Origin of the sequence: Streptomyces virginiae (assembly GCF_000720455.1) — a bacterium.
GTDB lineage: Bacteria > Actinomycetota > Actinomycetes > Streptomycetales > Streptomycetaceae > Streptomyces > Streptomyces virginiae.
Genome location: NZ_JOAK01000020.1, coordinates 112830 through 168902, shown reverse-complemented (window position 1 = coordinate 168902; position 56073 = coordinate 112830). Strand labels below are relative to the sequence as shown.

Here is a 56073-nt window from a genome sequence, read left to right as displayed (position 1 = left end):
ACCGTCCGGTGCGACCGCCACGGCGTGCGGCCGGCACTGCGCGTCGGGCAGCGGGTACTCGGTGACGGCCGCGCCGGGGCCGGACGGGTCCAGCCGGCCGATCCGGCCCGCCCCGATCTCGGCGAACCACAGGGATCCGTCGGGCCCTGCCGCCAGCCCGACCGGTGCGGCGCCGTCCGTGGGCAGCGGGAACAGCCGGACGTCGCCGGTCACGGTGATCCGCGCCAGGGCGTGGGCCTGGTTGAGGGTGCACCACAGCGCGCCGTCGGGGGCGGCGACGAGGAAGGACGGGAAGGAACCCGTGCCGGGCAGCGGGTACTCGGTGACCTCCCCGTCCGGGGTGAGCCGGCCGATGGAGTGCGTGTGCAGCGTGGTGTACCAGAGTGCGCCGTCCGGGCCGGCGGCCACCCCGTACGGTCCGGGCGCGGCGCCGGGCAATGCGTGGGAACGGGCACGGCCGTCGGTGGTGATGCGGCCGATGCGGTGGTCCCGGTTCCGGGTGAACCACAGGGCGCCGTCGGGCCCTGCGGTGATGAGGCTGGGGCCGCAGTCGGACGAGTCCAGCGGGAACTCGTCGATCCGGCCGTCCGGAGCGAGGCGGGCGATGCGCCCGGCGTGCACGAGGGTGCACCAGACGGCGCCGTCGGGGCCGGCGGCCAGGGCGTACGGGCCCGCGCCGGCGGTGACGGCATGGCTGCTGAGGAGGTGCGCGGGGGCGCGGGGCGTCAAGTGGGGGCCTTTCGGGCTCGGTCGCGTCCGCATGGTGGTCCGGCCGGCCGCCGGGCGGGCCGGAAGGTGCGGACACCCTTCAGGTGGTGTCGCGCCGGTCGTGCCGGGCGCGGGGCTCGGGGCCGGCGGAGGGGGCCACCGGGAGGGTCTCCTCCGTCCGACCGCTGCACGCGGTGCCGCCGGTGCGGCGGAGGGCCTGCGCGCCCGCAATGGGTGCCGTGAGGTACTCCAGGGTGCAGGTGATCTCCAGGATGCGGTTGAGCTGGACGGTCCGGCCGTCGAGGTGCAGCCCCGCGCCCGCCCTGTCGGTGCGCCGTCGGACCATCAGCAGCGCCGACAGGCCGCTGGAGTCGACCGCGGACAGCCCGGTGCAGTCCAGCCGCAGGTCCCGTAGCCCGGGGTGCTCGGCGAGCAGCCGGTCCACGGCCTCGACGAGGAGGTCGGCGTGGCGGTGGTCGAGGTCGCCGCTCAGCTCGACGCGCACGGCCTCGTGCGAGGAGGAGTACGTCAGGCCGAGCGGGGTGGAGGGCAGGCTCGTCATACAGCGGTCCCGGCAGCGGTGAGAGGGGTGACGGTCAGGCGGGCGGCTCCGGCCCGGAGGGTGGCGGTGGCGCGGGGGAAGTCCTGCAGTTCCCGCTGCAGGAGTTCCAGGGCGGGCAGCAGCGAGGCGGCCGGTACGCCGCGGGCTTCCAGGACGCCGGCGGTCCACAGCAGGAAGCCGCAGAAGAGGTCCTCGTCACCGGTGTAGAGGGCGGCGGCGAGGAACTCGACGATGTGGGAGAGGTCTTCGGCGGTCCGCTCGCGCTGCATCTCGGTGTAGGCGCGCATCGCCGGATATGCCTTCTCCAGCTGCGCGAACACGGCCCGGACGAGGCGCGGGCGGCTGCGGGCGACCAGGGTGTACTCCTGGTCGTTCAGGTGGGGCAGGTCGTCGATGGCCTGGTGGCCTGGCCGGGGCCGCGGCAGTGGGCCGCGGGCCAGCTCGTCGGCGGCGGCCCGCGCGTCGGGGGCCCAGGAGTCCGCGCCGAGCAGGCGGGCGTAGCGGCCCCCGGGGCCGAAGGCCGCCCCGCCCACGATCACGGGGGTTCCGACGGCCTGGCAGGCGGTGATGGTGGCGTGCGCGGCGGGCAGCCGGGTCGCGAGCGAGCCGGAGAGGGCGACGGCGTCCGGGCCGGTGCGGTGCAGGTGCGCGACGAGGTGCGGGGCGGTCACCTGGGCCCCGAGGTAGTCGACGCGCCAGCCCCTGATCCGCAGTACCTCGGCCAGGAGCCGGGCGGGCAGGGCGTGCCACTCGCCGTCCACGCAGGCCACCGTGACCCGGCCGCGTGTCGGTGCCACGTGCACCGAGGGGTGCAGGGCGACGGCGGCGACGGCCCGGTCGTTGATGGCGGTCGCGGCGTGCTCCTGGGCGACGGTGATGCTGTTCGCCGCCCACTCCCGGCCGACCCGACCCTGTACGGAGGCGATGACGTCGAGCAGGAGGTCCTCCGCCGCCATGCCGTCGTCCAGTGCGCGCAGCACCGTACCGACGGTGGCGGCCTCGTCGAACGCCATCACCGACTCCCACACCCGCGCGCGGAGTTCCTCCTCCGGGGCCGGAGAGCGCGTCGTGGCAGGGGCGGGGGCAGTGACGGGGGCCGGTGACGGTGACGGTGACGTTGCCGTTGCCGTTGCCGTTGCCGTGGTGTCGTAGGGGCTCACGCGGTGAACCGCCCGCGGGTGTGGCCGTCCACGGCGCTGAGGTGGTTGGTGCGCGGGGCCGAGATCACGACGACGGCCATGTCGTCGTGGCGGCCTGTGCCCACCCACTGGGAGGTGAGCATCTGCACGTGCTCCACCACCGCCTCGGCGGGCATCGCCGCGCACTCCGACAAGGCGCGGCGCAGCCGCTCCTCCCCGAACATCGCACCGCCCATGGGTCCTCCCCGCGCCTCGCTGATCCCGTCGGTGTAGAGCACGCAGGTGTCCCCGGGGGCCAGCGTCACGCGGGCCGTCTCCGTGGTGATCTCGGGCAGCGCACCCACCAGCGTCCCCTTCGTACGGGCCTCCTCCACCCGGCCGTCGGAGCGCAGGATCAGCGGGGCGGGGTGTCCGGCGCTCGTCAGGCGCAGCTGCACCGCGTTGCCGTCCCGGGCCGCGGAGGCCAGCACCATGGTGGCGAAGCGGGCGTTCTCGGAGTTCAGCAGAGAGGTGTTGAGGAGGCTGAGCATCCTGTGGTGGTCGTCGGCCATCGGCAGGAGGGCGTGCAGCGTGTTGCGGATCTTGCCGGTCATCACCGCGGCCTGCAGTCCCTTGCCGCACACGTCTCCGAGGACGACGAGGGAGGGCTCGCCCTCGTCGGCGGCGGGGTGCACGTCGTAGAAGTCGCCGCCGACCCGCTCGTGGTCCTTCGACGGCCGGTAGCCGCCTGCGTACTCCACCCCGGAGACCTGGTGCAGCAGGGGAGGGAGGAGTTCGCGCATCAGGATGTCGGTGATCGACGCCTGCTCCGCGTAGAGACGGGCGGCCGACATGGCGGCGCCGGCGCGGGCGGCGAACAGCCGCGCGAACACCTCCTCGCCCTCCGTGAACGCGCTCGCGCCGTCGGCGCGCAGCAGTACCAGGGCGCCCGCGGGCACACCGTGCCCGGGCAGGGGTGTGATGACGATCGACCCCAGGGCGTCGAGGCCGTCCGGCACCAGCCAGGCCGGTGCGGCGGACGGGTCGAGCCACCGGGAGGGGACGGGCGGGAAGCCCTGGAGCGCCTCGGCCAGCCCGGGCACGGCCTCCGGGTCGACGACGGCGCGGGAGACGGACGGGCTGCCGCCGCGGACGCAGGACACGATCGGGAGCTCGGGCCCGTGTGCGGGGGCGATCACCAGGGCCGCGTCGGCGAGGTGATCGGCTGCCATCTGAGCCGTGACGTCCATGCACCGGTCGAGGTTCAGGGACGAGAGCAGGAGGTTGGAGGAGCGGACCAGGAACTCGGTGCGTTCGCGTTCCGTCCACAGGGCCTCCCGGGCCAGCCGGTGGTCGGTGTCGTCGACGAGCCACCACACGACCGTGCCGTCGTCGCGGGGTGTCGGATGCGCCTCGTACGAGCGGTCGCCGACGGGCCCCTGGACGGTGCCGGCCCCGGCGGGCGGGCGCTGCGCGGGCAGGTGGGCGGTGCAGCGCGCGTGCGCCGACACCAGCCATCCGGGGACCGCGTCCGCCATCGCCGAGCCGGGGCGGGCGTCCGGGAACACCAGCCCTGCCGCCTCGTTGGCGTGGACCACGACCGCACCGGCGTCAGCCACCAGCACCGGGTAGGGGGCCTGATTCCACGACAGGCCCGTGGTGTGCGAGTTCGACGTCGTCTCGGTGGAAGGAACCAAACGTTGAAGGCCCGCTGAGCGAACCCCTCACCTCTTCATCTACATCGCATTCATCACGCCGGAAAGCCTCGGACCAAACAGTTGTCCTCCGGCAACCATCCTCCATGGGCCGTACACCTTGCAACCGCACCACGGGGGGACGCGGTATCGAGGGCTCATCCCTGGGGGTGACAGAGCACCGGACCACTTGCCCTTACGGGTACCCGGTCGTCGGGTCCGCACACGATGTAGGAAGATGTCCCGGTGATGGGAGAGGGAGCGGTCGTCACCACGACCACAGAACGCGATGCGACCGTCATCAGCCTGCGCGGTGAGGTCGACGAGGACAACGCGCCGTTCCTGGCCGGCGCCCTCGCGCGGGCCGCGGCGGGCGGTCTGCCACGGACCGTGGTGGACCTTTCGGGCACTCCCTTCGTGGATTCTTCCGTGCTGCACGCGCTGCTCGACGCGCAGCGGGCCCACGCGGACGCCGGGTCGGTGCTCGTCCTCGCCGGCCCGCTGCACACCGCCGTCCGGCGACTGTTCGAAGTCACGGGCGCGGCGGCGGCGTTCCGTATGGCGGACAACCTGGGGACCGCGATGACATGCTGACCACCACCCCCCGTCCCCGAACGGGTCGTCACGGTACGACCCGTGCGGCCATGGGCAGGCGATGAGCATGAACCCACCCCCGTCGTCCGAGGCCCCCCTGGGCTCGCAGCGGCACCGCGAGGACGCCGTCGACGACCGGCACGCCGCGCCGCCCAGCTCGGCGGCCGCGGCCCGCGAGCGCGTTCGCGAACTGCTGCTCCTGGCGGGTGTCAGCCTCGACAGCGTCACCGCCGCGGACGCACTGCTCGTCACCTCGGAGCTGGTCACCAACGCGATCCGGCACGGCGACGGCGTCATCGCCTTCCAGGCCGACATCGCGGACGACGTCCTGCGGCTGTCCATCGCCGATGCCAACCCGCGCCTCCCCGCGGCCCGCACGGGCACGGTCGACCACCCCGGCGGCTACGGCTGGCCGCTCATCCAGCGCCTGGCGGAGCACGTCGACTGCAGCACCCGCCCCGACGGCAAGACCATCACGACGGCGCTCCGCCTGACCTGACCCGCCCGGGGCGGGGGCGGGGGCGGCGGCGGGGCGAGGCATCCGGCGGCGGCGAACCCGTACACCAGAGCCGGGCCGTTGCGTGCGCGGTGCGGATGTCCTCGGTCGCGACGTCGCCGACGCCGGTGTCCGCTGTCCGCTGTCCGCACGCGGATCAGCCCTGTACTTCGCGGACGTCCTTCCCCTGCTCGGCGAACGCCTTGAAGTCCTGCATGTGCTGTCGCGACTGCCTGCGGAAGGCGCCGGGCATCAGGAGCCCCACCAACCGCATCGGCAAGCCGCTGAACCGGTACCTTGCATCTTGCGCGGCCCGGACCGGCACCATTTCGTCGTTGACGACGCCGACGAGGGTGCAGCATGGTCGGGGCATGGGATCTGAAGGTGCGAAGCGCAGTCATGCACAGGCGTGGGCGGAGCTCCTGGATGAATGTCCTCCCCAACCCGACGAGGAGGGCCGGTCTTCCCCTTCCCTGGGGTTGTTGCTGCAGGCGGCTGCGCGTGAGCCGTTGCTGAGTTCGATGTGTCCGTGGATGTCGACGCAGCAGCTGAGTGTTTCGACATCGGGCAGCTGGGAGGACTGGGGCCGGGAACCACTCCCGGCGATGTTCGCCCGTCCGGATTCCTATTCGGTAGTGGCCCGCTCGGATCAGGGAGACCGTGTCGCCTTCGAGACGGCCGATCCCGCCGAGGCAGTCGCCTTCGCAGCCCGCCTGGTTCGCGACCAGCAGGCAGCGCGAACGACGGGGTCGCACGCCTGGTCGGCCGCGGTGGAGACGGTGCTGCGTGATGCGGGCTGGTATCCGGGGCGGAATGTTGACACGACTGTGTGGCGAGAGCGCCTGGAAGCGGACGGCTTCCGTATTCATTCCGCCGCCGAGGATTTCCTGCGCGAGTTCGGCGGGCTGACCGTTGCCAGCGGCGGCTCCGGGATCACCAGAGCGAGAGAACCATTCGACCTCGACCCCTTGCTCGCGATGGGTGAAGATGACCGCTTCGGCGAGTGGGGTGAGGAGATCGGGCAACACCTCTTTCCGCTGGGGGAACTCGACCACGGCCATGCCTTCCTCGGCCTCGACGAGCACGGCGAGTTGTACGTCGTCGCCAACTGGCTGGCCAGGTTCGGTCGTATGCCCGACGCCATGGAGAACCTCGTCCTGGGCGTGATGCCCGTGCGTATGCCGAGATCAGCCCATCCCTGAGGTCGTATCACCTGATTGACCGGTGGGCGAGGTGTACCCCTTCCGACACGGGGTGTTCCGTACTCCTTGTGACTCTCGGCCAATCAGTGTCCGCCGGTGTGCCCCATGCCCGATCGCGGAGGGGAGCCGCTCCCTCTGTCCCCTGCGGTTGGCGTGGAGTGTTCATCGCGGCCGGGGAGCAACCGAAACGAGACGCGGTGCCTGTCGAGGTGGAAGGCGGGCGGCATTTGAACAGATACGGTCGGGCCCGACAACGCCTGGAGAACGCACCACGGAGGCTGTCCAGCGGCAGGCGCAGCGAGGGGGTGTTGCCCTCCCGTCACACAGGCCGTCCTGCTGCGTCCTCTATGCACCACGGACCGACGAACAAGGAATGAGCGCGCAGATGAAGACGACGATCCAGTCAGCGTTAGGCTCCGCACTGCTGCTCCTGGCCGCCGTGACGGCCACCAGTGGCTCTGCTGCCGCCCAAGTGGCGGGGGCCGGCGCCCCGGCCGCAGACCAGGCGCGGTTGACGGGGCAGTGGACCGAGTCCGTCGACAAGAACCGCCCGGGAATCACCTTCTACATTCAGAAGCTGACCTTCACCGCGGACGGCCGCTTCGAGCAGATCAACAACGTGATCTGCAACCTGGACAACTGCCCCGCGTTCAAGATCGGCGTCAATACGGGCACGTACCGCACGGAGGGGAGGGCCATCCACCTCGACGGCAACCTCTCGGACCTCCACGGCGCCGTCCTGAACAACAACACCGTCGTCCTCGACAAGCACGTTATTCATCGCACGGCCGCCGACGCCTCGCAATAGCTCGCTGGGCTTTGGAGGAGAGCCGTCCGAAGAGCCGTCCGAAGCCCTGTCGGAGCAGTGCGCCGGCTGGAGCGTTTGCGCTCCCCGTCGACGCGGGGGCTGCTCCCCGCATCCGCGAGGATGGTCCTGGCCGGCGATGGCCGCCTTCGCACGACGACAGCTTCCGTGCCAGCCGTGGGCTCGCCGCATGCCGACCGAAGACAGCCCGCAGAGCACTGCCAAGCACTGGCAGGACTGCACGGACATCTGACCGGCTCCCGCGTCGCGCTGGGCGTGCACGCGATCGACGAGCCCTTCGACCCTGGACGGCTGATCACGTCCGATGAGGGAGACGGAGGCAACCGCGGCCTGGGCTGAGTGAGGCGCCGGGCCCGAACGATCGCGAATTCCGTCCGTGCGGATCTGGGGAGGTCTTCCCCGAACGGAGGTCCTCCCCGGCGGGCCGGTGGACGTCACCGTGGCCCGGACCGGTGGGCGGCGTCGGGTCGTCCCGTGCGGGGGCGTTGAGCCGCCCCCGCACGGGACTCGCCGGTGTCGGCGCCGAGCACGGCGCGTGCCGTTACGCCGAACGGCGCCGCCGGGCCATGGCGTACAGGGCTCCGCCGAGCGTCAGGGCCGCGGCGGAGAGTCCGCCCGCTGCCAGCGCGGCGGATCCGGTGTCGGCGAGGTTGCCGCCGCTACCGCCGTTCGGGCCGGGGGCGTTGCCGGTGCCCGGGGTGGTGCTCGCGGACGCCGAGGCCGAGGGCGCGGTCGAGCCGGACGGGCTCGGGGAGGCCGAGGCGGACGTCGACGGGTCGGGCTGCGGCCCGCCGGCGGAGGTCACGGTGATGGTGAGCCTGGCCGTGTTGTTGCCGAGGTCACGGTCGATGTCGGCGATCTTGAGCCGGCCGGGACCGCGGTCGGTCTTGTACCGGTACTCGCCTTGGTACGTGCCCGGCTTGACCCACGACTCGATCTTGAAGATTCCCTTGACCGAGCCGCCGGTCCCGCCGAACACCCGGCGCCCCTCCGGGCCCGTGTGACCGCCGGCGAAGCTGATGCCGGGCGGCAGCACGAACTCGGTCTCCACCACGTTGTCGTCGAGGGCCGTGGTGGCGACCGACCCGGTGCCCTTGATCTGCCAGCCCGGGTTGAGCAGCACCTGGCCGCCGGCCGGGCCGCTGCCGGTCGCCCCGTCGACGGTGAAGTCGACCTGGTTCGCGGGGTTTTCGACCGCCACCTCGCGGCCCCAGAAACGCCACTCCTTGAACGGCTCGGACGGTGTGACCTTGATGGCGGCGGCCGTTCCCTTGACCCCGCCCTGCTGGGGCTTGTAGATCGGCTTGCCGCCCGGGGTCCAGGAGACGTAGAAGAGGTCCCGCCACAGCTCCGGGGTCGCGGTGATGTTCAGCCCCGTGTCGAGCCGGTAGTACTTGCCCGGCTCGAAGGTGCCGGTGAAGCTGCAGAACAGGTACTCGTCACGGTACTCCCGCACGGGGTCGACCTTGAAGTGTTCGCAGTTCGACGGCCGTTCCTGAGGATTCAGTTCCAGGCCGGGCGGCAGGTGGACGCCCAGCTCCGCCCCCTGGACGGGCTGGTCGCCGGTGACTTTGAAGCCCAGACGGAGGCTCTGCTTCTGGCCGTTCTCGACCGTGGTGTCGAGGAGCTCCTCGGAGGCGACGAGACCGCCGAACGGGTCCGGGTTGGCGGCAGGCCGGTTCGGGCCCTGCTCCCCGGCCTCTGCGGCCGGCGTCGCCGGGGTCGGCGCCGGCGCCGCCTGGGCAATGGTCGCGGCGCCCAACACCACCGTACCGGCGGCCAGAGCCGCTCCGATCCGCCGCGCTGCAGTGCTGTGCGTGCGGTTCAACCGCATCAAGATGGTCCCCCTCGTGTCATATGGGTCAGACGTTCGAGCACGCCCGACTCCTGTACGACCGCCGGGGGGCCCGATCGGTTGCCCGGCGTGATCAAGAAATCGGCGGGCGGGATCTCGACAACCGTTGTGTCGTACGGGTGTTGGGGGCGCGCGATGGCCCAGCGCGTCCGCCGGTGCGCGCGTGGCGCGGGCTCTGGGTGGGGGAGGACGCGCGTGAGCGGCGCCTGCTGTTGGATGAGTCTCGGCCATGTGTCCGGATTTCAGGTGATACGAGCGGGGGATGGTAGATCGTTCTGTGGAGGGATCCGGTCTGACCTGCTCGTCCAACACAGTCGAGGCGCAAGCGATTTCACCCGACGAAGGAACGGGACCACGCGTATGAAACGCCTCGCACCGCTGCTCGCCACCGCCGGACTCCTCGCCACCGCCCTCCCCGGGCTGGCGGCGCCATCGGCCTCCGCCGCCCCGACCCCCGCGTACCTGCGACAAACGCCGGTCTGGCACCGCTGCAGCCCCGATCGGCCGCCGGCGTACGAGTGCGCCACCCTCAAGGTGCCGCTCGACTACCAGCGTCCCGAAGGGCGCACCCTGAACCTCGCCATATCCCGGATGAAGAGCGAGAACCCCGCCAAGCGGCGTGGCGTCCTCCTCCTCAACCCCGGCGGCCCCGGGACCTCGGGGCTCTACCGGCCGGTACGGGCCAATGCCGAGATGCCCAAGGACGTCCGCGACCGCTACGACCTCGTCGGCTTCGACCCGCGCGGCGTCGGCGAGAGCAGCCCGATCGGCTGTGGTGAACTGAGCGAAGCGGAGGTGGGCGTCGGCGGGGCGTACCGGCCCGAGACCTTCGCCTCGGACGTGTCGTGGGCGCGCGGAATCGCCGACAAGTGCCGTGAGAAGTCGGGCGATGTGATTCCGTACATCACCACCCGCAACACGGCGCGCGACATGGACGTCATCCGCGCCGCATTGGGGGAACGGACGGTCTCCTACCTGGGCTACTCGTACGGGACCTACCTCGGCGCGGTGTACTCCCAGATGTTCCCGGAGCGCACCGACCGGTTCGTCCTGGACAGCGGCGTGGACCCGGGGCGCGTCTGGCGCGGCATGATCCAGGCATGGGGTACCGGAGCCGAGCCCGCCTTCGAGCGGTGGACGCGGTGGGCGGCGGAGCGCTCGGACACTTATGGGCTCGGCGCCACGCCCGAGGCGGTCTCGGCCACCTTCTGGGCGCTGGTGGCGCGGGCCGACCGGGAACCGATCATCCACTACGGGGAGAAGGTGACGGGTGACTACATCAGGGCCGACCCGTCGCTCTTCTTCGATCCCCACGGTGCCTCGGTCGTCGTCAAGTCCATCAAGGCATCGGCCGACAAGGCGCCCCGGCCGCCGGGTGGCACCGATCCGGGCGCGAGCGGGAAGGGCGCCGGCAGGAAGGGGCCCGGCGCGCAGTCGCCGCTCGGCGGCGTCCGGGCCGCCGGCCCGGGCGTCGACGCGGTAGGGGCGTCGGAAGGTACGGACGCCACTTCCGCCAGCAACGCCACCGCCGTGTACTGGTCCGTGGTGTGCGGGGACACGGACAGCTGGCCCCGCGATCCGGAGCAGTACGCGCGGGACGCGGCGCGGGACAAGGTGAAGCACCCGCTGTACGGGGACTTCGCGTCGAACATCAAACCGTGCGCCTTCTGGCAGCGGCCGCTGGAGCCCGCCACCCCCATGAAGACCCGGGCCGACGTCCTGACCGTGCAGAACGAGTGGGATCCGATGACCCCGCTCGAGACCGGCCAGGGGCTGCACCAGGCACTCAAGGGGTCGCGGATGGTACTGGCGCTGGGGGGTCGGGGGCACGGTGTGTATCTCTCCAACCCCACCGCCTGCGCCAACACACCCGTCAACGCGTACCTGTCGACGGGACGGCTGCCCGCGAAGGACGTGACCTGCCACAACCCGCCGCCCACCCCGGATCCGGAGGGTGCCGGAGCCCGCTGACGACGGGGCCCGGGCGCCGCGGGCGGGAGCCGGACGAGGACGACGACGCGGGCGGGCCGGGCTAGTCGTGGCCGACGAGGGCGGTGATGAGTTTTCGGGCCCTGGCCTTGGTGAGCCGCTTCGCGGCTGTCGCACACCGCTGCCGGGGAGTGCGCGGGGCGATGTCGCTGCCCTTGATCACCTTGGCGAACTCCGCGTCGAACCGCTCCTTGCCGACCTTCTCCGCGAGCGTGATCAGATACTTCACTTGCGCGTCAGTGGCCGGCTCCGCCTTCGCCTTCTCAGCGCGTTCGCGCCGCGGACCGTAGACCTTCTCGTTCTCCGCCCTGCGGGCCGCTTCCGACTCGGGGCTGCGGCAGGTGATGTGAACGGGTTCGTGCCAGGTCTGTGTGCCGGGGGTGCCGGTGACCGCTTCCCACAGCGCGTTCGTGGTCAGCGCCTCCTCGTCGACGCCCTCGGTCAGGCCGGGGCCTACGAGCCCGTAGTAGCCGGTCCTGCCCCTGGGGATCACGGTGAACCCGGCCGGGACGGCGTGGCCTTCGAGCCAGTCCAGGCCGCACCCGCAGTGCCGGGCGTGGTATCCGGCCCACTTGCGCTCAAGCGGCTCGTACACCAGCCGGTCGCCGTAGTACTTCGGATCTCTCGCGAACCCGGACACGGCGCACAGTCTCCCACCGACGCCCTTGTGTGCGACAGCCCGTTGTCAGCCGAGCGGGGGTGACGGCCGCCACTCCGTCGAGCCGGGACGCGGGCACCGGGCGGAGTCAGGCCCAGGGGTCATCGCACCGGACGCCCGGTGGCGCGTTGTTCAGCATCTGGTCGAGGGTGCGGTCGAGTCCGTTGTCGTCGACATGTGCAATCCACGGCACGTCGTCGAGGACCTCTGCCAGGCTGTGGGTGACCAGACCATCAAGCGTTGCCCGCAGATCGTCCGGGACGGGGTCGTCCACGAGGCAGAGCCAGGCCAGTGCGGCAGGCACGCGGACATCTGCGGGCTGTGTGGGATCAGCCCAGAGGGCACGGGCCCAGGCGGCGCTGCCGGCGACAGCGTGTTCGCTGCCCAGCTCCGCAACGGCCAGCACGAGGCTCGCGCGAACCAGGGGAGTCCTCTCAGTGGTCAGGCGAGCCCGGAGGGCGTCCGTGATGCGGTCTGCCTCGCCCGAAGCAGTGGCCAGGGTGTAGCAAGTGGCGGTTCGGACATCGGAGTCCGCATCGTCGAGAAGCGGAAGGAGCAGGTCGACATCATCGGTTACGGCGTTGCGTGACGCTTCGACGGACCAGTTCATCGAATAGCCGCCGCAGTCGCACCGCAGTTCCGGCGTGGCCACCCTGAGGAAGGTAGTGCGAGTGCCGTGTCCCCAGTGCTCTCGTCGCGCCGTCGCGGCGGCCAGACCGAGCACACCTGCACGTCCGTACGCCGAGGGGTCGGCAGCGATCCGCAGAAGGAACGGCACCGTCAGTGGGGCCACGGAGCCGACCGTACCCTGGTGAACGACACTGCCCCACAGCAGGTCCAGGGCCGGGCCGGCTGTCTCGGCGTCCCGGGAGCGCAGGCGGGACAGTCGCTCAGGCACATCGTGTCCCGAGCCGTAGGCATGCCCGAAGCGGCTCCAGGCCACCTCTTCGAGGAGGAACCCGTCCTTGACGTGCTTCGGCATGCCCGAGATCACCGCGCGCACGTCGAGCTGCGTTCCCTCGTACAGCTCGAATCCGTGAACCGATGCCTCCTCGTGATCGAATACCGGCTCCTCGGACGCCATGCCTCTCCCCTGCTACACCACCGGCGGAAATCCCCCTGTCTTATCACCCCGCACCGACACCGCCGGTCCCCGCTGAAAAGCAACCGCCCGGGCAACGCTCCGGCCCCCTTCGCGCGGGTGGGCGGGGCGGCGGGCGCATCATCGGGGTGTGACGGGCAACAAGGGCCTCCATGACGACCGAAAACGGCGGTGCCGCGAGACGCTCGCGGCTGGTGTGGCTCCTTGCGGGCCAGGCCATCTTGATGGTGCTCCTGGGTCTTTGGGTGACCCGTGTGGCGGTCGGCCTGTGGCCGCTCACCCTGGAGGACCGGCTGTCCCAGGACTTCGCCGCGCATCGGAGCCCGGTCGGGAACGGTGTCACCGCGGGGCTGTCGCTGGCGGCCAGTACGGAGGGCATCATCGCGGTGACGCTGCTCTGCGTGGCCGTGCTGCTGGCGCTGCCGCCCGCCCCGCGGTGGGCGGAGGCCGTTTTCCTCGGGGTGTCGGTGGCCGTCCAGTCGGCGGTCTTCCTCGTGGTCACCTTCTTCGTGGAGCGGCCCCGCCCCGACGTTCCCCAACTGGACGGGGCGCCGCCCACGTCGAGTTTCCCCTCGGGGCACGTCGGCGCGTCCGTCGCCCTGTACGGAGGGCTGGCGGCCCTCGTGCTGCACCGCGCGCGCGGCCCCTGGCGGTACCTCGCGGCCGGGGTGCTGCTGCTCGTTCCGCCCGCGGTCGGGCTGTCCCGGGTCTACCGGGGCATGCACCATCCGTCCGACGTGCTGGGCGGCCTGCTCAACGGCGCCGCGACGCTGCTGGTCGTCGGGTCCGTGTTCCTGTCCGGCCGTGGTGCCGCCGACGACGCCCCGGCACCGCAGGGGACTTCGGACGGCGGGGCCTCCCCCGTACCCGCCCAGGACGGGCGCTCCCGCCGCGCGGGCGGGAGGGTCGTCGTCGTACGCCATCCCCACGGCTGCCCGGACGAGCTGGCCGCCGAGGTGCGCGCCCGGCTCCACCGGCACGGTTTCACCGACCAGCGATGGACCTCGACCACCGTGGACCGGCCCGGCGGGAGGCTTGCCGAGGAGTGCGCCGCGGGCGGTGTGGACCTGGTGGTGGTCTGCGGCGGCGACGGCACCGTACGGGTCTGCGCCGATGCCGTCGCCGGCACCGGGATCCCGCTGGCGCTCGTGCCCTGCGGCACCGGCAACCTGCTCGCCCGCAACCTCGACCTGCCGTCCGACCCGGCGACCGCCCTCGACGAGGCCCTGGCGGGCGGCGACTTCCGGATCGACGTCGGCAGGGTCGAGGGCGACGGCCTCCCGCCGACCCGGTTCACCGTGATGGCGGGCGCCGGCTTCGACGCCGCCATGGTCCGCGACGCGTCCCCGGTCCTCAAGGCCCACCTGGGCTGGGCCGCCTACGGCCTGTCGGCGGCCCGGCACCTGCGCGACCCCCGCATGCGCCTGTCCCTCCGCCTCGACGGGGGCCGCCGGATCCGGCGGCGGGCCCGGATGGTGGTCATCGGCAACGTCGGCGCGCTCCAGGCCGGCCTGGAACTGCTGCCGCGGGCACGGCCGGACAGCGGCCGGATGGAGGTCGTGCTCTTCGACCCGCGCGGGGCGGCCGGCTGGCTCGCCGCGGCGGCGCACCTGGCCGCCCGGATCGTACGGCGTCCGGCCCCGACCACGGTCCAGGCCCAGACCCACGCACCCGGCGGGCCGGTGTCCGTCGCCGCGGGCTCGTTGGAGTACTTCAGTGCCGCCCGGATCGAGGTCCGCTTCGCGCGGGCCGAGGGCCGCGAGGTCGACGGCGACACCATGAGCGAGGGCACCCGGCTGACCGTCGACACGGAACCGGGGGCCCTGCGGATGCGGCTGCCGCGCGCGCCCGGCGGAACGCCGAGCACCGCCCGTACCGCCCGTACCTCCTCCACCGCCCGTACCGCACCTGCCGCACGCACCGCGCAGCTCTGACCCGAACACCGTCAGGAAGGGAGACGCCCGATGGGAACCGCCACCCGGGTACCGCAGCGACGCGACGTGCGGGGCGAGGAGCTGTCCGGCGACGAGGCATGGGCGGCTCTGCGCCGGTACGGCAGCTGGCGCCTGGCCCGTGACTCCTTCGTGCGCTTCCGCTACGCGGACGGCTTCAGCCACTCCCGTGCCCTGGCCCTCCAGACCGTCCTGTCGATCGTGCCGCTGGCCATCGCCGCGATAGGCCTCTCCAGCGTCCTGCACACCGAGGACATCGGCCGCGTGGCCGAGCTCACGATCAGCCGGATGACCAACGGCCCCAGCCAGGACATGGTCGACGAGGCGCTGCGCGAGAGCCGTCGGCACGCCGGCGACGGCGGGCAGGCGGCCTTGTGGCTCGGCCTGTTGTTCTCCCTCGTCAACGTCACCACGAGTCTGTGCCAGGTCGAGCGCGGCGCGAACCGGATCTACGGCAACGAACGCGACCGGCCCTTCCTGCGGAAGTACTCGCGCGGCCTGGTCATGGCGGTACTGGCGGGGCTTCCGCTGGGGCTCAGTTTCATCGTCACGGTCCTCGGCTCCGACCTGGCCCGCGCGTTCGCCGAGGTGTACCAGCTCGGCCCGGCCACCATCCGCGCCTGGGACGTCCTGCGGTGGCCCGTCGGCGTGCTGCTGGCCGTGCTCGCCACCAGTGCGATCTTCCGCCTCTCGCCGCGCCGTGCCCAGCCGGGCTACACGTGGCTGGCCTTCGGCGCCGTCGTCCACCTGGTGCTGTGGCTCGGCGCGACGTGGGCGCTGAGCCTGTACGTCGGCGCCAGCAGCTCCTTCACCAGCGTGTACGGGCCCCTCAGCGCGATCATGTCGCTGCTGCTGTGGTCCTACCTCACCTCGCTGGCGCTGTTCCTCGGGCTGTCCTTCGCGGCCCAGCTGGAAGCGGTGCGCGCGGGGACGAAGGAGCCGGTGGCCCGGGACCCGGGCGTCTGACACCACACCCGACCGTCCGAGTGCCCATCCATCCGTCCGTCCATCCGCCCGTCCGCCCGTTACGGCTCTCCCCGAAGGCAGGTTCCACCGCCATGGCACAGCGCACGGCCCGTTCCCGATGCCTCGGCACCGTCCGAGCGCTGCTCGCCCGGCACTCGGGGCCCGACGCGGCGTTCGGCCGCAGACTGGTGCTGGCGGTGACGGCCACGGCCACGGTGGCGGTGCCGTTCGCCCTGGCCCTCGTACTCGTCGAGTCCCGGTGGCCGCCGCTGCACCGGCTCGACCGGACCACCGCGGAGCGGCTGCACCGTACCGCCCTCGAACACCCCGCCTGGGTGCGCGTCCTGGACTTCTTCACCGGTGTGGTGTGGGACCCGGTGACCATGCGGCTGCTGGTGGCGGCCCTGGTGGTGTGGCTCCTGACCCGGCGGGCGTGGCGGCTGGCGACGTGGGCCGGTGTCACGGCGACGTCCGGGGCGGTGATCGGGTTCCTGGTCAAGAACGCGGTGGAGCGGGCCCGCCCGCACCTGCCGGAACCCGTCGCCCACGCGCCCGGCTTCTCCTTCCCCTCCGGCCACGCCATGACGGCCATGACCTCCTGCGCCGTCCTCCTGCTGGTCCTGCTCCCGCTGGTGCCGCGCGCCTGGCGGCCGTTGCCGTGGGCGCTCGCGGCGGCGGCGGTCCTCGGGGTCGGCTACACCCGGGTCGCGCTGGGGGTGCACTGGGTGAGCGATGTCGTCGGGGGCTGGCTGCTCGGCGTCGCCGTGGTCACGGCGACGACCCTGGCCTTCGAGGCGTGGCGGGCCGATACCGGACGCCCGCGTACGACGGTGAGCGAGGGCCTGGAGCCGGAGATCTCCTCCGCCACCGACCCGGAAGCCCCCTCCCGCCCCACGGCCCGGTCAGCCCTGTAGGCGAACGGTCATCTCCACGCTCACGTCGTCCCCGGCCACCAGCCCCAGCGGCTTTCGGACTGCGTTCTTGACGGGCAGCAGGTACCCGCCGTCCCTCGGGAACAGCGACGTCTCGAAGGTGACTTCGCCGATGCGGGCCTCGACGGGGACGACGCCCCAGCCGTACGTGGCCGTCGCCGCCACCTGCTGCACGTCGGCGGACTGCTCCTGCGGCACGGGGACGAAGTAGAACGGCGCGGGTCCCCGCCACTCGATCACCCGGCCGGCGAAGACCATGCGCATGAGGGTGTTCCTTCCTCGTCGGGGGGGGGCGACGGGCGGTACGGCGTGACCCGCCCACCCTACGCAGGGCCGCTCGCCCGCGTCAGGCCGTCCTGGTGGTGAAGGAGTTCGGGGACGGCAGCCGCAGCGGCTTCGCGACCGCCGCGCAGAAGTCGGCGAGCCCCGTCGCCAGGGCGGCCCGGGAGGCTTCCGGCATCGCGGCCATCGCCTCGGCCAGTACCTCCTGCCTGCGGTCGCGCAGTCGTTCGAGGTACGTCCGGCCCGCGGGCGTCAGCCGGAGCAGTACCTCGCGGCGGTCGTCGGCCCCGGGGTGCCGTTCGAGAAATCCCACGGCCTGCAGGCGGTCGCACAGCCGGGTGACGGACGGCGGGGCCGCCTCCAGCAGCCGGCCGAGCTCGCGCAGGTTCAGCTGGTCGTTCGCCTCGACGAGGAACAGCACCCGGGCCTGCGCGGAGGACACGGGTGCGACGCTCGCCGTGTCCCGGCCCCGCTCCCAGACCACCTCCAGCAGCTCGATCAGCTCGCTCATCTCCGCCACCGCCGACACGGCGGGCCTCGGGGCGCCGATCGACCGATGACTCATGTGACACTCCCTACCGGACGTACGCGCAGCCCTTCCCCGGCGGACCGGCGGCTTCGTCGTCCCCCATCTTGGCAGTTGCGAGAGAGACAGGTACGGGGCCGGTGACTGAAGGCGTACGCGACGAAGGTGTCGGGGGCGGCGGGGAGGTCGAGCGCGCGCTGCGCGGCGCCGCCCCGCACGCGCTGTTCGAGGAGGTCCGGGGCATCCTGGCCCGCGACCACGGGGCGGCGGGCGCGGAACTGTTGATGGCGGACTACGCCTCGGCACGGCTCCAGCCCGTCACGGCCCAGCCGTTCACCGCCGATTCCGTGTCGGCGTACAACAGTGCCGAGGGCCGGGCCTTCGGCGCCCAGGAGGCGCACGTGGTCCCCGGGGAGGACGGGATCACCGTGCACCTGCCGGTGACCGTGCGCGGCGACCGGCTGGGGGTCCTGAGCGTCCGCTACCCGGCCGGAGTCGCGGTCGGCGGGCTCCTCGGACCGCTGCAGGACGTGGCCGACGCGCTGGGCCACGAGATCCTCGTCGCCGACCGCGACACCGACGTCTTCCTGCAGGCGCGCCGGGCCAAGAGACTCACCCTGGCCGCCGAGATGCAGTGGCAGCTGCTGCCGGGGCGCTCGTGCTCCCGGCCCGAGTACGACCTCGGGGCCCAACTGGAGCCCGCGTACGCCATCTTCGGCGACAGTTTCGACTGGTCGGCCTCCGCCGACCATCTGACGCTGACAGTCAACAACGGCATGGGCGAGGGCATCGACGCGGCGCTGCTGACCAGCCTCGCCGTCAGTGCCCTGCGCAACGCCCGGCGGGCCGGCCTCGGCCTCGCCGATCAGGCGGCCCTGGCGGACCAGGCCCTCTACGGCCAGTACCAGGGGCGGCTGCACGTGGCGATGCTGCTGCTCCGCTTCGATCTGGACACCGGTGAGGTGGAGGTCATCGACGCCGGGTCGCCCCGGGTCTGGCGGCTGCGCGGGGGCAGCGTGGAGCCGTTCGGGCTGGAGGCGCAGCTGCCGCTCGGCATGTTCGAGGACACCGTCTACACCACCCAGCGCTTCCGGGTGCTGCCCGGGGACCGGCTGTTCTTCCTGAGCGACGGCGTCTTCGACGTCCTCTCCCCCGCCGGCGAGCCGTACGGCCTGCACGCCCTGACCCGGGCCGTGATGAACACGCGGCTGCTGCCGCCCTCGCAGGTGCCGCGGGCACTCCTGGAGGAGCTGCCGGGGTACCGGGGCGGCGCGGAGGCCGTCGACGACGCGATGGTCGTCTGCCTCGACTGGCACGGCCGGCCCGGTACGGAGCCCGGCGGCGGCGAGCCGTAGGGGCGACAGGGCGGTCGGGGCATCAGGGCGGTCAGGGCCTTCCGCGCCGGAGGGTGGCACAGTGGTGGCATGCCCCGTCCCGGCCGCTCCGGCGCGTACGAGGACCCGGCCGTGGCCCTCGGCGCCGCGGCGGACCTCCTCGCGGTGCTGCACGCCAGGGGCCAGGACGGTGTGGAACCGGCCGTCTCACCGTCGCAGCTGCGTGCGCTGCTCGCCGTGGAGGGTGCCGAGGGCGTCAATCTGCGGACCCTGGGAGACGTGCTCGGCTCCCGCCCGCCGTCGGTCACCCGGCTCTGCGACCGGCTGGAGGCCATGGGGCTGCTCACCCGCTCGCCCCACCCGTCCCGGCGCCGCGAGGTGGAGGTGCGACTCACACCGCAGGGGCGGGCGCTGCTGGACGAGCGGCGGGCGATCCGGGTGCGCGAGCTTTCGGCCGTGCTCGGGCGGATGGCGCCCGAGGCGGTGAACTCGCTGGTGGCGGGCCTGGAGGCGTTCCGGGAGGCCGCCGCTGGCGCGTACCCGGCGGACGATCCGCATACGGACCCCGGCCCCTCCGCCGCCCCGGCCCCGGCCTCCGTCCCCGACAGCGCCTGACGGTCGGGGGGCGCGGCCGCCTCCGGTCCATGGGGGTGGTTCCCGGTCGCTCCACGGGATGACAGAATCATTGAGTCCGTAAAATATTGCCTAACGGCAAATGATCACTCTAGGCTTATCCGACGCAACCACGCGTCCGACGGGCGTCCGCCGTCCGAGATGAGAAGGGACAGACGCGACGCCATGGTGAGCATCCCCGGGCTGGGGGCCCAACACCCAGCCGCCCGCACACCGCAGCCGCCGGTGGTCCACCCCCGGCAGGCGACCTCCGGGAGACCGGACGACTCGCTGGCGCTGTGGAACGGCGTACCGCCGTACGTCCTGCTGATCGAGGACGACGAGGGCGACGCCGTGCTCGTCGAGGAACTCGTGGAGGACAGCGGGATCGAGGTCCGCCTGGGCCGGGCCCGCTCCCTCGCCGACGCCCTGCACCTGCTGGAGGCCGAGGCCCCAGAGTGCGTCCTGCTGGACCTGCACCTGCCCGACGCCCAGGGGCTGGACGGGCTGGAGAAGGTCCTCGCCGTGTCCTCCGAGGCCGCGGTCGTCGTCCTGACGGGCCTGTCGGAGGAGCGGTCGGGACTGACCGCCGTCGCGGCCGGTGCCCAGGACTACCTGGTCAAGGGACGTCTTGAGGCCGACGTCTTCATGCGGGCCATCCGCTACGCGATCCAGCGCAAGCGGACCGAGCTCGCGGCCGTCGCCCTCCAGGCGGGCAAACTGCGCGCCGAGGAGAACGCGCGCCTCGAACGCGGCCTGCTTCCCACGCCGTTGCTGCTCGACGACGCGGCCGACGCCGTCACCGTCTGCGCCCGCTACCAGCCCGGACGCGCCCAGACGCTGCTCGGCGGGGACTTCTACGACGTCGTCCAGACCCCCGACGGGGCCACGCACGCCGTCGTCGGGGACGTATCCGGCCACGGCCCCAGCGAGGCGGCGCTCGGCGTGTGCCTGCGCGTGGCCTGGCGGTCCTTCGTCATGGCCGGCGCCCGCGGCGCCGAACTGCTCGGGCTCCTGGAGCGGATCCTGCTGGCGGAGCGTTCCGGCCCCGAGATCTTCGCCACCCTCGTCTCCCTCACCCGTCCCGCCGGCACCCGCGCCGTATCCGTACAGCGCGCCGGCCACCCGGGATTCCTGGTCCGTTCCGCGGCCGGTGTGGAACTGCGCACCGTTCCCGGCGGGCCCGCGCTGGGCATACTGCCCGGCTGGGGCGCCGGCTGGCCCGTCACCGAGGTGGCCGTGGAGGCGGGCGGCGCCGTGATGCTCTTCACGGACGGCCTGATCGAGGGGCGCACCGGCCCCGGATCCGACCGCCTCGACGAGGCGGGCCTGCTGGAGATCGCCCGCAAACACGCCGACCTGCCCGCGGAACCGTTCGTCGACACCCTCATCCAGACGGCGCAGGGCCTCGCCGCGGACTGGGGCGGTCTGGCCGACGACGTCGCCGTCCTCCACCTCGAATGGAACTCCCCCACGTGACCTCCCCCGCACAGCCTCCCGAAACGCCCCGCGGACGGGCCCCGGACCGCCACGGGCCGAGCCTGCAGGCCTGGCTGACCAGCGTGCTGGTCCTGCTCGCCCTCATGGTCGTCGGCACGGGCGCGCTCGGCGCGGCCCTGCTGTCCCACACCACCATGGCCGGCAACCGGCTCGTCGACGGGATCCTGCCCGCCCAGCGGGACGCCCTGCGGCTGGAGACGGCACTACTGGACCAGGAGACCGGGGTCCGCGGCTACCTGCTGGCCGACGAGCCCGCGCTGCTGGAGCCGTACGAACGCGGGCTGACCAACGAGACCGACGCCGCCCGGCGCCTGGCGACGGTCCTCGCCGGCGACGAAGGCGACGACGGCGTACGTGAGGACCTGGCGGCCGTGCAGGAGGCAGCCCGGACCTGGCGCGAGCAGTTCGCCGCCCCCGCCATCGCCTCCGTGGAGAAGGGCACCGCCCCGCCGTCCCTCCAGGACGGCAAGGACCGCTTCGACGAGGTCCGCCGCCGGATCGCCGCCCAGCAGGCGCGTCTGGACCGCATCCAGGCCGACGCCCGCACCACCTTCGGCGAAGCGCGCTCGCAGCGCGACCACATCCTGCTGGCGATCGTCGTGGCCTTCCTGCTGGCCGGCACCGCCCTCGCCGTGCTGCTCCACGTGGGCGTACTGCGGCCGCTCGCCCTGGTGCGGACCGCCTCCCAGCGCGTCGCGGACGGGGCCTTCGAGGAGGAGATCCCGCTGCGCGGCCCCTCCGACCTACGGGCCCTGGCCCGGGCGGTGGAGGCCATGCGGCACCGGACGGTGGCCGAGCTGAAGGCTTCGCGGCGCAATGCCGAGCGGCTCGACCGCACGGCCGCCGAGCTCGACGCGCAGGCGGTGGAGCTGCGCCGTTCCAATGCCGAGCTGGAGCAGTTCGCGTACGTGGCCTCGCACGACCTGCAGGAGCCGCTGCGCAAGGTGGCCTCCTTCTGCCAGTTGCTGGAGAAGCGGTACGGGGACCAGCTCGACGAGCGCGGCGCGCAGTACATCGGCTTCGCCGTCGACGGCGCCAAGCGGATGCAGGTGCTCATCAACGACCTGCTGACCTTCTCGCGGGTGGGCCGGGTCCAGGACGCGCGCGAGACGGTCGCGATGGACGGCCCCCTGGACCGGGCGCTGCGCAACCTGGCCGCCGCCGTGGAGGAGAGCGGCGCGGAGATCATCCGGCCCGAGCGGCTCCCGGACGTGGTGGGCGACCCGACCCTCCTGACGATGCTGTGGCAGAACCTGGTGGGCAACGCCGTCAAGTTCCGCTCGCCCGACCGCGCTCCGCGCGTCGAGGTGGCCCTGGCCGAAGGCCGCGACGCGGAACCGGGCTTCCACACCTTCACCGTCACCGACAACGGCATCGGCGTACCGGCCGAGTTCGCCGAGAAGGTCTTCGTCATCTTCCAGCGGCTGCACGGCCGGGAGACCTACGGCGGCACCGGTATCGGCCTCTCGCTCTGCAAGAAGATCGTCGAGCACGCGGGCGGGCGCATCCGGATCGACACCGACCACCGGGAAGGCACCCGGATCGTCTTCACCCTGCCCGTCGCCGCTGCGACCACCGACACCGCCGACACCGACACCGACACCGACACCGACACCGGCGCGGCCGAGACCGCGGAGTCCGGCGCCGGTGCCGAGCCGCCCGCCGCCGTACCCACCGAAGGAACCCTCCGATGAGCACTCCCGCTGACCGGCCCCAGGCCGCCCCCGCCGAAGTCCTGCTGGTCGAGGACGACGCGGGCGACGAGCTGATGACCCGAGAGGCCTTCGAGGACAACAAGATCGGGAACGTCCTGCACGTCGTGCGGGACGGCCTGGAGGCCCTGGACTTCCTGTACCGCCGCGGCGAGCACGCCAACGCCCCGCGCCCCGATCTGATCCTGCTCGACCTGAACCTTCCCAAGTACGACGGACGGCAGGTCCTCGAACGGATCAAGACGGATCCGGAGCTGAACCACATCCCGGTGGTCGTGCTCACCACCTCGGCCGCCGAGGAGGACATCCTGCGCAGCTACAAGCTGCACGCCAACGCCTACGTGACGAAGCCGGTGGACCTCGACCAGTTCATCCGGGCGATCCAGCAGATCGACGACTTCTTCGTCACCGTGGTCAAGCTCCCCCGCACACGGTGAGGCCGGTGGCCGGGCCGGTGACGGGACGCAAGGGTTCGGGAATGCGAACGGAAATGTGGGGAAGACGGACGTGAGCAGCATGGACACGCACAACGCCGAGGGACGCAGTCGCGTAGAAACCCGCTCCGACGGGGACGTGCGCATCGTCGTCATGGCGGGTGAGTTCGACATGGACAACGTGGCGGATCTGCGGACCGCGATGGATCCCGCAGCGCCCGGTGTGGCCCGCTTCGTGCTGGACGTGGCCGGGGTGACCTTCGTCGACTCGACCGCGCTCAGCGTCATGCTGCAGCCCGCGCTGGACCGGCCGGTGGTCCTGGCGGGAACCGTGCCGAGCCGCCTGGCCCGGCTGCTGGAGCTCACCGGTGCCGAACTGGCCTTCGCCACCGCGCCCAGCGTGGCCGAGGGCACGGTCATGATCGTCCCGCCCCGAGAGGGGTGAGCGGCGTTCCCACGAGGAGGTGAGCGGTGCTGTACCACGCCGAGACGAACGACCTCAGGACGAGCCCGAGCGGGCCGCGCACAGCCATGCAGGCGCGCGACCGCGTACGGGCCCTCCTGGAGTCCTCCGCGATCGTGCGGGTCGGCACCGCGGCCGGGGAGGCGGTCCTCACCGACGCGCTGCTGGTGACCTCCGAGCTGGTCACGAATGCCGTCCGGCACGGCGGCGGGCTGCTCGGCTTCGACGCCGCCCTGTGCGCGGGCGGGGCCGGCCTGCGGATCGCCGTAACCGATGCCACCAGCACCGCTCCCCCGTCCCCGCCGGCCCGCCCCGCGGGGGCGGTGACGGGCCAGGGCGGCTTCGGATGGCCGCTGATACACCGCCTCGCGCGGAGCGTGACGATCGTCCCTGCAGCGCACGGCGGCAAGCGCATCGAGGTCGTCGTCCCGCTCGGTGGCGCGGCCGGCCCCCAGGGGGATCCCCGCCCGGTTTGAGATCCGGAATTTCGGCCATACGGGCGTCGAACAGGCTTCGGCGTCCGCCGCGGTCCCCGCCCCGACACCGGTCGGGGCGGGGACCGCGGTGTGCCGGGGCGAGAGGGGGATCTCGTATGACCACACCCGAGGAGGACGCGCCCGCGTCCGTACGCGGCATCGGACCTGTGGGGCGCACCGGCCCCGGGCGCCCCGGTCTGGGGCGCGACGCGGTGCTCGCGCTCGGGCTGCTCGGCACCGCCGTCGCAGGCGTGGCCGCCTTCCTGAAGGCCGCCCCCGCGGACGGGATCAGGCTCCCGGTGACCCCGGTCGCCGCCCTGGCCGTCCTGCTGCTGGGCGCGCTCCTGGCGAAGTGGAGCTTCGCGCCCGTCCGGCGCCGGTCCGGCGCCCCGCGGCCCACCGGGTTCGCGGAGGCGCCCGTGGACCTCCCCGAGGTCGGGGGTGACGCCCTCGACCACGCCGCGGTCGACGCGGACGGCTTCGAGCACGCGGTGGCCGCCCTGTGCGCCCGCGACGGCTGCACCTCGGTGGAGGTGGTCGGCGGCGCGGGCGACCTGGGCGCCGACGTCCTCGCGACCACGGCGGACGGGCGACGCGTCGTGCTCCAGTGCAAGCACTACGCCGAGGACAACCGGGTCGGCTCGCAGGACCTCCAGCGCTTCGGCGGAACCTGCTTCGTGGTCCACGAGGCCGACGTCGCCGTCATCGTGACGACCAGCTCCTTCACCGCGCCCGCCGCCGAGTACGCCGACACCTGCGGGATAGTCCGCGTCGACGGCGAGGCCCTGGCCGCCTGGACCGAACAGCAGGCGCCTCCCCCGTGGGAGTCCGGCGCCGCCGCGCCCGCACCCGCCCCGTCCACCCCCGTCCGAGGAGCCACATCATGACCACCACCGACACCGGCGTCGCCCCGGCCGACGCAACCGACCGGGACGAGGAGCGCATCCGCCGCATCCGCCGCCGTCTCGAACGCCTCATCGGCATCGCGGCGACCGAGGGGAACTCCGTACGTCCGTTGCGCAACGGCGACGAGATCTTCGCCGCGATGCTCGACGCGATCTCCTCCGCCCGGCACACGGTCGACATGATGACCTTCGTCTACTGGAAGGGCGACATCGCCCGCCGGTTCGCCGAGGCCCTGGCCGAGCGGGCCCGGCACGGCGTGCGCGTGCGGCTGCTGCTGGACGGCTTCGGCAGCCGCCTGATCGAACAGGACCTGCTGGACCGGATGAGCACGGCCGGGGTGGACGTCGCCTGGTTCCGCAGACCCTTCTTCCTCTCCCCGCTCAAGCAGAACCACCGCTGCCACCGCAAGGTCCTCGTCGTCGACGAACGGACCGCCTTCACGGGCGGCGTCGGCATAGCCGAGGAGTGGTGCGGCGACGCCCGCAATCCGCACGAGTGGCGTGACACGCACGCCGAGGTCCGCGGGCCGGCCGTCGACGGGATCGCCGCCGCGTTCGCCCAGAACTGGGCGGAGTGCCATCCCGAACTCTTCGACGACCGCGACCGTTTCGTGGGCCACGAGCCGGCCGGCTCCGCCGTCGTCCAGGTGGTGCGCGGCTCGGCCGCCTTCGGGTGGCAGGACATGCAGACGCTGATGCGGGTCGTCCTGGAGTCGGCGCAGGAGCGCGTGCGCCTGGCGACCGCGTACTTCGCCCCGGACGACTACTTCGTCGAGCTGCTGTCCGCCACCGCCCGCCGGGGCGTGACCGTCGAGGTCCTGCTGCCCGGCCCGCACACCGACAAGCGGGTGTGCCAGCTGGCGGGTCAGCACCACTACGAGGCGCTGACCGCCGCCGGGGTGCGCATCCACCAGTACCAGCCGACGATGATGCACGCCAAGATCCTGACGATGGACGGGGTGGTCTCCCTCATCGGCTCGTCCAACTTCAACCGCCGCTCCCTCGACCACGACGAGGAGGTCATGCTGGCCGTGATGGACCCGGCGGTCACCCGCACCCTGGACGAGCACTACGACGAGGACCTCCGGGCCAGCACGCGCATCGCTCCGGGCCGCTGGCGCCGCCGCTCAGCTGTCCAGCGCGCCCGGGAACTGTCGGTCCGGCCGCTGCGCCGCTTCCTGTGAGGCGGCGCAGCGTGGCCGACGGGGCGGAGAGGCACCTCCGCCCCACGGGCAGGGCCGTCAGCCGGTGCAGCCCGGGACCGTGCCGGCCGGGCTGCAGTTGTTCGGCTGGTTGTCGCGGATGACGTCGCCGTTCAGGGTGAGGACGCCGGAGGCCTTGAAGATGCCGCCGCCGTCGCCCGCCCGGTTGTGGGTGATGGTGTTCTCCCGCAGCGTGGTGGTGCCCAGCCCCGTGGTTCCGCCGGCGTGGTAGAGGCCGCCGCCCTGTGCGGTGCCGTCCTTGGCGGTGACCGCGTTCCGGAGGACCTTGTTGCGGCTGGCCGTCAGGGTGCCGCCGTCGGGGTTGTCGAGGCCGCCGCCCTGAGCCGTGCCGTTCGGCGCTTCGGCGGTGTTCCCGGTGACGTGGCTGTCGGTCAGCTCCAGCGTGCCGAAGGGGCCCACGCGGACGCCTCCACCTCGTGCGGTACCGTCCTTTGCCACCGCCCGGTTGCCGCTGATCCTCACCCTGCTCGCGGTCATCAGGCCGTTGTTCGCGATGCCGCCGCCCTGGGCGACACCGTGCGGTGCGTCCGACGTGTTGTCGCTGATGGCGCCGCCGGTCACGGTGAGCCTGCCGGGCACCGGGATGCCGTTGGAGACGGCGCCACGCGCGATGCCGCCCGGGGCGAAGGCACGGTTCCTGCTGATGACCGTGTCCTCGACGGTCGTCTCGGCGAAGCTGATGATGCCGGCCGCGAACGCGGTGCTCTGCGTGTCCTTGGTGACGGTCGCGGTGTTCCCGGTCAGCCGGGACCGGGTGACCGTGAGCGGACCGTCGTTCGAGATGGCGCCACCGGCGGCGCCGCCGCCGGCTTCGCTCCCGCTGTAGACGACGTGGTTCGCGGTGACTTCGGTCTCGCTCACGCTTCCGCTGCCGGGGCTGTCGATGCCGCCGCCCTGGGCGAACACGTCGGACCGGGCGGTGTTGCCGATGAACTTGCTGCGCGTCACCTTCATCGTTCCGGTGTTGGAGATGCCGCCGCCGCAGGCCAGGCCCGGAGGGTCGGGAAATGCGGGGCAGTCCGTGGCGAAGCCGCCGCTGATCGTCGTGCGGGTGAGCGTGAGGTTTCCCGTCGGACCGACGAACAGGATCCGGAACTTCGGCACCTTGTTGCCGCGCTCGTCCCGCCTGATGGTGGCCCCACGTCCGTCGATGGTGATCTCACTGGTGATCACCGGTAGCCCGTTGCCGGGGTTCACGGGGTCCGGCGCCGTCAGCGTGTACGTGCACTTGCGCGCCAGCTGGAGCGTGTCCGGCCCCGGTGAGCTGTTCGCCGCGTCGACCGCCGCGACGAGATCCGGGACCGAGCAGCGAACCTGCACCGTGGCGGCGTGAGCGGCCGGGGCGGGGACCGCCACCAGCGCGCCCGCCACGAGGCCGAGGACGGCCGGGACATGCCGACGAGACATCGGGGACTCCTCCTCCTGGGATGTACGGCCGGCCGTCAGGGGACCGCAACCAGCCGAGCCCAGCCGATCATGCGCCACCGCCGTCGGCTCCCCGGCATGATCCGTACGGGCGGGCGGACAGCTCGGACGGAGCAGAAAACGCGCGAACGGGTCGGGCGAGCCCGCCTGGATCATCGCGAATGCGGGCCGAGGAATTCAGCGTGAGCGCACTCCCACGGGGATTCAACCGCAGCGGACGCAATGGACGGGAGTCGAACCGACGGGCAAGAACGTCGCGTTTTCATCAGGTCGGCATTCAGCTTCACGACCGGGAAGGAAATGGGTACGGCGACGAGGGGCACTTCCTCGCTGCGTGGTGACGGGCTGTCACGAGGCGGCCGGGTCGTTGCGGGCGGCCCTACTCGGGGCGCTTGAAGCGGTGGGCGGCCCAGAGGAGGGCAAGGGCGCCGGCCGATGCGAGGGCGGCGGCTTCCAGGGCCAGTGGGGGGCGGCTGCCGAACCACTCGATGCCCGCCGCGGCCGCCCGGTCCGGCAACCGGAGCGTGATGGAACGGCGGAGCAGGTCCACTCCGTAGGCGATCGGATTCACGGCGGCGAGGGCGCGGGCCCACCCCGGCAGGCTTTCGAGTGGGAAGAACCCGCCGGAGAGGAACAGCAGCGGCATCATCACGACGCCGAGCAGCATGTGGAAGACCTCGGCCCGTTGGAGACTCACGGCCAGGGCCAGGGACAGTGCGGTGATGGTGAAGGAGGCCAGGATCATGCCGGCCATGAGCAGCGCCAGCAGCAGCGGATCGTAGGGCAGGCCCACGGCGCCGGCCAGTGCGAGGAGCACCGCCCCCTGGACCGCGGCGACGGTGGTGCCTCCGGCGCAGCTGCCCAGGAGCAGGGTGGTGCGGCTGACCGGGGCCATGAGCAGCTCGCGCAGATAGCCGCTCTGCCGGTCGGTGATCAGGCGGATGCCGACCATGATGGCCGGCGTCTGGACCGTCATCATCAGCATGCCGGGGAAGAGGTAGGTCTGGTAGCCGACGCCCAGCGTGGAGGCGGGGATCAGGGCGGCCAGCCCGCCTCCGAGGATGAAGAGGTACAGCACCGGCTGGAGCAGCATGAGGGCCGTGTGGGTGGGCTGGGAGGACAGGCGCAGCAGGTCGCGGTGGACCAGGCCGTGGATCGCGCGCAGTTCACGCCGTAGGCGGGTCGGTTCGCGGCCGTCGTCGGCGGTCGCGGGGGCGCGGAGCGCGGGTGCCGTCATGCGTCCCTCCCGGAGTGTGAGCGCGTCTGCGGGGGCCGGGCGGTGTTGAGGCTGCGGCCGGTGTGGTGGAAGAAGACGTCGTCGAGCGTGGGCGGGGTCGCGGATGCCGCCCGTACGGGGATGCCGTGGGCCGCCAGCGCCGCGCACAGGCGGGGGATCCAGGCGCTCCCGTCCGGTAGGCGCAGGCAGAGACCGTCGGTGTCCACGGTGGGGGCGGTGCCCGGCGGAGCGGTGTCGCGTACGACCTGTCGCGCCCTCGCGTCGTCGCCGGTGCGCAGGACCACCCGGTCGTCGCCGATCGCGGCCTTCAGGGCGGCGGGCGTCCCCTGTGCGACCAGGCGGCCTGCGTCGATGATGGCGAGGCGATCGCAGTTCTCCGCCTCTTCCAGGTAGTGGGTGGTGACGAAGAGCGTGGTGCCGTGGCGGTCGCGCAGTGCGCGCAGATGGTCCCAGACCTGTGCGCGGGCGTGCGGGTCGAGCCCGGTGGTCGGCTCGTCGAGGAAGAGGATGCGGGGCTCGTGCAGCAGTCCCCGGGCCAGCTCCAGGCGTCGGCGCATGCCGCCCGACAGGGTCCGGACCGGGGACCGCCGCCGGCCGGTCAGTGCGACCGCCTCCAGCGTGTCGGTGACGCGCCGGCGGGCGTGGCGGCGGCCCATCCCGTACAGGCGTGTGTGGATGTAGAGGTTCTGCTCGGCCGTCAGGTCCGGGTCCAGGGCGCTGTGCTGGAAGAGCATGCCCACGTGTCGTCGTACCCGGTCCGGCCGGCCGAGGACGTCGGCGCCCGCCACGACGGCCCGTCCGGCGGTGGGGCGGGCCAGGGCGCACAGCATGGCGATGGTGGTGGACTTCCCGGCGCCGTTGGGGCCGAGGAAGGCGAAGGTCTCGCCTTGACGCACGTCGAGGTCCAGGCCGCGGACGGCGTGGACGGTGGTGCCGTCCGGGCCCGGGTAGGCCTTGACCAGGCCGCGCGTGCTGATGGCGTACGCCGGTTCGGGCGCGGGCCGGGTGGTGTCGTGGTCCGTGGGCGCGGCTGTCAGGAGGAGGGCCTGAGCGGGGACGTCGTCACCGGCGTGTGGCTGCATGGTCGGTCCTCGTCTGCGGGGTGTCGTCTGCGGACCCGGGGTGTACGGCTCGGGGTGGGACGGGTGGCGCCACGGTCAGGCGCGGGTTGGTGCTCCGGCCGGTGGCTGCTGCGGGGCAGCCACCGGCCGGAGGTCATCGGGGCCTTCTCGTGTCAAGGCCGGCCGAGAGGGCCCTTTGTCGGGGTCAGGCGCAGCTGATGCCCACGCAGACGGTGTTGAGGAGCGTCAGCAGGCCGACGCACTCACAGGTCGCGGCGAACGGGGCGCCGTCGACGCCGACCGGGTCGGTCTCCGGAAGGGCGTGCAGGTGAGCCAGCAGTTCGAGGTCGCGGTTCTCCATGACTTTCTCCTTCTCTGTGATGTGGCGGCAGGGTCCCTGCCGCTCAAACCGGCGGCTGGGTCAGATCATCCAGCGCCGGGGTTCTGTGTGGCGGATCCGCAGGAGGAAGGCCAGGATTCCTGCGGATCCGTCGCTCCAGCTCGTCGAGACGTCCCCGTACTCGTTGGGGAAGACGACGTGGCCGGCGCGGTGGGACCGCTCGGCGACGACGAGGCGGGCCAGGTGTTCGGCCATGGTGCGGTAGGACCTCTCCCCCGTCGCCTCGACCATGTCGAGGAGGAAGTCGCCGTTGCCCGCCAGGCCGTGGCATTGGGTGAGGGCCGCGCGGGAGGCCCGTTCGACGACGGCGCGCGTCGCGCGGCGGGCGAGATCGCCGAACCGGTCGTCGCCGGTGGCGCGCCAGAGCCGCACCAGGAAGGTGCCGATGCCGGCCGAGCCGTGGCACCAGTACGGGGCCGTGGGCGGGTCGGTCGCCTGGGCCGGCCACTGGGCGGCCTCACCGACGAGCACGGCGTGGGCGAGCAGGTGTTCGCCCGCCTCCACCGCCAGCTCGGTGTAGTCCCGCCGGTCCGCGACGGTCGCGGCGGCGAGGAGGAAGCAGCCGATGCCGGCGGTGCCGTGCGCGAAGCCCAGGTAGCGTTTGCCCGCTTCCTCGGAGACGGCTTCGGCGGGTACCGGCCAGCTCACTCCGGGCGGCTCGCGGCGCGCGGCCGCGGCCAGCCGGTCGGCGGCGTCGACGACCAGGTCCGCCAGGCGGGGATCCCCGGTGCGGTGCCACAGGTGGGCCGCGGCGAGTCCGCTGCCGGCGGCGCCGTGGGTGATGTCATGGCTGGGCGTCGGTGTCTGCGGCGCGAGGGCGAGGGCCAGTGCGTGGTCCATGAGGGCGCGGTCGCCGACTGCGCTTCCGGCGTCGTACAGCGCCCAGGCGGTGCCGCGGCCGCCGAAGTGCAGGCCGGGGCGTACGGAGTCCAGGTCGGTGCGGGCCGCTGTCCAGTGGCCCGCGGTGGATATCAGCTCCGGCAGGCGCGGGTCGCCGGTGAGCTCGAAGTACCTGGTCAGGACGGCCAGAACGCCGGCCGCGCCCTGCTGCACGGTGCACGGGTCGGTCTCCCCCGCCATGGTGGAGACGGGCCACAGCCGCTTGTCGTCGTCCGGGGTCATGGAGTCGACGAGGTGCTCCACGATGCCCGCCACGGCGGTCTGCGTCAGGTCGTGGCACGCGTCGCTGCGGTTCGCGGCGATGGCGATGGTGTCGTGGTGGTGGCGGCGGTGCGGGAGTTCGCGTTCCGTCCGGCGCAGTGCCGTGCGCGCCCTGGCGGGGTCCCAGCGCTCGGCGGGCTCGTCCCTCATCAGTCCGAGGATCATCTCGTGCGGTCCGTCGGGCAGGTCGAGCGTCGCCTCGCAGGCGGCGAGCCATTCGGCGAGCCGCTGCTGCGGGGGCCGGCCGGCCGGCTCCTCGGGCAGCAGGTTGGGGACCTTCCCGGCGAGGACGAAGCACACGGTGGCGCCGAGGCTGTAGTAGTCGGCCGTGGGCGAGACGGGTGCGTCGTGCAGGCGCTCGGGGGCGCTGAAGCCGGGGGTTCCGACCGTCGTCGGGAGGGCGGTGTCGCCCTTGAGGACGGCGAGTTCGAGGTCGATGAGGCGCAGTTCGCCGTCCGGCCGGACCATGATGTTGCCGGGTGTGAAGTCCCGCAGGACGCAGCCGTGGGCGTGGGCAGCGGCGACGAGGTCGACGAGGCGGGCCGCCATCGCGAGGGCGTCGCTGCGGTAGCGCTCGCTTCCGGCGTCACGGAAGTGTTCGGCGACCCAGTTGCGCAAGGGGACGCCCGGTACTTCCTCCTGGGCCAGGAACAGGTGTCCGGCGTGCTCGAACATGGCGACGGGTTCCGGTGCCAGGCCCGTGCCGTCGAGGCTCCGCAGTGTCCGGGCCTCGGCGCGCAGCCAGTCGCGGACGTCGTGGCCGGACGCGTCGGCCTCCACGTGCGGCCGGGCCTCCTTGATGACCACGGGCGCGCCGGTGGTGACGTCCGTACCCCGGTAGACGCCGCCCTTGTTGGTGTGGCGGATCGCCTCGCGCACCGAGAAGCGGCCGCCGAGCAGCACCGGCGCGTCCGTCGTGCTCGGGTCGCGCGGCGGGACGGGGGCCGAGGCGGGGAAGGGGCTGACGGCCCAGGAGGGCGGGGAGTACCGGCCGGTGCGCTTGTCCTCGACGGGGTTGCCGTCGGGGTCTTCTATGAACCACACCAGCAGACCGTCGTCCGAGAGCCGCCGGCGGCCGACGAAGGCGCCGTAGCGGTAGTGCACCAGGCTGTTCGCGGCGTACGGCTGGTCCGACAGGATCCGGGGGCCGGCCAGCCCCGCGGTGGCCCGGTGCAAGTCGAGTGCGATGCGGGCCGCGTCGGCGTCGGAGCGCGGGTAGACGGTGAGGAACTTGCCGGAGCTTCCCCGGGGCGTGGCGCGGGAGTTGAGCGCGCCGACCTTCTCCGGGGACCGGGCGAACTTGAACGCCGATTCCTCCCTCAGCAGCACGTCCAGGGACCTGGCGAGGACCGCGGGGGCGGAGGCGGAGGTCGCCGACACGTGCAGCTTCCATCCCTGGTCGCGTCGGGGGGCGGTCAGGGGCGTGAGGCGGCACCACATCTCGTCCGCGTCGGTGGTCCAACGCGGGCCCGCACCGGAGGAGTCCAGCGCCCGGCGGAGCAGTTCTTCGAGGTCGACTTCGGTTGCGTGGCTCGTCATGCCTGTCCCTCTCAACGGCGAGGACCGCTGGTTGGAATATGCCTTCGGTAATGAAGAACGTATCGGCCGTTCCGGGCCGACGTCACTGGCTGCGACGAGCGCACGGTGTCGTTGCGCCGCCGGATGGTGTCAACCGGCGCAGAAAGGAAGCGTGCAGGAGTGTGCGCGGGTGCAAACCGCTTTGCATGCCCGCTCGGTGTGCGTGCCGGAACGGGGGCGCGGCATGCGAGGGGCCCTGTTGAGGACTTCCGAGCCTCGTGCATCGAGCGGTTGTCGAATTCAACTGGAATACGGGAGCCGTCGCCGGATTTCCATCGAAACAGCGCTCGAATTGCGTGGGGGGCTCCTCCACGGCCCGTGGGGCGACCGGGGGCTCCGGCCACACGGTGGTGCGGCCGGAGCCCCCGGTGCGGGAGCCGCCGGATTCAGGTGAGCCGGAGCAGCGGGGTGTCGCTGCCGAGGAGTTCTCGCAGGGCCGGGATGTCGGTCCAGGCGAGGCCGAGGGAGCGGGCGGCGTACCGGAAGGTGACGTGCTCCGCGCCGGCGGCCGCCTCGCGGAGCGCCTTCACGGCGACAGCACGGTCCAGGAGGGCGGTCCCGCCGGCCGGCGGGTCCTGCCGGGGTGTGCGGGCGTCCTCGGGCGCCAGGCCGTGGATGCCGGTGAGCCGGTGGGAGAGGTCGGCGGCCTCCTCCAAGGTCCCGGGGCGCTCGGCGAGCAGGGCGCGCGCGACCGGGTTGTGGGCGACGGCTTCGTCCAGCGGCAGGTGGTACAGCTTCGCCGAGACCCCGGTGAGTTCGGCGGTGTGGTTGACCGCTCGTACGGTGCCCCGGGCGCCGTGGACGGCGGCCGCCCACAGGGCGGAAGCCTCCGAGGGGTGCCATGCCAGCGCCCGGGCGGCCGCCGAGGCCGCGGCCGGGCCCGGGGTGAGGGCGTGGCATCCGGGCATGCGCGCGAGCAGGGTCCGTTCGTCGATCTCCCCGTCGAGGCCCGGGCCGGCGACGTGGACGGTGGTGGGGATGCCGGTGAGGTGGCAGGCGGCGAGGGTGAGGGCGTCCCCGAACGGGCTGCACAGGCCCGGCTCGTCGCCGTGGGTCAGGATGTCGCCGCCGATGTCGACGATGCGGATGCGGCCGCCCGCGGCCTCGGCCATGGCCCCGATCCGCCCGGCCAGTGCGGAGAGCCCCCGGGCCGGGTCGAGCAGCAGCAGCCGGGCCGGCAGGTCGGCGGCGAGGCGGGGCAGGGTGGATCCGGCCGGGCGCCGGGCCCTGGTCCCGGGGGTGAAGGCCGGGGCGCCGCCCACGCTGCGGGCGAGCCCCGTGAAGTGGCGTTCCCCGAGCGGGCCGGGGGTGTCGCTGATCTCGGGGCGTTCCCACGCGTAGGTGGCGATCAGCGGCGGGTCCGGGGCCACGGTGACGGTGCGAGCGGCGATCAGTGTGCCGAGGGGGTCCCCGCCACCGCCCGCCGCGACGTACAGGTCGCTCACGCCGCGCCCTCGCGCAGGTCGACGCCGGTGATGCGCACGGGGGTGGCTCCCATGTTCTTCCGGGCGCGGGCGTTCGCCGCGTGCAGGTTCTCGTAGTACTCGCGGTCCAGGCCCTTGACGGGGTCGGAGTAGAACATCCAGGACAGGACGTCGCGGTACTTGAAGCCCTTGGGGGTGAGCTGGATGCGCCGGCCGAGCCGGTGGAGGAGGCCGTTGGCCTCGGCGGCGTCCAGGACGGGCTCGAACTCGGCGGCGTGCTTCTGGTAGCCGAAGCGGTCGAGTTCGGAGAGGTCGAGGTCGAAGGTGTCGAGGACGAGGCGCTTGCGGACGATCTCCTCGGCGGTCAGCTCGATGCCGGTGACCGGGACGATCTCGTGGTTGCCGGCCTTCCTGATGTAGTCGGCGACCTCGGCCGTCGAGGGCTTCACGCTGCCGGTCATGTAGTCGAGGACGCTGGTGTAGGAGCGGGCTCCGACGCCGAGGCCCAGCAGGGGCACGCCGTGGAAGGTGAGGACCTTCTGGGCGTAGCCGCCGCGGCCCGGGGTCTTGTAGCGGACGGACCCTTCCTGGACGTAGCCGTGGTCGAGGAAGACCTGGCGGGCGTAGTCGTAGCGGTCGTAGAGCTCGGGCTGCCACATGTACTGGTAGGCGCCGGTCTTGGAGAACCAGGCGTCCGGCCGCACCGTGAGGAAGTAGGTGCTGATGGTGGTGGGCTTCAGCGCGGCCAGCTCGTCGACGCTGTGGCGCCAGGTCTCGGGGGTCTGCCCGGCGAAGCCCATGATCAGGTCCGTGGACAGGTCCGGGAGGCCGAGGTCGTGTGCGGTCCGGATCGCGCGGCGGATGACGTTCTCGTCCTCGCCGCCGCGGCCGGCCTCGCGGATCTCGCGCGGGACGAGGGACTGGATGCCGACGTTGGCCCGGGTGAGGCCCATGTCGATGAGGGCCTTGAACTCGTGGGGCGCGTCGGCGATGGAGGACGGTGTGGCCTCTACGGCGACCTCCTCCACGGTGGAGCGCCAGTTGGGGTAGATACGGGCGAGCGTGGTGAAGATCTGCTCGAAATGGCGGGGCTTGAGCAGGGCCGGGGTCCCGCCGCCGATGTAGACGGTGCGCAGCCGGCGGGCCTGGATGATCTCGGCGTGGTCCTCGATCTGCGTACACAAGGCGTCGGTGTAGGCGTCGAAGACGTCCTCGTCGGTGCTGATGATCGTGTAGAGGTTGCAGAAGCCGCACTTGCGGTCGCAGAAGGGGACGTGGAGGTACAGGTTGAGTTCGGGGACCTGGTGGTTGGAGAGGTCCGTGGCCCAGATCTCGGCGATGCTCCACTTGCCCCGCGGGAGGGGGCGGTAGGTGGAGCGGGGCGGGTAGGAGTACTGGTAGGGCGGGATGACGCCCTGGGCGATCTGATCGGCGATCTGGTCGGTGAGCCGTTCGGTGAGCTGCTGGCGCAGGCTGGTCACTGTGCTCGTTTCCCCGTTCGGGTCGCGGATGCGGGTTTGCGTGGCGTGGCGATCCGACCACGGGACGCTTGTGCGCTTCCATGGGTGATGCGCACCAAATGCCGCTCTGTTACTGGCCAGTTGCTTGGCCTTTGCTCCAAGTCGGCATGCTCTGAGGCGAGTTATTTTCGTTTGTCAGGCCGATAGCCGCCGCTTCCCACCTGCGGCTTTGCTGGTCGAATGACTATCGGGGCGGGCCCGCGCGGCCCGGGAGTGCTGGTGATCGAGCCGATGGGGAACGCGGGGCGTTTCCTGGTGGAGGCCGCGGACCGGCTGGGACTGCGTCTGTACGCCGCGACCCACGCGGAGGTCCACGACGCCTATCCGGTCGGGCTGCGCTGCGCCCTCGCGGGGGTGTGCGCGACGGACCTCACGGACACCCCGCGGGCACTGGCGGACATGGAGGCGTTCTGCCGGCACCACGAGGTGGCGGGTGTCGCGGCCTGCTTCGAGCTCTTCACCCCGCTCGCCGCACTGCTGGCCGAGCGGGTCGGCCTGCCCGGCAACGACCCGCTGCTCGCCCGGGCGGCCAGGAACAAGATCCTGATGGGTGAGGCCTTCGCGGCGGCCGGGATCCCCGCCCCCCGCTGGGCGGTGGCCCGTGACGCGGCGGAGGCGCACCGGGTCGCGGAGACCGGCGGGCTGGGGTGGCCCCTGGTGGTCAAGCCCGCGGAGCAGGGCGGCTCGTGGGGGGTGTCCGTGGTGGACGGCCCCGGCGGCGACGCACTCGACCGTGCCGTCGCCGCGGCCCGGCGGTTCACGCACGCCCGGCCGCACGGCCTGGAGCTGGACACCACGGCCCTGCTGCAGGAGTACGTGCCCGGGACGGAGTTCTCGTGCGACACGGTGGTCGCGGGCGGGGTGGCCCATCCGCTGCCGGTCGTACGCAAGGAAACCACCGAAGGCCGGTACCGCATCGAGACCGGGCACACCTGCCCGTCCGGCCTGGACGGGGAGCTGGCCGGGATCGTGCAGCGCACGGCGGCGCGCGCGGCGCTCGCCGTCGGTGTCCGCAACGGCATCGCGCACACGGAGCTGAAGATCCCCCCGGGGACGCGGACGCCGTACGTGATCGAGACCGGTGCCCGGCTGCCCGGGGACAACCTGTGCGAGGTCGTCGAGGCCGCTACGGGTGTCAGCGAGGCGGCGGCCTACCTGCAGGCCGTGCTCGGCCGGGTCCCCGACACCACCGCGACGGCCGCGGACGCCGCCTCGATCCGCTTCCTGCTCCCGGAGCGCGGCGGGGTGCTGCGCCGGGCGTCCATCCCGGAGGTCCCCGGCACGCACGGCGAGCTGCACCTGCGGCCGGGCGACACGGTGCCGGAGCCGGCGGACTCCGCCTGCCGGATCGGACACGTCGTCGCCCGCGCGGCGACCGCCGAGCGAGCGCGCGACCTGGCGGCCGGGGTGGTCGCCCGGTCCCTCGTGGAAGTGGGCTGACACCGGTGCGGAAGATCGCGTTCCTACGGTCGGTGGGCATCCGGCGGGCCGACCCCTACATCCAGCAGGCCGTACGCGGCCTCGCCGCCGAGGGGATCGAGGCCGGCCTGTTCCACACCAGCGGCAGCCCCGATGACGGCGACTTCCCCGGACACCGGCAGCGGCTCGATCGGGAGATCACGCCCCGGCAGCTCGCCGACGTGGTCGCCGCATGGGGCGCGGACGCGGCGGTGTCGATCTCGTTGCCCTGCGAGAACGCGCTGCGCGACGCCGCCGCCGCGACCCACCTGGAGGCGGCCGGCATCCCGACGGTCGTCACCCCGCTCGCGTCGACGATGCTGCTGGTGGACAAGTGGGAGACCAAACAGCTCTGCCGGCGCGCCGGGCTGGAGGTCCCGGACGGCGTCCGCGCCGACTCCGGCCTGCTGGCGGGCCGCGGCCTGCCGGTGCCCGGGTACCGGGACGCTCTGCGGGCGCAGGCCGCGCGGATCGGATACCCGCTGATGGCGAAGCCGGTGTGGGACTCCACCAGCGTGGGCATCCGCGCCCTGCGCACACCGGCAGAACTGGACGCCTGGCTCGCCGGCCCGCCGCAGGCGTCTGCGGTACTGGAGGAGGTCGTCGAGGGCGACCTGTGCAGCGTCGACATCGTGGGACGGCCCGGCGCCTACCGGGTCCTCCCCCTGTGCTGGACCGGGCGGGCCGGCGCGGAGCCCGTGTTCACCTTCGCCGACCTGCGCTGGTGCGGGCCCCGCCCCGAGGCCGACGCCGCGTTCGCCGACGTGGCCCGCACCCTGGTCGCGCTGTGCGGGGAACTGGGCGTGCACGGCTCGGTCAACGTCGACATGGTCCGCACGGGCGGCCGTTTCGTGGTCCTGGAGGTGAATCCGCGCGTCGGTGGCGCCACCACCCTGTCGTGCGCCGCGTCCGGCACGAACACCTTCGCCACGCTCGCCCGCATGGCGCGCGGCCTCCCGCCGGACGGCGGGCCGGTGCGGCGCGCCGGGTGGGCCGTCGAGTTCCTCGCCGCCGGGGGCGTCCCCGCAGCGGCGTCGGCCGTGCTCCGGGAAACCGTCACCGTGGTCACCGCGCACGAGCTGGTCGTCGACGGAGTCTCCCGCGGCGACATCGTCGTCCTCACCCTCGCCGAGGGCGAGGAGGCCGCCACCGTGGCGGCCCTGACGGAACTGCACTCGACGACGGGCTTCCCCGCGGCCGAAGTCCTGGGCAAGATCACTTCGTTGCTGGGCCGATGAGCACGGCATCCGACACCCGACGCCGCCCCGGCGCCGCGGCGCGCCTGGGCGTGCCCGCGCTGCGGGGCCACGGCCGGTTCATCACCGGCAACCTGATCGACTCCGTCGGCAACGGCATGCTCCTGCCACTCGGGCTGCTGTACTTCACCGACGTACGGGGCCTGCCGGCCGCGCAGGTCGGCATGGCGATGACGGTGGGCCAGGCCGTCGCCCTGCCCGTCACGTTCCTCGCGGGCCGCCTGATGGACCGTACCGGGCCGCGACCGGTCGCCGTCGCTGCGAACGTCCTGTCCGCCTTCGGGTTCACCCTGTTCCTGTTCGCGGACCGGCTGTGGCACGTCGCCGTCGTCCACGTCGTGGTGCAGGCCGGCATCAACATGTACTTCACCGCCCAGCGCACCCTGATCACGCACGTCACCGACCCCGGTGAGCGGCGCGCGTGGTTCGCGTTCACCGGCTCGCTGCGCAACATCGGCCTGGCCGCCGGCGCGGCCGCCGCCGCCGGGTCCCTGGCGGTCTTCGGGAAGGGCGCCCTCTGGTGGATGATCGCGGTCGACGCCGCGACCTATCTGCTCGCTGCCGTCTGCTTCGCCACGCTGAAGACCAGCCCGCCCGGGCGCGAGGAGACCCCGCCCGGCGTGCGGGTGACGCGGACCGACCACACGCGCCGCTACCTGCTGCTCGTCGCGGTGAACCTGCCCTACGTCCTCGCCCAGGCCGCGCTGTCCGTGCTCGTCGCCCTCTACGCCACCCGTGCCCTGGGACTGCCCGCCTCGGCTGCGAGCCTGCTGTTCGTCGTCAACACCGTGATCGTCTCCGGGTTTTCGACGGTGGTCACCGCCCACCTCGCGCCGAAGGCACCCCCTCGCGCCGTGGCGGCCGGCTACCTCGTCATGGCCGCCGGCATGGGGGCCTTCATGCTGCCCGCCCTGCCCTCCCTCGCCTTCACCGCCTGGGTGGCCCTGGTCGCCGCGATCACGCTGTTCAGCGTGGCGGAGATCCTCCTCGGCCCGGCGCTGAGCGAGCTGTCGGTGAGCCTCACCCCCGAAGCGGCCGGGGGCTTCACGCAGGGCCTGTACCAGTTCTCGTGGGCCATCGGCATGGTCGCCGCTCCCGCCCTGTTCACCCTGCTGCTGGAAGCCGGGCCCCTGCTGCCCTGGGGCGCCGAGGCCGTGGCGTGCCTGCTCGCCGTGGCCGCCGCCCCCGCCCTGAAGGCGCCCAACCGTCACCGCCGGAGGAACCCGCATTGATCACGACGCTCGTCGAGTCCGTCCGTGCCGTCCCGGCCGTCGAGTGGGAGCGGCTCGCCGCCCCGGCCGGCCTGTACCTCTCCCACAGGTGGCTCGCCGGGGAGGAGGAGGACCCGACCGCCGACGCCTCGTACGCCCTCGTCCGGGACGACGCCGGCACGCTGCTCGCCGCGGCCCCCCTCTACCTGGTGCACGAGGAACCGAACGACGCCTACCTACCGGCCGGCCTCCTGCCGGCGGAGCTTCGGCCGCGCGTGATCGCGGGGGCCCGGCGCGGCTACCGCAATACCCCGCTGACCGCCCCCGGCCTGGACTCCGTACGGCGCGACGCCTGCCTCGCGCTCCTGCGGGACGCGGGCCGGGCGCTCGCCGACCGCAACGGCACCACGCACTGGTGGCCGTACCTCACCGCCCGGGCCACCGCCCGGCTCGCCCCCTTCTATCCCGGGGAGCCCTTCCACCTGGAGGACGACGCCCTCATCCCGCTGCCCGGGCGGGACTTCGAGGCGTACGTCTCCTCGCTCCCGTCGCGGCGCCGCGTCGGCGTGCGCCGCGAACGGCGCGAGTTCGCCGCCGCAGGTCTGGACGTACGGCACCTGGCGCTCGCGGACTGCGCCGAGGACGCCGGGATCCTGCTCGCCGGACACCAGCAGGACCACGGTCACGACCGCGACGGCATCGACGCCATGACCGGTCTGCTCAAGCGGCAGGCGGCGTCGATGGGCGGCGCGGCCCGCGTGGTGGCGGCCTACGAGGGGCGGCGGATGGCCAGCTTCTGCCTGTACTACCACTACGCCGCCACGACGTGGATCCGCGCGGTCGCCGTCGACCGCACCCACCCTGCGCCACACCTCTACTTCAACCTCATGTACTACCTCCCCGTCCAGGACGCCTACGCCCACGGCACGACGGCCCTGCACGCGGGCATGACGACGATCGAGGCGAAACGCCGCCGCGGCGCGGTGGTGACGGGCCTGTACGCCCTGGCGGACCGGTAGCGCGAGGACCTCGGACAGGCACTCAACGCCACATGTCCGCACCGTCGCGCCCACTCGGGTCCGTCGCCAGAAGGTCCTCGTGAAGACCCGAGAGGACCCGGCCGGTGGGATGTCCGTCCTCGCCGGACTCCATGACGGCCCAGCCGACGTCGACCCCGGACACGTTGACGTCCCCGCCGCAGTCGAGCTCGTCCACCACGGCGAACACCGCTTCGTAGGCGATGGCGCGGGCCATCAGCACCAGGTCGTCCCGGTCCGCCCCCGCATCCAGCAGGCGCCGGGCTGCCGCCACCTGGTCCAAGGCTCCCGGGGTGGCCCAGCCGTCGATCGCACCCCGCCACAGGGCGCGGAGCAGCACGAACCGGGCCAGCTCCGGCTGGTTCCCATCGATCTCGGACCGCACCAGATCCGATGCGTCAGCCGCACCAAGGGCCTCGAACTGCGTCCGAAGCGACTCCGCGGCGGCTCGTTCGGACGATGTCAGTCCGGACAACCACGACTGCCACATCACCTCGACCTCGTTCATCGCACCAGGATGCCCGACCGGGCGCATGCCTGTTCGCAGCGCCCGTCGCGAGATGCGGATCCCGTCCGGGCGAGGGACCCGTACGGGCACGGGCGACGGGTCGGTCCCGGGCGGGCGGGGACGCGAGTAGGTTGGGCGGGTGATCGACTTTCTCCGGGGCGCCCCGGTCGCAGGCAGTCTCGACGTCGTCTGGCACGCGGGCTGGCCCTCTCCGAAGCACGACCCGGCCCCGGAGATCCAGGTCCACGCCTACTCCGAACACACGCTGATCCTGCGCCAGAACAAGTCCGTGCACTACGAAGCCCCCTTCCTCTTCCTCCTCTTCGGCAATGACCGGGCCCTGCTCCTCGACACGGGAGCGTCCGCCGACCCGGCCCACTTCCCCCTGCGGGAAACGGTCGACCGGCTCGTCGCGGACTGGCTGGAACTCCACCCGAGGCCCGCGTACTCGCTGCTGGTCGCCCACACCCACGGACACGGCGACCACATCGCGGCGGACCCGCAGTTCACGGACCGGCCCCGCACCACGGTCGTGGGACCCGGGCTGGACGAGGTCACCGCCGCTTTCGGCCTCGAAGACTGGCCGCACCGCACCGGCGCGCTGGACCTGGGCGGCCGGGTCCTCGAACTGATCCCGGGCCCCGGCCACCAGCGGGCCGCGGTGGTCTACCACGACCGTCACACGGGCCTCCTGCTGACCGGTGACTCCGTCTATCCCGGCCGGCTCTACGTCGAGGACCGGGCGGCCTACTCGGCCACGGTCGACCGGCTGCTGGAGTTCTGCGCCGGCCGGCCGGTCCGCCACGTCCTCGGCTGCCACATCGAGATGACCACCACGGCGGGCGAGGACTACCCCCGCGGCACCGTGCACCAGCCGGACGAGCCGCCGCTCCAGCTCACCACGGACCATCTGCGCATCCTGCGCAGGGCCCTCGACGAGACGGCGGAGCGCCACGGCTCGCACCCCTACGGGGACTTCGTCCTCGTGTACCAGGACTGACCGGCGGCCTGCTCCCGAAGCCAACCCCTCACGGACACTCCCTAGGGAGTGTCCGTGAGGATCGACGGGGCCGGTCCGCGCTGGTGGGGGACGGGGGCGGGCGGGGGTGACGGTGGCAGGTCGTCGCGCTGGAGGGCGATCGTGTGGGTCGGGGCCGGGATCGAGATGCCCTCCGCGCCGAAGCGCCGGTGCAGGCGCTTGATGAACTCGTGCTTGATCCGGTACTGGTCGCTGAACTCGCCGACGCCCAGGATCACGGTGAAGTTGATGCGGGAGTCCGCGAACGTGTGGAAGCGGACGGCCCCTTCGTGGTCGGGGACCGCGCCGTTGATGTCCGCCATCACGCCGTCGACGACCTCGAGGGTCACCCGCTCGACGTGCTCCAGGTCGCTCTCGTAGCCCACTCCCACCTGGACCAGGATCGAGAACTGCTGTTCCGGCTGCGTGTAGTTGGTCATGTTGGTGCGCGCCAGACGGGCGTTGGGGATGATGACCAGGTTGTTCGACAGGTTGCGCACCACGGTGTTGCGCCAGTTGATGTCGACGACGTAGCCCTCCTCACCGCTGGTGAGCCGGATGTAGTCACCGGGCTGCACGGTCTTGGAGGCGAGGATGTGCACGCCGGCGAAGAGGTTGGCGAGCGTGTCCTGGAGTGCCAGCGCCACCGCCAGACCGCCCACGCCGAGGGCGGTGACCAGGGGTGCGATGGACACGCCGAGGGTCTCCAGGGCGACGAGGACGCCCATCACGAGGACCACGATGCGCGTGATGTTGACGAAGATGGACGCCGACGCGGCCACCCCGGTACGCGTGCCCGCCATGGACTGGACGAGGCCGGCGACGACCCGCGCCGTGCTGAGCGTGGCGATGAGGATGAGCAGCGCGGTCAGGGACTGGTTCACGAAGCCCGAGACGCGTGCGGTGAGCGGCAGGGTCGTGGCCGCCACCGCGGCGCCCGCGATCAGCGCGGCGCCGGGGGCGATGGTGCGCAGCGCGTCGACGATGATGTCGTCGCCGCGCCAGCGGGTCCGTTCGGCGTGCCGGCCCAGCCACCGCAGGAGGGTGCGCAGCAGCAGTCCGGCCGCGGCGCCCGCCGCCAGGGCGATACCCGCGACGAGCCAGTCGTGCAGGACGAGGTCCCGGTTCAACGGACCCCCTCGGCTGCGCGGCGTCGGCCCGTGGGTGTGGCGGCGGGCGCCGCCGGCCGTCGTATGAGGTGTGTCGTCACCTTGTCACCTGTCAGTTCGTCGTGCTGTAAGCCGCGTTCGGGCGTGTGTACGCATCCGGAACGGGCTGCCATCCTGCCCCATGGCCGGGTGACGCACCGCAGGCGGGGGCGGCGACTACCGCGGTACGGCGGCGTGTTCGAGGACCGCGCGGACCTCCGCGGTGATCGCGCTCTCGTTGCGCTCGAACTCGGGGCCGGTCAGCACCTGGGGGTCGGCCGGCAGGCCGGTGAGCACCGGGGTGTGGAGGTGGCCGCCGGGCAGGTTCGGGGCCAGTTCGGCGCGCAGCCGGTTGGAGCGGTAGGCGACCTCGTTGGACAGGTAGCCGCCCCCGCCGCCCGCCACGGCGCGCGAGCCCGGTGTCGGGCCGTCGGTCCGGTCGACGGGGGCCGTGCCGCCGGCCGGGATCTCGGTGACGTCGCTGTTGAGCAGGACCGGGTACGGGGTCTGCACGGCGGCGGTGACCGCGTCGGCGGGCAGCGTGGTGCGGATGAACTCCGGGCCCGGGCCGAGGCCGGGGGCCGTCACCGGGTGCTCGCGGGTGCCGCCGGAGAGGGCGCGCGCGTTGTCGGGGTAGGGGTCGGCGGACCGTGCCCGGCCGGCCCAGTCCTCCAGGGTGAAGATGCCGGGGTAGCCCTGGCTGACGGTGGTGATGATGTCGGCCGCGGCGGGGCCCGCGGTGAGGTGCGGGGCGAACGCCCGCTCGACCATGCCGGCGTCGAAGTCGGCGTACCGCACGGGCAGGACGACGGCACGGATCTCTGCCGGGCTGCCGTCGGCGAGGGTCACGCGCCGCCCGTTGAGCTGGAGGGCGGCCGAGCCGGACGGGTTGGCGCGGCGTATCTCGGCGTCGAGCCCGAAGGGGTCGAAGCCGCTGATGAAGATCCTCCGTACGCCGGGGGCCGTCCGGAAGGCATTGTCGGTGAGGCCGCGCGAGGCGTCCTCGAAGCGGGCGCGGAGCGCGGCCCGGTCGACGGTGAACTCCGGCTGCCAGCGGGCGAGTGCGGCGGTCATGCCGAGCCGCGCCCAGTACAGCGGCCGGTCGTCCCCGGGGGCGAGGTCGCCGCCGGGGCGCTGTCCCTGTGCGCGCCGTACGGAGGCCTGCCAGAGGGCCTCGCCCCAGGCGTCGAGGAGCCGTCCGGCTTCGGCGTGGCCGCGCGTCGTGCACAGGGCGGCGGGGAACCGGCGCACGAAGTCCCCGAGTCCGCCGCGCTCGACCAGGGCGGTGGTACGGGCGTCCGCGAGCCGGGACTGTTCGGCGTCGAGCGGCACCGACGCCGGGGGCCGGCAGGCGGACGCGTTGTCGGCGGCGGCGTGGGCCGGGCAAGCGAGCGTCACGGGGAGGACGGTGACGAGGAGGGCGGCGGCCGATGCCGCGCGACGTAAGAGCAACATGCGATGTGACATTACATAGCGCCAGACACCCCCACCAGGCGCAGCGGCCCCGGCCGTCAGGACTGGCTCAACTCCACCGCAGACGCGTCCGGTTCGGGGCTCCGTCCGCCCCCGGCCGCGCCGGCGTCACCCGCTCAGAACTGGTGATCGATTTTCAGCCGCCCGGTGGGTATGATCGCCGACAGCAAGGCCGTAGCGCAGAGGTCGTCGCGCCCACGCATCGAGCTGGAGGACGTCGGTTCGAATCCGACCGGTCTTGCGTCTACTTTCAGCAGCACGTCTTCTTCAAGTCGTGATGGACGCCGGGCACCGGCGAAGGAAACCGGTGGAGTGGTGATGACACAGCCGACACCCGTACGGTGCCCCGCGATCGAGCACCCCGACCTGCCGCCGGCCGACCCGGCCGGTCTCGACCCGCTGCTCGCCCGGCTCGCCGCGGACCGCCCCGTCGAGGCCGACGAGACCTTCCCGCTCGGCACCCTGCGCGCCGACGGCCGTGTCGACCTGTGCAAGCAGGGGCTCGGTCCAGCCGGGGCCGCCCGGCTGCTGCCGGCCGCCGCCGCATCCGCGTACGCCACCCACCTGCTCCTCGGCACCAACGCCATCGGCGACACGGGCGCCGCCACCCTGGCCGACGCCCTGACCACCGAGGGCCACGGGCTGCACACGCTCTACCTCGGCTGCAACCGGATCGGCCCCGACGGGGCGGCCTCCCTGGCCGGCGCGCTCGCCGACGACACCACCGTCCGCGCCCTCTGGCTCAAGCGCAACCCGCTCTTCGAGGACGGCGCCCGCACGCTCGCCGCGCTGCTGCGCCGCAACACCGCCCTGCGCACGCTCGACCTCGTCAACACCGGGATCGGCGCCGGCGGCGTACGCCTCCTGCTCGACTCCCTCCTGGAGCGCGAGCAGCCCCTGGAACGGCTCTTCCTCGGCGGCAACGGCCTCGGCCCCGACGCCGCCCCGCAGCTGGCCGCCCTGATCCGGGAGGCCGGGGTACGGGAGCTGTACGTCCCCGCCAACCACCTCGGCGACGAGGGTGCCGCGGCCCTCGCCCGCGCCGCGGAAGACTCCGCGCACCCGGTCCGCCTCGGACTCGGCGGCAACGGCATCGGCGCCGCCGGAGCGCGGGCACTGGCCGCCTCCCTCGGCGGCATCGAGGCGCTCGACCTCGGCCGGACCCTGTCCGAGCGCAGCCTCGGAGCCCCCGGAAACCACCCCGGCGACGAAGGGGCGTACGCCCTGGCCGCCGCCCTCCCCGGCAGCCCCCTGCGCCGGCTGGAGCTGCGCCACACCGGCCTGACCGGGCGCGGCGCGAAGGGCCTGCTCGCCGCGGTGCCCCACGACACGCCTCTGGAGTACGTCGGCCTGGGCCCCGGACTCCCACGCCGGGTGAAGCGCTCCTTCAGCGAGCGGCTCCGCCCCGCCCGGGCGGCCCACCCGGATGTGCGCGCCATCGGCAGCGTGTACCGGTGAGCCCGGCCAACGCCGAACTGTCCGGCGGTTTCCGGCAGGAGGACGGCCCGGCGTGGCAGCGGATCCGCCGTTACGCGGTGCCCGGCTGGATGATCGAGCAGGCCACCGCGCACCGGCTGGCCGGTGACTGGCGGGCGGCCTGCGCGGCCGCCGCCGTGGACGTCGGCTTCGAGCTGTCCGAGGTCGAGGCCCGGTACGGCGCGGGCGTGGCCGAGGCCGTGGCGGAGGACCTGCTGCACCTCGCCCCCGACCTGCTGCGCTGGCACCTGCCCCGGCTCCTGGGCGGCCGCACCACCATCGCCCCCGACCTGCGGATCGTGCTCGCCTCCTACGGCGGTCCCGGCGGGCCGGCCCTGTCGGTCACCACGCCCGTCATGACCGAGGGCTCACAGCGGCTGCGCCTGCACTGCGCGCCCGTCGTCACCGAGCGCAACAAGTACACCGGACGCGGCTTCGTCCCGGAGCACTGGACCGCCATGCGGCCGTTCTGGGACGCCCGGCACGCCTGTGAGCTCGGCGCGCGCTTCGCCGACCCCGACGGGCTCGCCGAGCGGATCGCGCGGCTGCGGGCCGCCGGGGACACGGTCGGCGCGTACGAGGCTGCGGGCATCATCTGCGACCTGACGGTGCCCCCGGTGCAGCAGTACCAGCGCCCGGCGGACCCGGAAGCGCTCTTCGCGCGGCTGTCCGCCGACCTCACGCGGATCGCGCCGGAGGTGACGCGCCTCGTGGCGGCCGGTTCCGGCGACCGGTACCGGCTCACGGCCGCCTGGCCCTACTCGGCGGTGCTGGAGCACACCGGCCCGAGTGCGCTCCGGGCCGCAATCGTCCCGCAGGCCGAGGCGGCCTCCCTCCCGGCCCTGCCCCGGTACGCCTGGCAGCGGCTGCCCGATCTCGAACTGGTACGGACCGGCCGGATCTCCCCCGGTGAGCTGCACCCGCTGGTGGCCGACGCGCTGTTCCCGGGCGCCGGCCCGGCGGTGGGACCGCCCGGCCCCCGTACGGACGGCCGGCCGGTTCGGGTGCGCTGTCGCGGCGGGTGGCACGAGGTGCGCTCGCGAGGCGGCGTGCTCGATGTGCCGCACACCCCCGAGGAGCAGCAACGGGAGCGCGCGATGCGGGCGTTCGGCGGTGCGGTCTCGGGGTGCTTCGCCGTGCAGCAGTCCTGGACCACGGGCGAGGGGCGGCTGCCGCGCGGCCTCCGGGCGGAGCGGCAGGCCTTCTTCCTGCGCGTCCAGCACGGCGACACCCCCGGTGTGGTGGCGCTGCTGGACGCGGGTGTGGATCCCCGGATCCGGGACGGCCGCCATCGCGGGCTGCTGCACGCACTCCACCTGCTCGACCACGAGGTACTGCTGCCGCGGCTGCTGGCCGCCGGTCTCGACCTGGAGGCGCGGGACAAGGCGTACCGCACCCCGCTCCTGTCCGCGGTGCACTGGGGTGGTTCGGTGGACCTGGTCAGGGCCCTGCTGGCGGCCGGCTCCCGCATCGACGTCACGGACGAGATGGACCTCTCCGTGTCCCAGGAGATCCGACGCTACAAGCGAACCGACCTCGCCTTCCTCCGGGACCGTGTCGACGAGGAGTTCCCGGACGTCGGCGCCGACTGGTTCGACGAGCACATGGAGTACTGGGAGGAAGAGGACGAGGACGGAGACGAGGAAGAGGACGAAGGGGAAGTCGACGGCGGAGAGGACGACGACGCATGAGCGCCACCCGACCGCAGCCCGCCCGGGCGCTGGCCGCCGCCGACGCCCTCGGCGCCCGGCTGGGCGCCACCCGTACGGAGCCCGCCACCAACCCCCAACTGGAGGCGCTGGCACTGGCCGTGACGGCCAATCAGCCCGTTCTGCTGTGGGGTGAGCCGGGCATCGGCAAGTCCGCCGGCATGGAGCAGCTCGCCACCGCCCTCGGCGTCCCGCTGGAGACCGTCATCGCCAGCGTCCACGAGCCGTCCGACTTCGCCGGGCTGCCCATCGTCGGCGACGACCCGGCCACCACGGGTGTTCCCATGGCCCCGCCGGACTGGGCGGTGCGCCTGGCCCGCACCGGCCACGGGCTGCTGTTCTTCGACGAGCTGTCCTCCGCCCCGCCCGCCGTCCAGGCGGCCCTGCTGCGCGTGGTCCTGGAGCGCCGGGTCGGCAGCCTCGAACTCCCGGCGGCGGTACGCATCGTGGCGGCGGCCAACCCGCCCGCCAGCGCCGCGGACGGCTGGCACCTCAGCCCGCCGCTCGCCAACCGCTTCGTCCACCTCGACTGGACGCACAACCCGCGCACCGTGGCCCGGGGCATGTCCGGCACCTGGCCCGAGGTGGCGATCCCGACCGTCGATCCCGCCAGGACGTCCGGGGCGGTCGCCCGCGCCCGCGGCGCCGTCTCCGGCTTCCTGACCGCCCGGCCGGGACTGGTCCACCACATGCCCGCCGAGGCCGCAGGACGCGGGCGCGGCTGGCCCTCCCCCCGCACCTGGGAGATGGCCCTGCGGCTGCTGGCCACCGGGTACGCGGCCTCGACGGGCCGGGAGGCCCTGGCCGCCGCACTCACCGGCGCCGTCGGCGAGGCCGCCGGGATCGAGCTGCTCTCGTACCTCGAACACCTCGACCTGCCCGATCCGGACCGGGTGCTGGCCGACCCGGACGCCTTCGCGCTGCCCGAGCGCGGCGACCGGCAGCTGGCCTTCCTCATCGCCGTGGTCGCGGCCGTGCAGAGCGAGCTGACCCGTCCCCGGTGGGAGGCGGGCTGGGTGGTCCTCGCCAAGGCCGTGGAGGCGGGCGTGCCCGACGTCGCGGCCCGCGCCGCCGCCGACCTCGCCGCGATGCGCGACCTCGACTGGCCGGTGCCCGCGGGCATCGACGCCTTCGTGGAGCTGCTCCAGCTGTCCGGCTCGCTACCGGGCAGCGGCTGAGGCCGGAGCTGACGGTGGACCGAAGCCTCGACCGGGCGAAGCTGCTGGCAGCCCGCTACAAGGCGGCCGAGGCCCGTCCGTACCTCGCCTCCGCGCTGTACGCCCTGACCGTGGTCGCCTCGGACGGGGTGCGCACCATGGGCGTCGACCGGCACTGGCGCTGTTACGTCTCCCCCGCCTTCGTCGAGGCCACCCCGGTCGCCCTGCTGGCCGGGGTGTGGATCCACGAGGTGGCGCACCTGCTGCGCGACCACCACGGCCGGGCCGAGCGCCTGCCGGCCGCCGACCAGCGCGACCACGTCCGGGTCAACATCGCCCAGGACTGCGAGATCAACGACGACCTGCTCGCCGACGGGCTGCTGCTGCCCGAGGGCCGGATGGAGCCCAGGCTCTACGGTCTGCCCACGGGCGGGCTGTTCGAGACCTACCTGCCGGGGATTCCCCCGACGCCGCACGGGCCGGACTGCGGTTCCGGCGCACACGGCACGCCCATGCCCTGGGAGCTGGGCGAGGGCGCCGGCCCGGCCCGGGTCGGCCCCGTGGAGGCGGAGGCGCTGCGCCGGCAGACCGCCCAGGCCGTACGCGCCCACCAGCGGGCCCGGGGCCGGGTCCCCGAGGGCTGGGCCCGGTGGGCCGAGGAGCTTTTGGAGCCTTCCGTCGACTGGCGCCAGGCCCTGGCGGGAGCGGTCCGCGAGGCCGCCGCCTGGGCGGCCGGCGCGGTGGACTACACGTACCGCCGCCCCTCGCGCCGCACGCCGGCGCTCGGCGGCAGGGTGGTGCTGCCCAGTCTGCGCAGGCCGCTGCCGCGGGTGGCCGTCGTCGTCGACACCTCGGGTTCGATGGGCCCGGACGACCTGGCGGCCGCGCTCGCCGAGGTCACCGGCGTCCTGCGGGAGGTGGGCGTCGGCGGCAACCGGGTGGCCGTCCTCGCGTGTGACGCCGACGTGCACGCCGTGACCCGGGCACGCAGCGCGGGCGAGGTGACCCTGGCCGGCGGCGGTGGCACGGACATGCGGGTCGGCATCGGCGCGGCGCTGGCGATGCCCGACCGGCCTAACGTCGTGGTCGTGCTGACGGACGGGTACACGCCGTGGCCGGACGAGACGCCGTCCTGCCGCCTGATCGCCGCCCTGATCGGGGAGACGCCGCCCGCTCCTCCGTCGTGGGTGGAGACCGTACGGGTCGGCCCCGCCGGCCCGGCGTAGGCAGCGCGGGGGCGCCGCGCGTTCAGCCGCGCGGGGGCAGGTGCAGGGCGAAACGGCGGACGGCGTCGGTGAACGCCCGGGGATCGTCGAAGTTCGCGAGGTGCCGCGCGCGTGGGATCAGTTCGATGCGGGCGTCGGGGTGCGCGCGGGCGAACTCCCGCTCGCCGGAGCGGAAGACGGTGTCCTTCTCGCCGTTCAGGATCAGCGCCGGGGCCTTCACATGGCGCATCGCCCCTGCGTCGAAGCGGCCCAGCACCTCACCCCAGGCGGCCGGCAGGGTGTGGAAGGCGTAACCGGCCCGGATGGTCGCCTCCACCACCTCGGGGGGATGGAGCCGGCGCAGCAACCGGTCGTTCCACCGGGTCAGCCGGTCGGCCGGTATCCGCGGGACGAGCCCGGCGACTGCCCGGTACGGGGTCGCCCACGCACCACGCGTCGAGACGCTGGCCCCCGCGAGGACCAGCCCGCGCAGCAGTTCCGGTCGCAGCCGCGCGAACTCCAGCGCGGCGTACCCGCCGAGCGAGTGTCCGACGACGAGGGCCGGCCCTCGGTCGAGCGAGTCCACCGCGGAGGCGATGATCTCCGTTGCCGCCTTCAGACTCCAGGGCTGGGCGGCGCGGGCGCCGTGGCCCGGCAGATCGACGGCGGTCACCGGGAAGTCCGCTCGAAGTGCGGCGAGTTGCGGGCTCCATTGGCCCGCGCTGAACCTCGTACCGTGTACGAGGACGATGGGCGGTGCGTCCACAGCCGTCATGGGTCCCCCTGATCCACATCCGTGCTCTCGGCGAACCCACCCTACGCGCGCGGCTGTTCGGGGCACCGTGCCGGGCCGTCGCTCCGCTTCATCGGGCTCAGGACGCCCCGCAGCGGGGCAGGGCCGCCCGGTCCAGCAGGGCGTGCAGTCGCGGGGCCGACAGGCCCGGGTTGGCCGCCGCGCCCTCGGCCGTGGCCGGGTCGTGGAGCAGCGCCTCGAGCGCCTCCCCGACGAAGAGCGGGTTGGCCGCCGCGGCGCGGCGGACACGGTCGTCCGGGTCCGCCAGCAGTTCCACGGGGGCCTGTGCGAGGGTCGGATCGGCGGCGGCCAGCGCCCGTACCTCCGGGTCCTCGTGGTCGAGCAGGTGGGACAGGCCGGTCCGCGGCAGCCTGGACTGCATGAGCAGGTAGGGGCGTTGCCGGGGCCGGGCGACGAAGGCTTCCAGGACGGTCGCTGCCGGAGCCAGGGGGTGCCGTACGGCCAGCCGGTGGCGCACCTCCTCGTGCGGGTCCTGCGCCAGCCGTGCCACCAGGTCGGCGGGCAGCGTCGAACACGTCGCGGCCACCAGGCGCAGCACCACTTCCTCGGACTCGGCGCAGGTCCGGTACCAGTCCGGGTCCGGCTCCGAGTACAGCTCGATGATCATGCATTCACAGTCGTGGGCGCCTTCGTCCATCTCGTGGTCCACCACCAGGCATTGGTCCGGGGTACGGGGCAGCGGCTGCACCCGGGCGCGCGTGCGCACCTGCTCATGGGGATCCTCCGCGAGTCCGGCCCACACCGCCGGGTCCAGGTCGGCCCGGGCGGCGACGCGCACGCGCACCTCGGGGTCCGCGTCGCGGGCGAGCCGGGCGACGGCCTCGGCGGGCGTGTACCGGTTGCCGGCGAGGCACCACCGGGATTCCGGATCGGCCAGGGCCGCCTCGACGAGGGCATCCGGCAGCGCGTAGTTGTTGAGGATCTGCCACCGCACGCGGCCGGGGTCCGGGAGCTCCGCCTCCCGGGCGGCGGCGTCTCCCGCCCAGAGGTGGTAGTCGGCGGCTCTCCGGACGTCCGGATGGGGGTCGGCCAGCAGGCCCTTCTGCTCCTCGGCGGTGAGCAGGCCCCACACGTCCGCGGCGAGGGACCGCACGGCGGGGTGCTCGTGCCGGCGCATCCTGTACCGGAAGGAAGCGGAAACCTGCCAGGAGGACATGAGCTCGCTGACGATCTCGCCGACCGTGACCCTCTCGGGTGCGCCGCGTTCCTCAGCGGTCAGCAGGGTGACGACGGCGTCGTCGGGCAGTGGTAGCGGCCGACGCGGGCGCGGGCGGGGTCCCCCGGCGACGGTCGCACGAACCAGGTCGTGGGGGTCGTCGGCCAAACGGCCGCGGTGGGCCGGCGGGACATGGGGGTTGCCGGCAAACGCGCGACGCACCTTGGCGTCCGGATGCGCGACGATCGCGTCCAAAACCTCGTCGGGCACCCAGCGCTCCTCGCACAGGATCCGCCGGGCGTCTCCGGCGGCCGGGTCGAGCAGTCGCAACAACACGTCGGCCGGGGCTCCGGTGTTGACCGCGACGCCGCGCAGCCATAGGTCGGTGGGGGAAGAGGACGAGATGGGCATCCGGGCATCATGTCAGCCCGCGCGGGCCGGATCGGCGGCGCCGGGAGGGGAGGCCCGGCACCCGTATCGCGGGTGTATCGGAAATCCCATACGCCGCGGCAACCGCCCCGCGTGTCGAATGGGGGCATGAACCACGACGTACCCCTGTCAGCGCCGCCCCGCCGTGCGGGCGGGATCGTGCTCCTCGGCCTGGCGGTCCTCGGCCTGGCCGGCGCCCTGTTCGTGCTGCGTCGGCCGCTCATGATGTCCGCTCCGGCGTGTATGGCCGGGCGGTGGCACGGCTGCTTCGACACGTTCAACGGTGTCGTGCTCATGACGCTGGTCATGCTGCCTCCGGCAGTCCTGGTGGCGTGGCTCCTGGCGCGCGCTCGGCGCGCCGCCGGCGTCGCGGCGGCGTGGCCGATGTCGCTGGCCGAGGTGGGCATGGTGCACGGGACGGTGCCGTTCGTGTGGATGATCCTGATGCCGGGCGCCGGGGCCGGCGTCGTTCCCGGACGGGTGAGCCTCGTACCGTTGCGGGACCTGATCACGATGGGGCCGCTCGGGATCGTCGGCAACCTGCTGGTGTTCGCGTCGCTGGGGTTCTTCGCCCCGATGCGGTTCGCGGCGCTGGCGTCCGTGCCGCGGGTCCTGGCGCTCGGGGCGGGCTGCTCGGTCCTGGTGGAGACCGCGCAGTACGTGCTGCGACTGGACCGGGTCTCCTCCGTGGACGACGTACTGGTCAACGCCGCCGGTGCCGCGCTGGCCGCGCTGGCGTCGCGCCGCTGGTGGCGCACGGACCGCTCCCCCGCGCCCGTCGCCACTGCCGGCCCGCCCCGCCGTGCGGTGCCCGCGGGCCGGGACCGCTCCACTCCGGCGTGAGTGCCCCAAGACCCGGCCGGTGGGCGCGGTGTCGTCGCATACGCCGGCGATACGGTGCGCCGCTTAGGCTTCTGACATGCGCGTTTTGATCGTGGAGGACGAGCCCTTCCTGGCCGAGGCCGTCCGTGACGGTCTGCGGCTGGAAGCGATCGCCGCCGACATCGCCGGTGACGGCGACTCGGCCCTGGAACTGCTCAGCGTCAACTCCTACGACCTCGCGGTCCTCGACCGCGACATCCCCGGCCCGTCCGGCGACGAGGTCGCCCGTCGCATCGTCGCCTCCGGCAGCGGCATCCCGATCCTGATGCTGACCGCAGCCGACCGGATCGACGACAAGGCGTCCGGCTTCGGGCTGGGCGCCGACGACTACCTCACGAAACCGTTCGAGCTGCGCGAGCTGGTCCTGCGGCTGAGGGCGCTCGACCGCAGGCGCGCGTACGCCCGGCCCCCGGTCCGCGAGCTCGCCGGCCTGCGGGTCGACCCCTTCCGCCGGGAGGTGTTCCGCGACGGACGCTACGTCGCCCTCACCCGCAAGCAGTTCGCCGTGCTGGAGGTCCTCGTCGCCGCCGAGGGCGGGGTCGTGAGCGCGGAAGAGCTGCTCGAACGGGCCTGGGACGAGAACGTCGACCCCCTCACCAACGCCGTGCGCATCACCGTCTCCGCTCTGCGCAAACGGCTCGGCGAACCCTGGCTCATCGCCACGGTGCCCGGCGTCGGATACCGGATCGACACGCGTACGGACCCCACCTCCCCTGCCCCCGGCGCCACGGATGCGTAGACGCCCGGGGCTCAGCGCCCGTATGAAACTCGCCCTCAGCTACGCCGGGTTCCTCTTCGTCGCCGGCGCTCTCCTGCTGGCGGTGGTGTGGGCGTTCCTGCTGCGGTACGTGCCCGACAATTCCCAGGGCCTGCTCGGGATCTCACCCAACCGCTACCTCCTGGTGCACACCTTCGCGCCCGCCGCGGCCGTGGCGATGGCCTTCCTGCTCGTGTTCGGCCTGGTGGGGGGATGGCTCCTGGCCGGCCGTATGCTGGCGCCGCTCACCCGGATCACGGAGGCGGCGCGGACGGCCGGGAAGGGGTCGTTGTCCCACCGGATCCGCATGGAGGGCCGTCAGGACGAGTTCCGCGAACTGTCGGACGCGTTCGACTCGATGCTCGAACAGCTCGAGTCCCACGTCGCCGAGCAGCAGCGGTTCGCGGCGAACGCCTCGCACGAGCTGCGCACCCCGTTGGCGATCTCGCGGGCGCTCCTCGACCTCGCCCGCCAGGACCCCGCGCAGGACCGGGCAGCGATCATCGAACGCCTGCACACGGTGAACACACGGGCGATCGACCTCACGGAGGCCCTCCTCCTGCTCAGCCGCGGCGAGCGAGGCACCTTCACCCGCGAGAGCGTCGACCTCTCCCTCCTCGCCGAGGAAGCCGCCGAGACACTGCTCCCGCTCGCCGAACAGCGCCGGATCACCCTCGACGTCACCGGCGGCACGGCCGTGACCCGCGGCTCCGCGGAACTCCTTCTGCGGATGGTGACGAACCTCGTCCAGAACGCCATCGTCCACAACCTCCCGGCCGACGGCACCGTGACCGTCCACACCGGGGCGTACGGCGACACGAGCGTCCTGCGGGTCGAGAACACGGGCCGCCCGCTCCCGCCGGATCTGCTGCCCACCCTCACCGAACCGTTCCATCGCGGAACGGAACGGGTACGCACCGACGAGCACGCCGGCGTCGGCCTCGGTCTGGCCATCGTGCACAGCGTCGTCCGCGCCCACGACGGAACCCTCGGCCTGTCCCCCCGCCCCACCGGCGGCCTCGTCGTCACGGTCCGCCTGCCGGCCGCGCCGTAGACCTCGCCCCGGGGCATCCCGGCCTCACCACGGGGGCCGCCCGCGCGGTCGGGAGCCGGCGGGTCTGCCTCAAGGGGCACCTCGGTTGCACGGCTCGATGTGCGTCCGGGCAGAGTGCCGGCGCAAGGCGGCGAACATTGGCCTCACGTCCGCGAGTTGGCCGATAATGCGTCAGACCCCCTGGTCACGACGGGTGTGACCGCCCATGGGGATGTGGCCGGAAGCCGTCCGAGGCGGCTTCCCCGACGAACCGAAAAGGCGATCGCGTGAGTCCCAGGCAGCCCCGCTCGACGCGGAAGACCGACGACCAGCTACTGCAGTCCTCCCGCCAGTCCGCGGCTCCGCAGCAGGCGGCCGCACCGCCGGTGGGGCTGATGGGGCTGCAGGCCGGTGCGGGC

General features: G+C 73.2%; 51 protein-coding genes and 2 pseudogenes (2 of these 53 running past the window's edge). 31 read left to right on the top strand and 22 right to left on the bottom strand.

What is annotated here, in order from left to right; genetic code table 11:
• The 4 genes from IG86_RS0126800 to IG86_RS0126785 all read right to left on the bottom strand — a co-directional run.
• Positions 1–729, bottom strand: partial view of a Vgb family protein gene (locus tag IG86_RS0126800; RefSeq protein WP_030900270.1) — the 5' portion only. The gene continues 195 nt to the left of window position 1, outside the view; only the first 729 of its 924 coding nucleotides appear in the window; it begins with the start codon at positions 727–729; its stop codon lies off the left edge, out of view.
• A gap of 79 nt (positions 730–808) precedes the next feature.
• A complete protein-coding gene (locus tag IG86_RS0126795) occupies positions 809–1270 on the bottom strand; it encodes an STAS domain-containing protein (RefSeq protein WP_045936783.1) in 462 nt (153 codons plus the stop codon).
• A complete protein-coding gene (locus IG86_RS0126790; RefSeq protein WP_030829128.1) occupies positions 1267–2298 on the bottom strand; it encodes a cobalamin B12-binding domain-containing protein in 1032 nt (343 codons plus the stop codon). Before IG86_RS0126790 ends, IG86_RS0126795 begins: the two co-directional genes overlap by 4 nt.
• A gap of 128 nt (positions 2299–2426) precedes the next feature.
• Positions 2427–4013: a PP2C family protein-serine/threonine phosphatase gene (locus tag IG86_RS0126785; RefSeq protein ID WP_234316116.1), complete on the bottom strand. Its 1587-nt coding sequence runs from the start codon at positions 4011–4013 to the stop codon at positions 2427–2429.
• Positions 4014–4331: 318 nt separating this feature from the next.
• Here IG86_RS0126785 and IG86_RS0126780 point away from each other — a divergent pair, with 318 nt between their 5' ends.
• Complete coding sequence (locus IG86_RS0126780) at positions 4332–4676, top strand: STAS domain-containing protein (RefSeq protein ID WP_030829122.1); 345 nt, start codon at positions 4332–4334, stop codon at positions 4674–4676.
• Between the two features lie 67 nt (positions 4677–4743).
• Complete coding sequence (locus IG86_RS0126775) at positions 4744–5175, top strand: ATP-binding protein (protein WP_234316115.1); 432 nt, start codon at positions 4744–4746, stop codon at positions 5173–5175.
• A 154-nt stretch (positions 5176–5329) separates the two neighbouring features.
• Here IG86_RS0126775 and IG86_RS43995 read toward each other — a convergent pair whose 3' ends face one another.
• A complete protein-coding gene (locus IG86_RS43995) occupies positions 5330–5545 on the bottom strand; it encodes an SRPBCC family protein (protein WP_208864277.1) in 216 nt (71 codons plus the stop codon).
• Positions 5546–5705: 160 nt separating this feature from the next.
• Here IG86_RS43995 and IG86_RS0126765 point away from each other — a divergent pair, with 160 nt between their 5' ends.
• Both IG86_RS0126765 and IG86_RS0126760 read left to right on the top strand, forming a co-directional pair.
• Positions 5706–6374, top strand: coding sequence for an SUKH-3 domain-containing protein (locus IG86_RS0126765; RefSeq protein WP_199814467.1), 669 nt, complete (start codon positions 5706–5708; stop codon positions 6372–6374).
• 385 nt (positions 6375–6759) lie between these two features.
• Positions 6760–7182, top strand: a complete 423-nt coding sequence (locus tag IG86_RS0126760) for a hypothetical protein (RefSeq protein WP_157854898.1) — start codon at positions 6760–6762, stop codon at positions 7180–7182.
• A 559-nt stretch (positions 7183–7741) separates the two neighbouring features.
• Here IG86_RS0126760 and IG86_RS40160 read toward each other — a convergent pair.
• On the bottom strand, positions 7742–9028 hold the full coding sequence (locus IG86_RS40160; protein WP_157854897.1) for a hypothetical protein: 1287 nt from the start codon (positions 9026–9028) through the stop codon (positions 7742–7744).
• Between the two features lie 387 nt (positions 9029–9415).
• Between IG86_RS40160 and IG86_RS0126750 the strand changes: the two genes are divergently transcribed.
• Positions 9416–11026 (top strand): alpha/beta hydrolase, encoded by a 1611-nt coding sequence (locus tag IG86_RS0126750; protein WP_051785425.1) that lies wholly within the window; start codon positions 9416–9418, stop codon positions 11024–11026.
• 61 nt (positions 11027–11087) lie between these two features.
• Here IG86_RS0126750 and IG86_RS44600 read toward each other — a convergent pair whose 3' ends face one another.
• Positions 11088–11684: a DUF3072 domain-containing protein gene (locus tag IG86_RS44600; protein ID WP_244306083.1), complete on the bottom strand. Its 597-nt coding sequence runs from the start codon at positions 11682–11684 to the stop codon at positions 11088–11090.
• 106 nt (positions 11685–11790) lie between these two features.
• Positions 11791–12786, bottom strand: coding sequence for a hypothetical protein (locus IG86_RS0126740; protein WP_045936781.1), 996 nt, complete (start codon positions 12784–12786; stop codon positions 11791–11793).
• A gap of 170 nt (positions 12787–12956) precedes the next feature.
• On the opposite strand from IG86_RS0126740, the gene IG86_RS41505 reads away from it, so the two are divergent.
• From IG86_RS41505 to IG86_RS0126720, 3 genes are all read left to right on the top strand, one after another.
• Positions 12957–14738 carry a bifunctional phosphatase PAP2/diacylglycerol kinase family protein gene (locus IG86_RS41505; protein WP_107056289.1) on the top strand — a complete coding sequence of 594 codons (1782 nt, stop codon included), beginning with the start codon at positions 12957–12959 and terminating at the stop codon, positions 14736–14738.
• Positions 14739–14768: 30 nt separating this feature from the next.
• Positions 14769–15722 (top strand): YihY/virulence factor BrkB family protein, encoded by a 954-nt coding sequence (locus tag IG86_RS0126725; protein ID WP_030900253.1) that lies wholly within the window; start codon positions 14769–14771, stop codon positions 15720–15722.
• 92 nt (positions 15723–15814) lie between these two features.
• On the top strand, positions 15815–16636 hold the full coding sequence (locus IG86_RS0126720; RefSeq protein WP_051785424.1) for a phosphatase PAP2 family protein: 822 nt from the start codon (positions 15815–15817) through the stop codon (positions 16634–16636).
• On the opposite strand, the gene IG86_RS0126715 is transcribed toward IG86_RS0126720, so the two are convergent.
• Together IG86_RS0126715 and IG86_RS0126710 are read right to left on the bottom strand one after the other, a co-directional pair.
• A complete protein-coding gene (locus IG86_RS0126715; protein WP_030900248.1) occupies positions 16625–16918 on the bottom strand; it encodes a DUF1905 domain-containing protein in 294 nt (97 codons plus the stop codon). The two genes, IG86_RS0126720 and IG86_RS0126715, sit on opposite strands and share 12 nt — an antisense overlap.
• An 82-nt stretch (positions 16919–17000) precedes the next feature.
• Positions 17001–17501, bottom strand: a complete 501-nt coding sequence (locus tag IG86_RS0126710; RefSeq protein WP_030900246.1) for a MarR family winged helix-turn-helix transcriptional regulator — start codon at positions 17499–17501, stop codon at positions 17001–17003.
• Between the two features lie 101 nt (positions 17502–17602).
• On the opposite strand from IG86_RS0126710, the gene IG86_RS0126705 reads away from it, so the two are divergent.
• From IG86_RS0126705 to IG86_RS0126665, 9 genes are all read left to right on the top strand, one after another.
• Entirely contained in the window at positions 17603–18817 is a 1215-nt protein-coding gene (locus tag IG86_RS0126705) for a PP2C family protein-serine/threonine phosphatase (protein ID WP_051785423.1), read from the top strand.
• Positions 18818–18886: 69 nt separating this feature from the next.
• Positions 18887–19411 (top strand): MarR family winged helix-turn-helix transcriptional regulator, encoded by a 525-nt coding sequence (locus IG86_RS0126700; RefSeq protein ID WP_030900241.1) that lies wholly within the window; start codon positions 18887–18889, stop codon positions 19409–19411.
• A 183-nt stretch (positions 19412–19594) separates the two neighbouring features.
• Entirely contained in the window at positions 19595–20887 is a 1293-nt protein-coding gene (locus IG86_RS0126695; protein WP_107056288.1) for a PP2C family protein-serine/threonine phosphatase, read from the top strand.
• Positions 20884–22602 carry a sensor histidine kinase gene (locus IG86_RS0126690; protein WP_338116762.1) on the top strand — a complete coding sequence of 573 codons (1719 nt, stop codon included), beginning with the start codon at positions 20884–20886 and terminating at the stop codon, positions 22600–22602. The genes IG86_RS0126695 and IG86_RS0126690 overlap by 4 nt, the downstream gene beginning before the upstream one ends.
• Complete coding sequence (locus IG86_RS0126685; protein WP_030900232.1) at positions 22599–23057, top strand: response regulator; 459 nt, start codon at positions 22599–22601, stop codon at positions 23055–23057. The genes IG86_RS0126690 and IG86_RS0126685 overlap by 4 nt, the downstream gene beginning before the upstream one ends.
• A gap of 79 nt (positions 23058–23136) precedes the next feature.
• The gene (locus IG86_RS40145) at positions 23137–23499 is read left to right on the top strand and encodes an STAS domain-containing protein (RefSeq protein WP_063761569.1); all 363 of its coding nucleotides are present in this window, start codon (positions 23137–23139) and stop codon (positions 23497–23499) included.
• A 26-nt stretch (positions 23500–23525) separates the two neighbouring features.
• Positions 23526–23993 carry an ATP-binding protein gene (locus IG86_RS0126675; protein WP_030900229.1) on the top strand — a complete coding sequence of 156 codons (468 nt, stop codon included), beginning with the start codon at positions 23526–23528 and terminating at the stop codon, positions 23991–23993.
• 116 nt (positions 23994–24109) lie between these two features.
• On the top strand, positions 24110–24880 hold the full coding sequence (locus tag IG86_RS39075) for a restriction endonuclease (protein ID WP_045936779.1): 771 nt from the start codon (positions 24110–24112) through the stop codon (positions 24878–24880).
• On the top strand, positions 24877–26082 hold the full coding sequence (locus tag IG86_RS0126665) for a phospholipase D-like domain-containing protein (RefSeq protein ID WP_030829064.1): 1206 nt from the start codon (positions 24877–24879) through the stop codon (positions 26080–26082). The genes IG86_RS39075 and IG86_RS0126665 overlap by 4 nt, the downstream gene beginning before the upstream one ends.
• Before the next feature lie 57 nt (positions 26083–26139).
• Here the strand turns inward: IG86_RS0126665 and IG86_RS0126660 are convergent, their stop codons facing one another.
• The 7 genes from IG86_RS0126660 to IG86_RS0126630 all read right to left on the bottom strand — a co-directional run bounded on the left by IG86_RS0126660 (position 26140) and on the right by IG86_RS0126630 (position 35888).
• A complete protein-coding gene (locus tag IG86_RS0126660; RefSeq protein WP_030900224.1) occupies positions 26140–27528 on the bottom strand; it encodes a hypothetical protein in 1389 nt (462 codons plus the stop codon).
• A 397-nt stretch (positions 27529–27925) separates the two neighbouring features.
• The gene (locus IG86_RS0126655; RefSeq protein WP_030900222.1) at positions 27926–28783 is read right to left on the bottom strand and encodes an ABC transporter permease; all 858 of its coding nucleotides are present in this window, start codon (positions 28781–28783) and stop codon (positions 27926–27928) included.
• Entirely contained in the window at positions 28780–29865 is a 1086-nt protein-coding gene (locus IG86_RS0126650; protein ID WP_078848328.1) for an ABC transporter ATP-binding protein, read from the bottom strand. Before IG86_RS0126650 ends, IG86_RS0126655 begins: the two co-directional genes overlap by 4 nt.
• A 184-nt stretch (positions 29866–30049) precedes the next feature.
• Entirely contained in the window at positions 30050–30205 is a 156-nt protein-coding gene (locus IG86_RS43700; RefSeq protein WP_167350579.1) for a VenA family class IV lanthipeptide, read from the bottom strand.
• Between the two features lie 60 nt (positions 30206–30265).
• A complete protein-coding gene (gene lanL / locus IG86_RS0126640) occupies positions 30266–32944 on the bottom strand; it encodes a class IV lanthionine synthetase LanL (RefSeq protein ID WP_030900219.1) in 2679 nt (892 codons plus the stop codon).
• 425 nt (positions 32945–33369) lie between these two features.
• Positions 33370–34428, bottom strand: coding sequence for a DUF1152 domain-containing protein (locus IG86_RS0126635; RefSeq protein WP_051785421.1), 1059 nt, complete (start codon positions 34426–34428; stop codon positions 33370–33372).
• Positions 34425–35888 carry a coproporphyrinogen-III oxidase family protein gene (locus tag IG86_RS0126630; protein ID WP_234316110.1) on the bottom strand — a complete coding sequence of 488 codons (1464 nt, stop codon included), beginning with the start codon at positions 35886–35888 and terminating at the stop codon, positions 34425–34427. The genes IG86_RS0126635 and IG86_RS0126630 overlap by 4 nt, the downstream gene beginning before the upstream one ends.
• Before the next feature lie 219 nt (positions 35889–36107).
• Here IG86_RS0126630 and IG86_RS0126625 point away from each other — a divergent pair, with 219 nt between their 5' ends.
• The 4 genes from IG86_RS0126625 to IG86_RS0126610 are packed head-to-tail and all read left to right on the top strand — an operon-like array spanning position 36108 to position 40871.
• Complete coding sequence (locus IG86_RS0126625) at positions 36108–37367, top strand: ATP-grasp domain-containing protein (protein ID WP_037943084.1); 1260 nt, start codon at positions 36108–36110, stop codon at positions 37365–37367.
• Between the two features lie 5 nt (positions 37368–37372).
• On the top strand, positions 37373–38623 hold the full coding sequence (locus tag IG86_RS0126620; protein ID WP_030900214.1) for an ATP-grasp domain-containing protein: 1251 nt from the start codon (positions 37373–37375) through the stop codon (positions 38621–38623).
• A complete protein-coding gene (locus IG86_RS0126615) occupies positions 38620–39873 on the top strand; it encodes an MFS transporter (RefSeq protein WP_030829038.1) in 1254 nt (417 codons plus the stop codon). The genes IG86_RS0126620 and IG86_RS0126615 overlap by 4 nt, the downstream gene beginning before the upstream one ends.
• On the top strand, positions 39870–40871 hold the full coding sequence (locus IG86_RS0126610; protein WP_030900210.1) for a peptidogalycan biosysnthesis protein: 1002 nt from the start codon (positions 39870–39872) through the stop codon (positions 40869–40871). Before IG86_RS0126615 ends, IG86_RS0126610 begins: the two co-directional genes overlap by 4 nt.
• Positions 40872–40893: 22 nt before the next feature.
• Here the strand turns inward: IG86_RS0126610 and IG86_RS39070 are convergent, their stop codons facing one another.
• Positions 40894–41397: a hypothetical protein gene (locus IG86_RS39070; RefSeq protein WP_244306080.1), complete on the bottom strand. Its 504-nt coding sequence runs from the start codon at positions 41395–41397 to the stop codon at positions 40894–40896.
• Between the two features lie 139 nt (positions 41398–41536).
• Between IG86_RS39070 and IG86_RS0126600 the strand changes: the two genes are divergently transcribed.
• The gene (locus tag IG86_RS0126600) at positions 41537–42397 is read left to right on the top strand and encodes an MBL fold metallo-hydrolase (RefSeq protein WP_030900206.1); all 861 of its coding nucleotides are present in this window, start codon (positions 41537–41539) and stop codon (positions 42395–42397) included.
• Between the two features lie 41 nt (positions 42398–42438).
• Here IG86_RS0126600 and IG86_RS0126595 read toward each other — a convergent pair whose 3' ends face one another.
• A complete protein-coding gene (locus IG86_RS0126595) occupies positions 42439–43545 on the bottom strand; it encodes a mechanosensitive ion channel family protein (protein ID WP_030829026.1) in 1107 nt (368 codons plus the stop codon).
• A 195-nt stretch (positions 43546–43740) separates the two neighbouring features.
• Positions 43741–45018: a C15 family peptidase gene (locus IG86_RS0126590; protein ID WP_030900203.1), complete on the bottom strand. Its 1278-nt coding sequence runs from the start codon at positions 45016–45018 to the stop codon at positions 43741–43743.
• A 186-nt stretch (positions 45019–45204) separates the two neighbouring features.
• Here IG86_RS0126590 and IG86_RS43140 point away from each other — a divergent pair.
• From IG86_RS43140 to IG86_RS0126570, 5 genes and pseudogenes are all read left to right on the top strand, one after another.
• Positions 45205–45277 (top strand): annotated as a pseudogene (locus tag IG86_RS43140).
• A 77-nt stretch (positions 45278–45354) separates the two neighbouring features.
• Positions 45355–46494 carry a leucine-rich repeat domain-containing protein gene (locus tag IG86_RS0126585; protein ID WP_030829022.1) on the top strand — a complete coding sequence of 380 codons (1140 nt, stop codon included), beginning with the start codon at positions 45355–45357 and terminating at the stop codon, positions 46492–46494.
• Entirely contained in the window at positions 46491–48203 is a 1713-nt protein-coding gene (locus tag IG86_RS0126580) for an ankyrin repeat domain-containing protein (RefSeq protein ID WP_208864276.1), read from the top strand. Before IG86_RS0126585 ends, IG86_RS0126580 begins: the two co-directional genes overlap by 4 nt.
• Positions 48200–49399 (top strand): AAA family ATPase, encoded by a 1200-nt coding sequence (locus tag IG86_RS0126575; RefSeq protein WP_030829017.1) that lies wholly within the window; start codon positions 48200–48202, stop codon positions 49397–49399. The genes IG86_RS0126580 and IG86_RS0126575 overlap by 4 nt, the downstream gene beginning before the upstream one ends.
• Before the next feature lie 14 nt (positions 49400–49413).
• Positions 49414–50604 (top strand): vWA domain-containing protein, encoded by a 1191-nt coding sequence (locus IG86_RS0126570; RefSeq protein WP_244306077.1) that lies wholly within the window; start codon positions 49414–49416, stop codon positions 50602–50604.
• A 22-nt stretch (positions 50605–50626) separates the two neighbouring features.
• On the opposite strand, the gene IG86_RS0126565 is transcribed toward IG86_RS0126570, so the two are convergent.
• Positions 50627–51358 (bottom strand): alpha/beta fold hydrolase, encoded by a 732-nt coding sequence (locus IG86_RS0126565; protein ID WP_037849120.1) that lies wholly within the window; start codon positions 51356–51358, stop codon positions 50627–50629.
• 97 nt (positions 51359–51455) lie between these two features.
• Entirely contained in the window at positions 51456–52964 is a 1509-nt protein-coding gene (locus IG86_RS0126560) for a hypothetical protein (protein ID WP_037943081.1), read from the bottom strand.
• A 126-nt stretch (positions 52965–53090) separates the two neighbouring features.
• On the opposite strand from IG86_RS0126560, the gene IG86_RS0126555 reads away from it, so the two are divergent.
• From IG86_RS0126555 to IG86_RS45545, 4 genes and pseudogenes are all read left to right on the top strand, one after another.
• The gene (locus IG86_RS0126555; protein WP_030900192.1) at positions 53091–53825 is read left to right on the top strand and encodes a VanZ family protein; all 735 of its coding nucleotides are present in this window, start codon (positions 53091–53093) and stop codon (positions 53823–53825) included.
• Between the two features lie 76 nt (positions 53826–53901).
• Positions 53902–54603, top strand: coding sequence for a response regulator transcription factor (locus tag IG86_RS0126550; protein WP_030829003.1), 702 nt, complete (start codon positions 53902–53904; stop codon positions 54601–54603).
• On the top strand, positions 54596–55675 hold the full coding sequence (locus tag IG86_RS0126545; protein ID WP_030900188.1) for a sensor histidine kinase: 1080 nt from the start codon (positions 54596–54598) through the stop codon (positions 55673–55675). The genes IG86_RS0126550 and IG86_RS0126545 overlap by 8 nt, the downstream gene beginning before the upstream one ends.
• A 374-nt stretch (positions 55676–56049) precedes the next feature.
• Positions 56050–56073: pseudogene (locus IG86_RS45545) on the top strand (eCIS core domain-containing protein); its annotated part runs 306 nt beyond the window's last position; the annotation flags it as partial.

Excerpts from the sequence above, each read along its gene's own strand:
- IG86_RS0126795 (WP_045936783.1), bottom strand. The coding sequence starts at position 1,270 with ATGACGAGCCTGCCCTCCACCCCGCTCGGCCTGACGTACTCCTCCTCG.
- IG86_RS0126780 (WP_030829122.1), top strand. The coding sequence starts at position 4,332 with ATGGGAGAGGGAGCGGTCGTCACCACGACCACAGAACGCGATGCGACC.
- IG86_RS0126775 (WP_234316115.1), top strand. The coding sequence starts at position 4,744 with ATGAACCCACCCCCGTCGTCCGAGGCCCCCCTGGGCTCGCAGCGGCAC.
- IG86_RS43995 (WP_208864277.1), bottom strand. The coding sequence starts at position 5,545 with ATGCCCCGACCATGCTGCACCCTCGTCGGCGTCGTCAACGACGAAATG.
- IG86_RS0126765 (WP_199814467.1), top strand. The coding sequence starts at position 5,706 with ATGTCGACGCAGCAGCTGAGTGTTTCGACATCGGGCAGCTGGGAGGAC.
- IG86_RS0126760 (WP_157854898.1), top strand. The coding sequence starts at position 6,760 with ATGAAGACGACGATCCAGTCAGCGTTAGGCTCCGCACTGCTGCTCCTG.
- IG86_RS0126750 (WP_051785425.1), top strand. The coding sequence starts at position 9,416 with ATGAAACGCCTCGCACCGCTGCTCGCCACCGCCGGACTCCTCGCCACC.
- IG86_RS0126740 (WP_045936781.1), bottom strand. The coding sequence starts at position 12,786 with ATGGCGTCCGAGGAGCCGGTATTCGATCACGAGGAGGCATCGGTTCAC.
- IG86_RS41505 (WP_107056289.1), top strand. The coding sequence starts at position 12,957 with ATGACGACCGAAAACGGCGGTGCCGCGAGACGCTCGCGGCTGGTGTGG.
- IG86_RS0126725 (WP_030900253.1), top strand. The coding sequence starts at position 14,769 with ATGGGAACCGCCACCCGGGTACCGCAGCGACGCGACGTGCGGGGCGAG.
- IG86_RS0126720 (WP_051785424.1), top strand. The coding sequence starts at position 15,815 with ATGGCACAGCGCACGGCCCGTTCCCGATGCCTCGGCACCGTCCGAGCG.
- IG86_RS0126715 (WP_030900248.1), bottom strand. The coding sequence starts at position 16,918 with ATGCGCATGGTCTTCGCCGGCCGGGTGATCGAGTGGCGGGGACCCGCG.
- IG86_RS0126710 (WP_030900246.1), bottom strand. The coding sequence starts at position 17,501 with ATGAGTCATCGGTCGATCGGCGCCCCGAGGCCCGCCGTGTCGGCGGTG.
- IG86_RS0126700 (WP_030900241.1), top strand. The coding sequence starts at position 18,887 with ATGCCCCGTCCCGGCCGCTCCGGCGCGTACGAGGACCCGGCCGTGGCC.
- IG86_RS0126695 (WP_107056288.1), top strand. The coding sequence starts at position 19,595 with ATGGTGAGCATCCCCGGGCTGGGGGCCCAACACCCAGCCGCCCGCACA.
- IG86_RS0126685 (WP_030900232.1), top strand. The coding sequence starts at position 22,599 with ATGAGCACTCCCGCTGACCGGCCCCAGGCCGCCCCCGCCGAAGTCCTG.
- IG86_RS40145 (WP_063761569.1), top strand. The coding sequence starts at position 23,137 with ATGGACACGCACAACGCCGAGGGACGCAGTCGCGTAGAAACCCGCTCC.
- IG86_RS39075 (WP_045936779.1), top strand. The coding sequence starts at position 24,110 with ATGACCACACCCGAGGAGGACGCGCCCGCGTCCGTACGCGGCATCGGA.
- IG86_RS0126665 (WP_030829064.1), top strand. The coding sequence starts at position 24,877 with ATGACCACCACCGACACCGGCGTCGCCCCGGCCGACGCAACCGACCGG.
- IG86_RS0126660 (WP_030900224.1), bottom strand. The coding sequence starts at position 27,528 with ATGTCTCGTCGGCATGTCCCGGCCGTCCTCGGCCTCGTGGCGGGCGCG.
- IG86_RS0126655 (WP_030900222.1), bottom strand. The coding sequence starts at position 28,783 with ATGACGGCACCCGCGCTCCGCGCCCCCGCGACCGCCGACGACGGCCGC.
- IG86_RS0126650 (WP_078848328.1), bottom strand. The coding sequence starts at position 29,865 with ATGCAGCCACACGCCGGTGACGACGTCCCCGCTCAGGCCCTCCTCCTG.
- IG86_RS43700 (WP_167350579.1), bottom strand. The coding sequence starts at position 30,205 with ATGGAGAACCGCGACCTCGAACTGCTGGCTCACCTGCACGCCCTTCCG.
- lanL (WP_030900219.1), bottom strand. The coding sequence starts at position 32,944 with ATGACGAGCCACGCAACCGAAGTCGACCTCGAAGAACTGCTCCGCCGG.
- IG86_RS0126625 (WP_037943084.1), top strand. The coding sequence starts at position 36,108 with ATGACTATCGGGGCGGGCCCGCGCGGCCCGGGAGTGCTGGTGATCGAG.
- IG86_RS0126615 (WP_030829038.1), top strand. The coding sequence starts at position 38,620 with ATGAGCACGGCATCCGACACCCGACGCCGCCCCGGCGCCGCGGCGCGC.
- IG86_RS39070 (WP_244306080.1), bottom strand. The coding sequence starts at position 41,397 with ATGAACGAGGTCGAGGTGATGTGGCAGTCGTGGTTGTCCGGACTGACA.
- IG86_RS0126590 (WP_030900203.1), bottom strand. The coding sequence starts at position 45,018 with ATGTTGCTCTTACGTCGCGCGGCATCGGCCGCCGCCCTCCTCGTCACC.
- IG86_RS0126585 (WP_030829022.1), top strand. The coding sequence starts at position 45,355 with ATGACACAGCCGACACCCGTACGGTGCCCCGCGATCGAGCACCCCGAC.
- IG86_RS0126575 (WP_030829017.1), top strand. The coding sequence starts at position 48,200 with ATGAGCGCCACCCGACCGCAGCCCGCCCGGGCGCTGGCCGCCGCCGAC.
- IG86_RS0126565 (WP_037849120.1), bottom strand. The coding sequence starts at position 51,358 with ATGACGGCTGTGGACGCACCGCCCATCGTCCTCGTACACGGTACGAGG.
- IG86_RS0126560 (WP_037943081.1), bottom strand. The coding sequence starts at position 52,964 with ATGCCCATCTCGTCCTCTTCCCCCACCGACCTATGGCTGCGCGGCGTC.
- IG86_RS0126555 (WP_030900192.1), top strand. The coding sequence starts at position 53,091 with ATGAACCACGACGTACCCCTGTCAGCGCCGCCCCGCCGTGCGGGCGGG.
- IG86_RS0126550 (WP_030829003.1), top strand. The coding sequence starts at position 53,902 with ATGCGCGTTTTGATCGTGGAGGACGAGCCCTTCCTGGCCGAGGCCGTC.
- IG86_RS0126545 (WP_030900188.1), top strand. The coding sequence starts at position 54,596 with ATGCGTAGACGCCCGGGGCTCAGCGCCCGTATGAAACTCGCCCTCAGC.